The sequence below is a fragment of the Dehalococcoidia bacterium genome (genome assembly GCA_035310145.1).
In the GTDB taxonomy this organism is placed as follows: Bacteria; Chloroflexota; Dehalococcoidia; order CAUJGQ01; family CAUJGQ01; genus CALFMN01.
Map to the genome: position 1 here is coordinate 1 of DATGEL010000007.1, position 56233 is coordinate 56233.

Below are 56233 nucleotides of genomic sequence, written 5' to 3' on the forward strand. Positions count from 1 at the left end.
CCCAGCCAGCTCGCGACTTTGGGCCAGAGCGTCTGCACCGCCTTGCGGCCCGCCGCCAGGCCGACATGGCCGCCCGGCATCACCACCAGCTCCTTGTCGCTGCTGCCGACGAGCTCGGTCTGCACACGCGTGGCCGGCAACTGCACGATGTGGTCGGACTCGGCCGCGACGGCGAGGAAGCTGCAGGTGATCGCCTTCAGATCGACGCGCCGGCCGCCAAGCTCCAGGGTGCCCTTCACCAGCTTGTTGCCCCGCGCCAGCTCGATCGTTGTCTGGCGGAAGCATGCGCCGGGGAAGGGGATGTGGTCGTTGGTCCACTGGTCGAAGGCGCGGTACTGCTCGACGAACTTGTCGTTCATCACGTTTTGCCAGAGGTTGATGTAGCGCACCGGGCTGAACTCGCTCGCCGGCTTCAGCATGCGGAACGACTGCTGGATCATGTCGGCGGGGATGTTGCCGTAGACCGCGACCATGCGGTCCACGTCCAGCGCGCGCTCCTGCGCCCAGAAGTTTTGCAGCCCCATCTGCGAGAAGTCCACCGGCGTGGCCAAAGTGACCAGGTTGCGCAGCGGCGCCTCGGGATGCGTGGCGGCGTACATCAGCGCCAGCAGGCCGCCCATGCAGTAGCCGAACAGCGAGAACTCGCTCGCATTGGATTCTTCCAGCACCACGCCCACGACCTCGGGGATCATGTCGTCGGTGTAGCTCTCCAGCGTGAGCGTCTTGTCCTCCGGCCGCGGCGTGCCCCAGTCCACCATGTAGACGTCGAAGCCCTGGCCGACGAGGTACTCGATGAACGAGTTGCCGGGAATCAGGTCGAGGATGTAGGGCTTGCTCACCAGCGAGTGCACCATCAGCAGCGGCACGGGCTGCACCGTCGCGGTCGTGCGGCGGTAGCGGTAGAGCTGGGCGGTGCCCTGCTGCCAGAGCACGTCCTTCGGCGCCTTGCCGACGTTGGCGGGCTTCTGGTCGCGCAGCACGTCGAAGGCGCGCATCGACTGCAGCATGGCGCGCTGCATCTCGTCCTGAAACTGCTGCAACTGGCCGCTGAAAAGGTTGGCCGGGGCGGCGGGATCGGAGCGCTGTGCGGTCATCGGCTGCCTCCCCGAATGCGGGGCGATCCGCCGTGGCGGGCGGCGTTCTCTGCGCAGGGACTTCGCCCGGACGTGCGCGGGCTCAGGCGCCGTTGTCGTTGGCGCGCGGCTTCTTGCCGCCGCTGCCCTCAAGCGCTTCGATCTTCTTCACCAGGCGCCGCTGCTCGGCCGCCATCGCCGAGAGCTGCGACTCCAGCGAGGCAAGCCGTTCGCCGATCGCGGTGATGTCGGTGCGCGTTGGCAGGTTGAGCGACTGCATGTAACGCTCGATGTTGTGGGCGAGGCTCTGCTGGAAGGCGAGGTAGCCCTCCATGTAGCGGCCCATCATGCCCGCGAACGCTTCGGTGCCCATCGCCTGGTTGAAGTACTGGTTCCACTGCTGTTCGGCCTGCTCGGCCATCTGGCGCCAGGGACCGAGCAGATCCTGCGGAGTCGGGATGCGTGGAGCACTCTCGGCCATGATCCCCTCCTTGCATACGGCATACGGCATACGGCCTACGGCATACGGCATATGGCTCAGAGTTGTAATGCTGCGCTGGCAGAGTGTCCGGCGCTGCCGGCGCGGCCTTGTGCTCGCTACAATACGCCCGCTGTCAAGGCTTGTGCACCGTTCCGGCAGGCCAGGGACTGATCCTTCACACGGCGTCAATCACCGGCGAGGCGGAGGGAGCCCACGAGGAGGTCCGGCGTGCGCCACGGACTCTCGCTGCCCAATTTCGGTCCCTACGCCGATGCGCGGCTGCTGGCCACGCTCGCGCGCGAGGCCGAGGCGGCGGGTTGGGAAGGATTCTTTCTCTGGGACCACGTGCTCTTCGGCGCTTTGCCGGTGGTCGATCCCTGGGTGGCGCTCACGGCCGTGGCGCTCGCCACGGAGCGCATGCGGCTCGGGCCGCTGGTGACGCCACTGCCGCGCCGCCGGCCGGTGAAGCTCGCGCGCGAGGCCGTTTCGCTCGACCACCTCTCACAGGGACGGCTGGTGCTCGGCGCGGGCAGCGGCCTGCTCTCCTGGGAGCTGGAGGACCTGGGCGAAGCGCGGGAGCTGCGCGAACGCGCTGCCATGCTTGACGAGGGTCTTGAGCTGCTGTGTGAACTCTGGTCCGGCGAGCCGGTTCGCCATCACGGCCGGTACTACACCGTCGAGGCCCGCCTGCCGGGCGCGACCGGGCCGGCCGCGTTCTTGCCCACGCCGGTGCAGCGGCCGCGCATCCCCATCTGGCTGGCCGCGACCTGGCCGCACAAAGCGCCGTTCCGTCGCGCGGCCCAATGGGACGGTGTAGCGCCGATGAAGGCCGGGCAGGGGCTTGAGGGAACGCTGACGCCGGACGATCTGCAGGCTGTCGTCGCGTACCTACGCGGCCAGCGGCAGACTATGGACGGCTTCGACGTAGTGGCGGCGGGCGCCACGAGCGGCAGCGATGGTGCCACTGAAAAGGCCATCGTCGCGCCGTATGCCGCGGCCGGCGCAACCTGGTGGCTGGAGAACATCAACCCGTGGCGCTTCGGCTGGGCCTGGCAGGGGCCGTGGCCGGCCGAACAGATGCACGAACGCATCCTTCTCGGTCCGCCCTTGCGCTGACCTGGACGACCGTGTGGCACGGCCTCAGGGTCGGCGGTCGGCCCGCTCGATCGCGAAGCGCACGAAGGCCAGCGCGTCGGAGGGATCGCCTGAGCCGGGGTCGTGGCGCCAGGCGAGGGCCTGTTCGATGAGAGGCGCCCAGCGTGCGCCGAGTGCATCGCCTGCCCAGGCGGCCGCGGCGGGCTTGGAGACGACCTCGCCAGCTCGCAACGTGTGCAGCGCCCGGCACATGGTCAGCACGGCGAACGCCTGGTAGACGCGCTCGGCAAACCAGGCCGGCTGCTCCAGTATCTGCCGCCACCAGCCCTGCAGGATAGTTCGGACGGCATTGCTCAGCTCGGCGCGAGAAACCGGATCGATCAGGCCGGCCGCCGTCGGACCGTCGAGCACGATGCCGCGCTCGCGCAGGATGTGCCGCTCGATCACCCAGTCGTGCTCGTGCTGCCGCACGGCGAATGGCTTGTCCGCGCCGATCTGGGGATGCCGCGCCTTCGTCTGGTCGTAGCGGCGCAGCGCGGCGCGTGGAATGTACGAACATTCCAGCCGAGCGGCCCACGTGAGCCCGCCGGCGGCGATGCGCCGGTGCATCGCAGCGAGCGCGGCAATCGTCGCGGCGTCCGGCTCGGAAGCCGTCACGATCAGCGCATCGATGTCGCTGCTCTGCGGGTCGAAGTCGCCGGTCGCCAGCGAGCCGTGCAGGTACATGCCGACGAACTCGTGCCGCAGCGTTGCGCGAGTCTCGTCCAGCAGCAGACCTAACAGCGCGTTCACATCGGCAAACGGCGTTGGCTGGATCGCCGTGTGCACCATACCGCACAGCCTGGACCATATTGGCAATACTGTTGGAAGGCGCCCCGCTCCGCCGCCGAGCGCTACTTCGCGGCTTCGCTGCCGGGGCGCCAGCGCAGGACCGGCTTCCGCGCCGCCGTCGCCTCGTCCAGGCGGCGCAGCGGCGCCTGCTGCGGCGCCTCGCGTAGCAGCTCCGGGCTCTCCTCGGCCTCGCGCGCGATCGCCAGCATCGCCTCACAGAAGGCGTCGAGCGCGTCCTTGCCCTCGGCTTCGGTCGGCTCGATCATCAGCGCTTCATCCACGATCAGCGGAAAGTAGACGGTCGGCGGGTGGAAGCCGTAGTCGATCAGGCGCTTGGCGATGTCCAGCGTGCGCACGCCCCGCGCCCGCTGCCGGCTGCCGGAGAAGACCGATTCGTGCATACAACTGCGGTCGTAGGGCAGCACGTACGCCGCTTTCAATCGCGACTGGACATAATTCGCACTGACGACCGCGCTTTCGCTCATCTCGCGCAGGCCGGCGGCTCCGAGCGTGCGCAAATAGGTGTAGGCGCGCACCAGCACGCCGCTGTTGCCGTGATAGGCGCCCAGCCGGCCGATGCTGTGCGCGGGCCGCACGAGCCGATAACGTCCTGCCTGCTCATCGAACACCACGTAGGGATCGGGCAAATAGGGCGCCAGCGCCTCGCTCACCGCGATCGGCCCTGCGCCGGGGCCGCCGCCGCCGTGCGGCGTGCTCAGCGTCTTGTGCACGTTGATATGCAGTACGTCGAAGCCCAGCTCGCCCGGCTTCACCTGGCCGGCGATCGCGTTCAGGTTGGCGCCGTCGCCGTAAAGCAGCGCCCCCGCGCCGTGCACCAGCTCCGCGATGCGCAGGATGTTGAAGTCGAACAGGCCGAGCGTGTTGGGGATCGTCAGCATCAGCGCCGCCGCGCGATCGTCGAGCGCGGCGGCCAGGGCGTCCAAATCCATATCGCCGTCGGCCGCCGTGGGAATCGAGACGACCTCGAAGCCGCACATCGCCGCCGTGGCCGGGTTGGTGCCGTGCGCCGCGTCCGGCACGAGCACGCGCCGGCGGCCGGCGCGGCCGTTCGCCTCAAGCCAGGCCTTGATTGCGAGGATGCCGGCGAACTCGCCCTGCGCCCCCGCCATCGGCGCGAGGCTGGCCGTGTGCAGGCCCGCGATCTCGGCGAACATGCCCTGCAGCTCGAAGAACAGCCGCAGCGTGCCCTGCACGGTCTCTTCGGGCTGCAGCGGATGCAGCGCCGCGAAGCCGGGCAGGCGGGCGATATCTTCGTCGATCTTTGGGTTGTATTTCATCGTACAGGAGCCGAGCGGATAGAAGCCGGCGTCGATGCTGTAGTTCAGCCGGCTGAGCGCGGTGTAGTAGCGCACCGTGTCGAGCTGGCTCAACTCCGGCAGGCGCGGCGGCGTCTCGCGCAGGAACTCGGCGGGCGGCAACGCGCTGGTTGGCACGTCAAGCGCCGGCGGCAGCACACCCTGCTTGCCGGGCGCCCCCCGGTCGAAGGAAAGCGCCGCGCCCAGCTCGTCGCGCCAGAGCTCGGGCGGTCCGGCGAGCCGCGGGGGCGAGACCGCAGCCGGAGCCTGGGCGGCGTGCGCCGACGTCTCCGCGGTCATAGCCTGGCCACCTGCGCCAGCACCTCGGTCAGCGCGTCGATCTCCGCGCGCGGGTTCAGCTCCGTCACGGCGATCAGCAGGCCATTGGGCACGCGATCGCTCACGTCGATGCCGCCGAGGATGCCTCGTTCAAGCAGCGCCGGCAGGATCTCATGCGGCGGTCGTGGGCACTGCAGCGCGAACTCATCGAAGAACGGCGCGTCCGAGGCGAGGCGGAAGCCGGACAGCGCGGCCATGCGCTCGGCCGCGTAGTGTGCCTTGTGGTAGCAGAGCGCGGCGACCTGCCGCAGCCCGGCTGGGCCGAGCAAGGTGAGATAGACGGCGGCTGCCAGCGCCAGCAGTTGCTGGCTGGTGCAAATGTTGCTGGTGGCGCGCTCGCGGCGGATGTGCTGCTCCCGCGTCTGCAGCGTGAGCACGTAGCCGGTGCGGCCGTCCAGGTCCCTGGTCTGTCCCACGATGCGGCCGGGCATCTGCCGCAGGAAGCGCTCGCGGCAGGCGAACAGGCCGGCGTGCGGCCCGCCGTAGTTCAGGCCGCCGCCCAACCCCTGTCCGCTGCCGGTGACGATGTCCGCGCCGTACGCGCCGGGCTCGCGCAGCAGGCCGAGCGAGATCGGGTCCACGTCCACGATGAACAGGGCGCCGGCCGCGTGCGCCGCGTCCGCGAGCGCCTGGACGTTCTCCAGAGCGCCGAGGCCGTTCGGCTGCTGCGCGGCGAGACAGGCGTGCCCATCGCCAAGTGCCGGCTGCGCGGCCGGGACCAGCTCGACCGGCAGGCCGTGGCCGGAGGCATACGTGCGCACGGTCTCGGCGTACGCCGGATTGACCGAGTCAAGCAGAGCGATGCGCCGGCGGCCGCTGGCGGCGACGGCCATCAAACAGGCCTCCGCGAAGGCGCTGGCGCCGTCGTACATGCCGGCGTTGGCCACGTCCATGCCGGTCAGCTCGCAGACCAGCGACTGGAACTCGAAGGCGCCCTGCAGCGTCCCCTGGCTGATCTCCGGCTGGTACGGCGTGTACGCCGTGTAAAACTCGCTGCGGCCGACGATGTGGCCGACCGCGCTGGGCACGAAGTGCCGCTGGGCGCCGCCGCCAAGGAACGAGATCAGCTCGCTCGTGTGCCGGTTCTGGCCGGCGATCGCGCTCAGCTCGCGCAGCAGCTCCTGCTCGGAGAGCGGCGGCGGCAGCCGCAGTTCGGGCGTGCGGTAGGCAGCCGGAATCGGCGTGAACAGCTCGTCCGCCGAGGCCACACCGATGTGGGCGAGCATCGCCGCGCGCTCGGCAACGGTGGTGCCGACATAGGGGTTGTGCGCCCCGTCCGGCGAAGGCTGCAGTGTGTCAGTGTTCGCTGGCGGTGTGCTGCTCATACGCCTCGGCCGAGAGCAGATTGTCGAGCTGGCCGGCGTCCGCGACCTTCAGCTTGATCAGCCAGCCGCCGCCGTAGGGCTCCTTGTTGATGATCTCCGGCTCTTCCACGGCCGCCTGGTTGATCTCGCTGATTTCGCCGCCGATCGGCGTGAACAGCTCGGAGACCGACTTGACCGACTCGATCTCGCCGATCTTGCCGAACTGCTCAACAGATGTGCCGGCGGCAGAAAGGCTGAGGTAGACGATGTCGCCGAGCTGGTCCTGGGCGAAGTCCGTGATGCCCACCGTGGCCGTCTCCCCCTCCAGCCGCACCCACTCGTGCTCCTTCGAGTACTTCAAGTCGCGCGGAGTCTCCATCGCTGCTCCTTACAGATGGTTTCAAAACCGGCGTTCAGGTGCGATCGCACACCTACAAGGGGGAACTCGAGCCGGTTTTGAAACCATGTCTTAGCGCCTATCCCGTAAGGCGTACAGATTGACCATCAGGGGAGGTGGCGCCGCTCAGTCTTCGGGAAGAGCAGCAAAGGCTTTCTTTGTCTTCAGATACCACCCCATCCCTTTGATGGGATTTTTCCACCTGCCCCGCATCGCCTTCAAGGCATCAATGTGCGTTCCGTCACCACCGGAGACCATTTCTTTTAGATGTTTATCCTGGGCTTTTATAACCTCATCAGCCGAAGTTCCATGAAACTGGGTATCACATGGACCACCCATTTGTTTGCATGTCATTGTTTTCAACCCCTATCCCTCCATGGCTCCGGTGAGCAACGGTGTGTGGTTGCACACTGCGGAGTATGACCATTATCGGCAGCAGAGCAGTCGTGGCAAACAGCTCAAGTGTAGGGCAGGTCTGCGCCCGATGCCTCTTCGTCTCTCACTGCTGCTCGGCCGTAGACGGAATGTTCGTTATCTATCACGGAAGGGATCCTCTGTGGGGTAACACGACAGATATGGGAGAGCCTGCCCCGCATGCGAGTGGCGTCTTTCGCTGGTGGCATCACTCCGCCCCGCCGCCCGAGCCGGCACAAGCCGTCAGGAAACAGCAAATAAAGGGGGATGACACGGCGTATGGTGCAGCAGACGCTTGCTGTTGCCAGGTCCGCATATTCTGAGCCGGTCGCCGGTCCACGAGCTTCTACTCCCTATTCGCCGCTCTGTAAAACGGCCGCTTCACCACCGCGGCGGGCACGGCGCGGCCGCGGATCTCGACCTCCAGTGCCGTGCCGGGCTTCGCCAGATCCAGCGGCAGATAGGCCATGCCGATGCCGGCATTGATGGTTGGCGAGAAGCTGCCGCTGGTGAGCGCGCCCAGCTCGCGACCCTCGTGTCGCACTGTGTAGCCGTGGCGCGGCACCGCCCGCTCCGTTGCGCGGATGCAGGAGAGGCGGCGATCGGTGGCGCCGCGGGTGTTCTGCAGTGCTTGCCGGCCTTCGAAGGGCCGCTCGGCGTCGAGGGAGACGACCCAGCCGAGGCCCGCCTCCCAGGGTGTGGTCGTGGTGTCGATGTCGTTGCCGTAGAGCGGCAGCGCCGCCTCCAACCGCAGCACGTCGCGGGCGCCGAGGCCGCAGGGCGTGACGCCGGCGGCAACCAGCGCCTCCCAGAGGCTGCGGCCGGCGTCGAGGCCGCAGACGAACTCGAAGCCGTCCTCGCCGGTATAGCCCGTGCGCGAAACCAGCGCTTTCTGGCGGAACAGCTCGATCTCACGGCAGGCGTGGCGCGGCACGGCCCGTTCCAGCTCCGCCGAGAAGACGGCCTGGAAAACGTGGCGCGCACCCGGCCCCTGCAGCGCCAGCATCACTGTCGCCGCCTGGCGATCGTCCAGAGCCAGATCCATCGCGCTGCGGCGGTGGCCGTGCAGCCAGCGCAGGTCGGCGTCGTAGCGCGAGGCGTTGCCGACCAGCAGCCAGCGCTCGCGGCCGATGCGGTAGAGGTACGGGTCGTCGAGGATGCCGCCATGCTCGTCGCAGAGCAGGTTGTAATGACCGGCGCCTTCCTCGACGTTGGCGGCATCGTACGTCAGCGTCTCACGCAGCAAGGTGAGAGCGTCCGGGCCGTTCAGGAACAGCCGTCCCATGTGCGAGACGTCGAACAGGCCGGCGCGCTCGCGCACGGCGCGCACCTCTTCGACGATGCCGGCGTACTGAATCGGCATCTCCCAACCGGCGAAGGGCGTCATGCGGGCGCCGAGGGCGCGGTGCGCCGCGTCGAGCGGGCTCCTGCGAAGCACGTCCTGCGCCATGCTGCCGGCTCCGGCGGCCGAGCGCCGCGACAGCTATTGTACGCCAGTCCGCAAGCGGTCCCGAGCTGAAGGCGTGCGGTGCAGGCGGGCGGCGAATGCGGTACGCTGGCGCACTGGGACCAGGTTCCACGCGGAGGGGTGCAAGATGGCAGGACCGCTCTCTGGAGTGCGCGTGCTCGATCTCGGTCAATACATCGCCGGACCGCTGGCCTCGATGTTGCTCGGCGACCTGGGCGCCGACGTGGTGCGCATCGATCCGCCCGGCGGGCCGCGCATGCAGGGGCCAGCCAACGCGACCTGGAACCGCGGCAAGCAGGCGTTCGCGCTCGATCTGAAGAGTGAGGCCGGCCGTGAGCGGGCGTGCCAGTTGATCGCGGCGGCCGACGTGCTGATCGAGAACTTCCGTCCTGGTGTGATGGCCCGCCTGGGTCTTGGCGCCGGCGAGCTGTGCGCGGCGAATCCCCGCCTGATTTATTGCGCCCTGCCCGGCTTCGCGGGCGACGATCCGCGCGCCGGCGTGGCGGCGTGGGAAGGCGTGGTCGGCGCCGCAACCGGCACCTACGCCACGCGGCTGGAGGGTGACAACGGCGGCGAGGGCGCCGTGTTCACGGCCGTGCCGATCTCCTCGGCCTACGCCGCCTTCCTCGGGGCGACGAGCGTGGTGATGGCGCTGATCGCCCGCGAGCGCGACGGCCAGGGCCAGCGCATCGAAGTGCCGCTGTTCGACGCCACCTTCACCGCGATCGGCGCCCGCGGCATCACCTTCCACGATCCGAGCGCCGCGCCGCCGCCGCGCGGCTCCGCCTGGGTGCGGCAGTACGAGTGCGCGGATGGCCGCTGGGTGCAGTTCCACGCGGCGAATACCCGCTTCATTCTGCAGTTCATCAAGGCCGCGGGCGTGGAGCAGTGGCAGAGCGAGGGATTGGCCGACCGCCAACGCCTCAACGGCGACCGCGCCCTTTCCGCCGAGCTGCTGGCGCGCATGGTCGCCCTGTTCAAGACGCGCACGGCGCAGGAATGGGAAGACCTGGTCAACGCCGCCGGCACGCCCACCGCGATCTGCCGCGAGAGCGCCGAGTGGCTGGAGCATCCGCACGCGCGTGGCTCGCGGATGATCGTTGAGGTCGAGGACCCGGAGTACGGCCCAATGCTGCAGCCGGGCGTGCAGGCCCGCCTCCTGGGCACACCCGGCGAGGTGCGGCCGCGTCCCACGGCGCACTCAACAGCGCTCCCTCCGGGCGATCCGTGGCCGCGGCCGCAGCTCACCCTCTCAGGCAACTCGCCCGCCCTGTGCACGCCCTCGTCAGACGGCGCCGTCCCGCTTTCGGCGTTACAGGGCGTGAAGGTGCTGGACCTCTGCATCATCCTCGCCGGGCCGACCTGCGGCCGCACGCTGGCCGAGTTCGGCGCCGACGTGATCAAGATCGACGCGCCCGAACGCGAGGGCGGTGTCGCCTTCCACCAGGACGTGAACCGCGGCAAGCGCAGCATCCTGCTTGACCTCAAAAGCAATGAGGGCCGCGAGGTTTTCTGGACGCTGGTGGACGAGGCCGAAGTCGTCGTGCAGAACTACCGCGACGGCGTGGTGCAGCGGCTGGGCGTTGACTACGAGGCGGTGCGCCGGCGCAAGCCGCGGATCGTCTACGCCTCGCTGAACGCCTACGGCCACGTCGGCCCCTGGGCGCAGCGCCCCGGCTGGGAGCAACTGGCGCAGGCGGCGACGGGCATGCAGGCGCGTTACGGCCGCGGCGGCATGCCCGTCCTGCAGCCCTTCCCGGTGAACGACTACGGCACCGGCATCATGGGCGCCTACGCGGTTGCGGCGGCGCTCTATCACCGCCAGCGCACGGGTGAGGGACAGCACGTGCAGACGGCGCTCGCCTACACCGCCTGCACGCTGCAATCGCTCTTCCTCCAGGACTTCACCGGTAAGCGCTGGGACGAGCCGAATGGCCAGCGGGCGCTGGGCTGGGGCCCGCTGCAGCGGCTGTATCGCGCCGCAGACGGTTGGTTCTTTCTCGGCGCGCCTGAGGCCGAGCGCGACCGGCTGGCCGCGCTGGCAGGCGTGAGCGGATCGGCGCCGCTGCCAGACGAGGCGTTCGCTGCGGCGCTGGAAGCGGCGTTCGCGCGGCGCCCGCGGCAGGCCTGGGTGGATGCCTTGACGGCAGCGGGCATCGGCGCCCAGCGCACGGCGACCGTGCCGGAACTGATGATGGACGGCTGGGTGATGGCGCACGGCCTCAGCCTGCGCCGCGAGCACGACGGCCTGGGTGAGATCACGACCAACGGCCCGGCGCCACGCCTCTCGCGCACGCCGGTGCGGCCTGGACGGCCCGCGCCGCGGCCCGGCTCCGATGCCCGCTCGATCCTGGCGGAGATCGGACTGGCCGACGATCTTGACGGGCTGGCCGAGCGCGGCGTCGTGCGGCTCGACCTGGCGGCCGCGCGATGAGCCGGGCCGGCCGGAGCGATCCGGTTGCGGCCGGCCCTCCGCCGCGGAGTTGGGACGCGGGCGCATGAACCGAGCAGAGCGGCCGCTGGCCGGCCTCACCGTGCTCGACCTGACGCAGCACGTGGCCGGGCCGTTCGCCACGCGCCTGCTGGCGGCCTACGGCGCGGACGTGATCAAGATGGAGCGGCCGGACGGCGGCGACCCTGCCCGCCGCACTGGACCGTTCCCCGGCGATGCGCCACACCCGGAGCGCAGCGCCAGCTTCCTCTACCTGAACACCGGCAAGCAGAGCGTGACGCTCAACCTGAAGTCGCGCGCCGGGCGGGCGCTGCTGCTCGAACTGGCCGAGCAGGCGGATGCGCTGGTCGAAAACTTCTCTCCCCGCGTGCTGCCGGCGCTGGGGCTGGACTGGCCGGCGCTGTACGCCGTTAACCCGGCGCTGGCCATGGTTTCGATCTCGAACTACGGCCAGAGCGGCCCCAATCGCGACTTCGCCGCGACGAACCTGACGCTCTTCGCCGCGGGCGGCCAGATGTCGCTCACCGGCGAGCCGGGCCGCGAGCCGCTGGTGAACGGCGGCACGCAGGCGCTGCTGCAGGCGGGGCTGCACGGCTTCTCCGCTACGCTCGCCGCGATCTTCGGGGCGAGGACGCAGGGAAGCGGCACGCACATCGATGTCTCAATCCAGGAGGTGCAGGCGGCGGCGCTGGAAGGCGCCGGGCCGTCGGCGCTGGTCTACGGCTTCGACGCGACGCGCGCCGGCAACCTGCCGCGTGCCACCTGGGGCATCTATCCCTGTGCCGACGGCTTCATCGGCTGCTCCTGTATGGATCAGAATGTGCCGGACCTGTTCCGCGCGATGGGCCGAGAGGACCTGCTCGACTCGCCCTTCCGGGACCAGCGCTGGCGCGCCGAGCACAACGAGGAGGTGATGACGCTTTTGCTCGGCTTCTTCGTCGAGCACACGCAGGCGGAGCTGCGCGAGCTGGGCGCACGTCACCGCGTCGCCATCGGTGTGATGCCCACGATCGTGGAACTGCTCGCCTGGCCGGGCCTGCTGGAGAAGGGCTTCTGGCAGGAGCTGGATCACCCGGAAGCAGGCCGGCTGACCTATTCCGGCGCGCCGTTCACAATCGACGGCAGCGGCTTCGCCCTGGCGCCCGCGCCGCTGCTCGGCGAACACACCGAGGCGGTGCTGCGCGAACGGCTCGGCCTCTCGACGGCCGAGATCGGCGAGTTACGCGAGCATGGAGTGATCTGACGATGCGGAGAGCGCGTGCTCAAGACGCGCCGTGGAGGCTGCCATGAGCGAGGCGGCGCTGCCGCTGGCCGGCGTGCGCATCATTGACCTGACCATGGTCTGGGCCGGCCCCTACGGCACGCGGCTGCTCGCCGACGCGGGCGCGGACGTGATTAAGATCGAGGGCGTGACGCGGCCGGACTCGATCCGCACGAGCGGCGCGGCGGCGCTGGCCGGCGTCGATCGCGCCTTCGATCGGATCGCCTACTTCAACGAGTACGGCCGCAATAAGCGCGGTCTGGCGCTGGATCTAAGCGAGCCGCGGGGGCGCGAGGCGTTGCTGCGGCTGGTGCGCGTCTCGGACGCGCTGATCGAAAACTTCCGCAGCGGAGTGCTCGACGGCTGGGGCCTCGGCGCCGAGCGGCTGCGGGCCGAACGGCCCGACCTGATCGTCGTTTCGATGCCCGGATTCGCCGCGACCGGTAGCGAGCGCAACCTCGCCGGCTACGGCCCGACGATCGAACAGCTCGGCGGCCTGATTCAGCTCAGCGGCTACGAAGGCGGCGGACCGCAGAAGAGCGGCATCTCCTACGGCGACCCGCTGGCGGGCACGCTCGCGGCCGGCGCGCTGATCGCCGCGCTGCTGCGGCGGCAGCGGACCGGCCAGGGCGCCGTGGTCGAAGTCTCGCAGCGCGACAACATGCTGGGCATGATCGGCGAGGCCGTGCTTGACTTCGGCATGAACCGGCGTTTGCCCGTGCGCCGCGGCAACCGTCACCGCTGGCTGGCGCCGCACGGCTGCTATCCCTCGCTGCCGCTGCCGGACGGCGAGGGGCGCCCGCTCGGCCGGGCGGGTACACAAATGGGCGAGGCGACCGATCGCTGGGTGGCGATCGCCGTGGCCACGAACGATCAGTGGCGGGGACTGTGCGGCGTGATCGGCCGGCCGGAGCTGGCCGGCGATCCGCGCTACGCCCGCGCCCTCGATCGCTACGAGCGCCAGGACGCGCTGGACAAAGTCATCGCCGCCTGGACGCGCGAGCGCAGCGACGACGAGGCGATGCACGCGCTGCAGGCGGCCGGCGTGCCGGCTTCGGCGCTGCGCACGCCGCTGACGCTGACGCACGACCCGCACCTGGCGGCGCGGGGGTTCTATCGCGAGGTCGAGCATCCGGTGGCCGGACGGCACCGCGTCGCCGGACCCCTGTGGAACGAGCCGGCGACGGAGGCGGCGCCGATGCGACCGGCGCCGACCTTCGGACAGCATCGCGTGGAGGTGCTCGGCGATCTCGTGGGATTCGCGGCCGAAGCGTTGGCAGGGCTTGAGCGGCAGGGCATCATCGGAGACGAACCGCTCAAGCGGCAACCGCTGCCGCGAGCAGATGGTGCAGACGACGGCGCGGCGACCGTGGCCTGGCAAGAATCGTCAGGGGGGCGGCGCTGACGGCGGCGAGATCTGGGGAGCGAGGCGATGGATTTCCGGTTTTCGGACGAGGACGAGGCGTGGCGGCAGGAGCTGCGCACATGGATTCGCGCGGAGTTCGGCGCGGATTGGCGCGGATTCTCTGCCATGAGCGGCGACGGCGAAGAAGAGTACGCGTTCGTGCGCGGCGTGCGTCAGAAGCTGGCCGCGAAGGGCTGGACGGCGCCCGCCTGGCCGCGCGCGCTGGGCGGCATGGACGCCGGCTTCACCAGGCAGGCGATCTTCAACGAGGAGCTGGCCTATCACCGCGTGCCGGGGCCGGACATCGTCTCCGTCGGCTACGTCGGCCCGACGCTGATGCTGTACGGCACCGACGAGCAGAAGGCGCACCTGCCGGCGATCGTGCGCGCCGACGAGACCTGGTGCCAGGGCTACTCCGAGCCGGGCAGCGGCTCCGACCTTGCCAGCCTGCAGACGCGGGCCGTGCGCGACGGCGACGACTACGTGATCAACGGCCAGAAGATCTGGACCTCGCAGGCGCACCACGCCAACTGGATGTTCATGCTGGCGCGCACCGACCCCGACGCGCCCAAGCATCGCGGCATCTCTTACCTGCTGCTCGACATGCAGACGCCCGGCATCAGCATCCGGCCGCTGATCAACATGGCCGGGCGGCACGGCTTCAACGAGGTCTTCTTCGACAACGTGCGCGTGCCCGTGCAGAACCGCGTAGGCGAGGAGAACCGCGGCTGGTACGTGGGCATGGCGACGATGGACTTCGAGCGCTCGGCCCTCTCCGGCTCGGCGGGGCTGCGCCGCAGCTACGAAGACCTGGTGAGCTTCGTGCGCGACACTGCGCGGTCGGGCATCGTGGCGATGGACCGTGAGCTGGCCCGCAACGCCCTGGCCGAGGCGGGGATCGAGATCGAGGTCTCGCGCATGCTTTCGCTGCGCGTGCTTTCGATGCAGCAGGCGGGCCAGGTGCCCAACCACGAGGCGAGCATGGCAAAGCTGTACGCCTCCGAGCTGAGCCAGCGCTTCGCCCGCCTGGGCACGCGGCTGCTGGGCATGTACGGCGGCGTGCGGCGCGGCTCGCCCTTCGCGCGGCTTGCGGGCGAGTTCACGGAGTCCTACATGCAGACAGTGCCATCCACGATCGCCGGCGGCAGCAGCGAGATCCAGCGCAACGTGATCGCCACGCGCGGCCTCGGCCTGCCGCGGGGATAGGAAGTAGAGGGCATCGAGCGCAGTCCAGTCTAAGGATGAACGGATGGAAGCACTCCTGCGGTTGTGCGGCCAGCTCCGCTCACTCGCCAACCGCCTCAATCTGGCCCGCGAACTGCGTGCAATCGTCTACGGTGCGCTGGAATAGCGCCCCGCCAGTGGATGGCGAAGTCAAGGCCCAATCGGAAGGCTGGATGCCGACGACGATCTACCTGGTGCGGCACGGTCAAACAGTGGGCCATCGGCTGCGCCGCTACCAGGCGCTTGATACACCCCTGTCCCCCGAGGGCCGCAGGCAGGCGCGGCTGCTGGCCCTGCGGTTGGCCACGGAAGGTCCGTTCACCGCGATCTATACCAGTGACCTGGCGCGCGCGCTGGAGACTGCCACCGCGATCGGTGGAAAGCTGGGCCTCCGGCCGCTGCTGGACCCGCGCCTGCGCGAGCTGGACGCGGGCGACTGAAACGGCTTGCACTATGACGAGATCGAGCGACGCTTTCCAGGCGGGCACGATCGCTGGTTCGCCGGCGGCGGGGTGGAGCGGCTGCCCGGCCCAACCGGCGAATCGATGACCGAGGTGCGGCAGCGCATCGTCGCGGCGTGCGAAGCGATCGCGGCGCGCCATGCCGGCGAGCGGGTAATCGTGGTCTCGCACGGCTGGGCGCTCGCCGTGTTGGTGGCGGCATGGCACGGCTGGGACCCGGTGGAAACATTCCGCGAGCAGCGGCTGCGCTTCGATAACACGGCGGTGACGATCTTCGAGCTCAACGAGAACGGCCGCCGCTGCACGCAGCTCAACTGCACGAGCCACCTCGACGGCGCCTCGAGCAACAACGACGGTAGGGCTTGAACCGGCGGCGTAGCGTGCCGCTCACCACGCGCGGAAGGTCGGCTTGCGGCGCTCGGTGAAGGCACGGGCGCCCTCAAGCACGTCTTCCGTCTCCAGGATCTGGTTGTAGAGCTGCGCTTCGAGCCTCCGGCCGGCGTCGAAGGTCATCTCCAGTCCGCCACGGTAGGCGGCCTCTTTGGTCGCGCGCACGGCCAGCGGCCCCATCTCGCACAGCCGCTCGGCCCACTCCCGCGCCGTCGCCTGCAGGCTCTCGAGCGGCACCACGGCGTTGACCAGGCCGAAGTGCAGCAGCCGCTTCGCCTCGATCGCGTCGGAGTAAAGCAGCATCTCCATGGCGATGCCGAAGGGCAGGTAGCGCACCAGCCGCTGCGTCTGCCCGCCTCCTGCCACGAGACCACGTCGCGAGGACGATGTGCCCAGCCGCGCGTTCTCCGAAGCGAGGCGAATATCGCAGGCCAGGGCGAGGGCAAAGCCGCCGGCCAGGCAGTAGCCGTTGACCGCCGCGATCACCGGCTTCCACAGGTTGAGCGGCAGAAAGTAGTCGAGGCCGTCGTCGTCCGTGGGCAGGCCGTGCTCCTTGCGCGTACGGTGGTACTCCGGACCGCCGGGCGCGGCGGCCATCAGGTCGCGGCCGGAGCAGAAGGCGCGGTCGCCGGCGCCGGTGAGGATCGTGACCCAGATCCGGTCATCGCGCCGAATCTCCTGCCAGCAATCGTGCAGCCGGCCCATCATCTCGCCGGTGAGGGCGTTGAGCTTCTCCGGCCGGTTGAGCGTGATCGTGGCGATCCGCCCGTCGCGCTCCAACAGGACATCATCTGCGGGCATGCTCCTGCTCCTGCCTCGGCGCCGCGGGCGCCTGTTGCCCGCAGCATAGCCTGCGCAGGCGACCGATGGCAGCCTGCGCAGGCCTCGGCCGGCTTTGTGCGCGGCGGCACAGGCGCGCTATACTGGCGACGGAGACCGGGCCGGCGAGATCCCGCGGAGGTGCCGCGTTGCCATACGTCATTACCGAAACCTGCATCGGTTGCACCGCCTGCACGAAGCGTTGCCCCACGGGGGCGATCACCGGTGTGCGCAACGTGATTCACGTGATCGACCCCGCGCTGTGCATCGACTGCGGCGCCTGCGGTGTGGTTTGCCCGCCGGAGGCGATCTACGACGACATCGGCGATCAGTGCAAGACCTTCACGCGCAAAGAGTGGCCGAAGGCGATCGTGATCGAAGACAACTGCATCGGCAGCGGCTGCGAGCTGTGCATCAGCATCTGCCCCTTCGATGCTCTGAGCCTGCAGCAGAGCGAGACGGCGTCGGACTTCTGGGGTGTGGCCACGCTGAACGAGCGCAAGTGCACCGGCTGCCGCCTCTGCGAGCAGGCCTGCGGCTGGGGTGCCATCTACATTGACCCGCCGCGCGAGCTGCTGAAGAAGCCGGAGGGCGCGGCAAGCTCCGCGGCTTGACCCGGCACGCGCACACGGCGGCGATCGTGAGAGCCGGCCTCGCTGCGGGGCCGGCTCTCTTCGCGCACAATCCATCCTCGCCGGTCACGGCAGCAGGGCGCGGGCGCAGGCTTCGCCCGCTACTCTTCCTTCATCGAGATCGCCTGTTCCGGGCAGAGCTCGATCGCCTTCAGCAGCTTCGCGCGCAGTTCCTCCGGCACGTCTTCCATGATGATGTAGGTGCCGTCGTCGCGCACCTCGAAGATCTCCGGCGCCGTGCGGGCGCAGACGCCGTGGCTCTTGCACAGGTCGTAGTCGATGTCGGGCTTCAGGGTTGCCATTGCTCTCCTCCAGCGCGGCGGGCGTCCGCATATCCCGCATCGTAGCGCCGCGCCGCCGGGGCGGCAATGCGGCGCCGCGCCGTGCGCACACGCGGCGATGCTATCCTTGTCCCGCGAACCTCAACTCTCCCGCAGGACACGACTCGGCATGAGCCAGGAAGCGGAACTTCGGCTCCTCGCGCACCTGCTGCTGGATTGGATTGCGTCACGCTCGGGTCGGAAGCTGACGCTGCTGCCGGCGAGGGCAGATGCAATCGCGAGAGCCGGCGACGAGGACGATCGCCTGTCGATCGTGCTGGCGTCGCTGAGTTCCGCCGAACGTCCGCCGGCATGGGTCGCCGCGCTGGAGCGCTTCGCCGGCCGGCTGGACACGTCGGGGAGCGGCGTGCTCATCTGGCTGCCGCCGGGCGCCACCGTGCCGGACGAAGAACCGGCCGCGTCCACCGTTGCCATGGCAGTGCAGCAGGCAGTCATGGCGACGCCGGCGGGCGAGAGCCGAGATGCCCTGTTGCCGATCCGCATTTCCCTGCTCAAGCGCGACGAACAGGGCGCCTACGTCTCGGCCGCCGGCGGCCTGGCGCCGCTGTGGGCGCAGTTCACTGACCGGGTGCAGGGTTACTTTCAGATCGACAGCACGGCGCTGCACCGGCTGCCGGAAGACGAGGCGCAGACGCGTGCCGTAATCGACCGCATCGTGGCGGCCAGCACCGGCATGGCGCTCGGTGAGGCGCGGGTGGTTGAGGCCGAGGACCGCTGGCGAATTCAGCGGCTGCGCGGCGGCGACGGCTGCGCCGTAATCGGCCTGCCGCCGGGCGATGAATCGGAGAGTGGCGCACCGCTGCGCCGCCGGCTGCGCGCGGCGCTGCGCGAGGCCGGCGAGCGGCTGGCCGGCGAGAACGCCACGTTGCGCGTCCTCGCCCTCTACGGACACTATCCGACGCTGGAAATGGAACAGGCCGGGCCGGCGCTGCGCGGACAGGACCCCGCGCTATTTGCCGGCCTCGACCTGATCGTGTTGATCGCCGACGGCGCCGTGAAGCCGTTGCTCGACATCACGCGCCGGCCGCTGGTGCAGCCGCGGGCTACGGCTGGTTGACGCCGGCGGGCGCCCCGGTCTGCTGCCGCACGTCCAGCGACTGCTCGGCATCCAGTTCGGCGGTGCGGTCGTCTTCGCGCGGCTCGCCGGCGGCGCCGGGAACATTGCTCGGCTCCGCCGGCCAATCCTCGGCGTAGAGGTCGTCGTCCTCCTCGCTGCCGCTCAGCCAGCGGTAGGCAAGCGCCGCGCCGACCACGCCCACGGCGATCAGCGCCAGCATCCACCAGCGCGAGCGACGGCGCTTCGGCTTGCGCCCGATGCGGGAGACGTTCTGCAGCGGCTCGGGCAAGGAGACATCGGCGAGCTGCCCGCGGGCGCTGCTGAACGCACCCCGGCCCCAGTCCACGGCGCGCAGGGCGGCGCCGGAGACGGCGTCGCGCGTCTCCTCAGCGCTGGGTAGCCTGTGCACCAATGCACCGATGGCGCCGTCGGTGCCGTCGCTGTCGCGCCCGGGCACCACGAGCGATAGCCGAGCCGAGCGTCCGGTCTGCGGCGGAGCGGATTGACGAGTACTGAACATGAACTGGCACTCCTTCAGGCGCGATTCGCGTCGGTGCTGCCCGTTGCTAGGCTTCTCGTGCGAGCGGTGTCTCGCGCATACCGGGGTCGAGAGCGAGCCGACTGTGCAGATCCACGCAGGCGAGCAGATCGGACAATTCGAACGGCTTAGCCAGGTAGCCCTGAGCGCCGCTGCGCAGCGCCTGGTCCTGGCCGGTGAACGACGCCGTCATCACCACCACCGGCGTCTGCTCGCCGGCGGCCGAGCGCAGCGCGTCAAGCACCTGCCAGCCGTCGACGCCGGGCATGCGCACGTCGAGCAAGATCAGGTCGGGTCGACTGCTGCCGAGAGTTCGTAGCGCTTCGGCGCCGCTGGCGGCGAGCTGCACCTCATAGCCGGAGTCGGTGAGCGCAACCTGGATGAAGCGGCGAATCTCTTGATCGTCGTCGACGACGAGAACACAGCGGCCAGCGGATCCTGGCGGGAAGCTCATTGCGGTCTCCAAAGGCGAGCACGCTCAGCGTCGCCGCCGGTCCTGCCATAGTAGTCGCACGGCAGGCTGGCGACATCCTTCTTGCGGCGCAGCGGCTGCTAGCGAAAGCAAACTGAAAGACGACGATCCGGCCGCACCGCCTGAACCGGCGGTGGCGCGGCTGGGCCCGGCCAGGAGCGCCCGCGCCGCAGCGCCGTGAACAGAACGTGCAGCGAAGGGCAGCAATCGCAGGGCGGTCCGCGCCGGAATCTCCACTTCAATAGTTACGAATGCTCGCGCGTCGTGGAATCTTCATCGAGCGCCTCCTGCACGAGCGGGTGAAAGCGATCGAGCGAGGTAGTGCGCACGGTGTCGCCGTTTGAGCCGATCGTCAGCTCCTGGCGAAGGATTCCCTGGTTCTTGAACTCGCTGAGCTTGCCCTCGACCAGCTCGGGGGCGATCAGATCACGGTTGCGATCGTGCTTCAGGTATTCCGCCATCCAGCGGAAGACCGGCAGCACGCCGTTGCGCCGGGTGACCTCAAATTCGTTGATGCGCCGGATAATCTCTCTTTCGACCGCCGGATCTTCCGAGGCCTTGCTGATCTCGACGGGGTCGGCGTTGCCGCCGGCGGCTTCGACCAGCGCCCGGCTGATGCTGCCCGGCACACCGGCGATCACAACCGTCTTCCCGAGCCGGAAGCGCAGGCGGGTGACGATGCGCACGTAGTCGCTGTCGCCCGCCATCAGCAGAAACGTGGAGGTGTTCACACTGTCTTGTGCCACTTCGTAGAGGTCGATCGCCACATTCATATCGACGGTGCTTTGTGAACGCTCGCCTCGCGCCTTGACAGGACAGCTAAACGGTTCGATGCCGGCGACGCGCAGACGGGGTTCCAGATCGCGCAGATAATCCTGTGAGAAGTCGCCGTAGGCACGGGCAAAACTAATCAGCCCGTACTTCTGCGCCTTTTCCACCCACTTCATCGGATCGGGCGCCTGACGATGCGCATTCCAGAGCGACGTCACCACGTTTTCGAGATCAACAAAGAGTGCGACATTGCCGCCGTCCAAAGGCATGACTCCTTCTAGAAGGCCGGCAGGGACCGCATATGCAACTGGTAATGTCAAGGACCTGTGCACGCTCGGAGTGCGGCCCGGCAGGCCGGCCGGCGCGCCCGGAGGGATTCGAACCCCCGACCCTCGGTTCCGAAGACCGATGCTCTTTCCACTGAGCTACGAGCGCGGAAGCCGCGCGAGACGCGCGTCTCCACGCTGCGATGGGATTGTAGGAAGGCACGCTACGTCGGTCAAGCGGAGTGCGCCGGCCGGCACAGCCCACCGCTTGTGCCCGCCGCAGGACAACGCGAGGGACGGCCCGTGGCCGCCCCTGCACCGTTCCCGAATCCGCCGCTGGCTACGGCTTCGCCCGGTCCCGCAGCGCGTCGGCCGCTTCGCCGGCCGCGTTCTTGGCCTTGCCCCAGGCGTTCTCGAATTTCCCTTCGTTCTTGCGCTCGTTGCCTTCGGCTTCCTGCTCAGGGTCGTTGGTGGCCTGACCGAATTTCTCCTGCGCGGCGCCCGCGGCTTCCCTGGCTTTGCCCTTCAACTCATCCTTGTCCGGCATGATCGCTCTCCTCATAGACGCGCGATGCGGGCATAACCTTGCCCGCCCGCAAGGACGATCATCGCCCTCGGGCAAGCCGGCAACTATACCGCATACGTGCTAGGGCGACGCGCCGGAAGAAGAGCGCGGAAGCGGTGAGGGCGTCGTGGCGAACGGCCACCAAGCATGAAAGGCGAAGGTGAACGGGGGTGGATGGAGGGGATCGAACCCTCGATCTCCAGGGCCACAACCTGGCGCTTTGACCGCTAAGCTACACCCACCACGGGCTAGCCCGCCGCGGCGGCGGCGGACCCTTTCTATGGTATGAGGGCACCAGCCGGAGCGTCAAACGCCGGCGGGCCGCGATTAGCCACGCGTCGCCTCGCGGGGAACGTCCCTGGCGGTGGGTGTAGCGGGCGCCGCGCCGCCGCTGTCACCGGCCGCAGGCAGCTCGTCCACGGCGGCGGGGGCGGCCCTGCCACGCCTGCCGAACAGCCGCTCGCGGTAGGGCGATCGCATGAAGCGGTAGTAGGCGCCGGCGATGCCGGCCGGTAGGAAAATCATGATCAGGATCAGGGCCAGGCCGAAGTAGACGCCGGCCGCATAGGTGGGGAAGGTCTTGAACTGCGCGGGCAAGTGGCTGCCGAAGAGCGGCACGTCGGTCGGGGCGGGCAGTGTGGACGTGTTCAGGGTGAGCCAGCGCAGGGCGACGGCGCCGATGATGCTGCCCAGGATCGAGTCGAGGCCGCCGATCACGATCATCGCCAAAATCACGATCGAGAGATTCAGCCCGAACGTGTCCGGGTGCACGCTGGAAAGCTGGTAGGCGAGGAAAGCGCCGCTGATGCCGGCGATGAAGGCGCTGAACATGAAGCCGATGACCTTGTGCTGCGCCAGGTTCAGGCCGACTACCTGTGCGGCGGGCTCGCTGTCGCGCACGGCGATCAGCGCCCGGCCCGTACGGCTGCGGCGGAAGTTCCAGACCAGCACGCCGACCAGCACGACCATCACCGCGGTGAGGAAGAAGCGGAACTCGTCGCTGCTGAGCGCGCGGTGCGGCAGGTGTTGCAGCGGACCGGGCACCTGCGGCATCAGCTTCGTGCGTAGCTGGATGCCCTGCGATCCGAGCGTCCACTTGTCGATCTTGCTCCACTTGCCCAACGGCGGCAGGGCGAGCGCCAGCGCGAGGGTGGCGATCGCCAGGTAAGGGCCGGCCAGTCGCACCGCCGGCACGCCGAGCAAGAAGCCGACCGCGGCGGCGAGGAGCGCACCCACCAGGGCCGATTCATAGAAGGAAACCTGGTGCTGCGAGACCATGATGCCGACGGTGTAGGCGGCGATCGCCAGCAAGGCGCCGTGGCCCAGCGAGATCTCGCCCGTCATGCCGATCAGCATGTTCAGGCTGATGGCAGCAAGGATGTAGACGCCGTAGTCGGTCAGGATGTCGTTGCCGAACTTGGGCATGAACATGGGCACGACGAGAAAGAAGACCGCCGTGCCCAGCAGAGCGAGCAGCCGGAAGTAACGGCGCGGCGCTACCAAGATCACCGCGACGAAGTAGATCAGCCCCAGGACCATGCCCGTCTGCAGCGGCCGGGGCTGCTGCTTGAAGAAGAGATAGACGAAGAGCAGGCCCACCAGGCCCGCGATCACGCCGATCAGCGTGCTGCGGCCTCGTCGGGACATGATCAGCCCGGCGATGCCCGAAGTGGGCATAGCGTCCCGTACGTCGTTCACCGCGCTACACCTTCTTCACCGTCTTGCTGCCCAGCAGCCCGGTCGGGCGCACCATCAGCACAATCAGGATGACGATAAAGGCGACCGGGTCCTTGATGTCCTTCAGCAGGGCGGAGCCGCCCACCACGTTCTGGATGATGCCGATCAGAAAGCCGCCGAGAACGGCGCCGACGGGGCTGTCCAAACCGCCGAGCACCGCCGCGGCGAAGGCGTAGAGCAGCAGCCCCTGCATGAAGGTCGGGTCCAGCCCCGAGATCGGCGCGGCCACGACGCCCGCGGTGGCGCCGACCATCGCCGCCAGCGCCCAGCCGATCGTGAGCATGATGCCGACCGGCACGCCGCAGAGCCGCGAGGCGACGGGATTCTGCGCCGAGGCGCGGCTGGCGAGGCCCAGCTTGGTGTAGTTGAAGAAGACGTAGACCAGGCCCATTACGATCAGCGTGATCGCCAGCGCCCCGACGTAGGTGCGACCCACCGACGCGCCGAAGACCGAGACCGACTTGGCGCCCACCTTGGCGTAGGGGGCGACGATCGACTTCGGCTGCGCCTGCCAGATGAAGATCGCAAAGGAGTTCACCACCTGGAACAGGCCCAGGGTTACGATCACGATCGTGAGCAGCGGCGCGTTCTCGATCGGCGTGATCACCACGCGTTGAATGATCGCCCCGAAAAGGGCCGAGAACACCAGCGTCCCGATCAGCGCGGCATACCAGCCCCAGTGCGCCTGTGTAATCAACGCCCACGAGATAAAGGTGCAGAACATCGCCATCTCGCCCTGGGCAAAGTTGATCACGTCGGTCGAGCGGTAAATCAGCACCAGGGCGAGCGCCAGCGCCCCGTACACGGAGCCCTGGCCGATGCCCTGCACGATGTACTGGCGATCGAAGGTCACGTCGCCGTTGAAGATCCACTTCATCGCCGCCAGCACCAGGTAGAGCACGATCAGCGGCGAGACGATGAGCAGCGCCTGCGTCAGCCAGCGCAGCACCTGGTCCGCATTGAGGGAGCCGCGTGCGCGTACCATGCCGCCTCCGTACCCACTGCTCGTCGCGCCGCGTGCCTCAGTAGCCGAGGTACGAGCGCCGCACTTCGTCGTTCTCCTGCAGGTGCGCCGCCTCGTCGGCCAGCGCCACGCGGCCGGTTTCCAGCACGTAGGCGTAGTCGGCGATCGCCAACGCCGCCTGCGCGTCCTGCTCGACGACCATCACCGTCAGGTGGCCCTCGCGGCTGATCGCCTGGATGATCTGAAAGATCTCGCGCACGATCAGCGGCGCCAGCCCCAGCGACGGCTCGTCGAGCAACAGCAGCTTCGGCCGCGCCATCAGGGCGCGGGCGATCGCCAGCATCTGCTGTTCGCCGCCGGAGAGCGTGCCCGCCACCTGCGAGCGGCGCTGTCCCAGCACGGGGAAATACTGGCAGACCCGGTCGATGTCGCGGCGCACGCCGTCGCGATCGCGGCGCGTATAGGCCCCGAGCTTGAGGTTTTCGAGCACGTTGAGCTGGGTGAAGATCTGGCGGCCCTCGGGCACCTGGGAGATGCCCAGTTTGACGATCTGCTCGGGCTTCGCCTCGTCGATGCGGCGGTCGTCGTACTCGATGCGGCCGGAGCTGGGGTGAATCAGGCCCGAGATCGAGCGCAACAACGTCGATTTGCCGGCGCCGTTGGCGCCGAGCACAGTGATGATCTGCCCGTCCGGTACGAAGACCGAGACGCCGTCGAGCGCCACCACCGGGCCGTACTGCGTGCGGATATCAGTGACCCGGAGCATTGGGCACGGCCTCCCCCAGGTACGCCTCGATCACCGCCGGGTTGCGCTGCACTTCCTCGGGCGCGCCCTCCGCGATCTTGCGGCCGAAGTCGAGCACGTAGATGTAGTCCGAGATGCCCATCACGAGCTGCATGTGATGCTCGACCAGCAGCACCGCCACATCGAACTCGTCGCGGATGCGACGAATCAGCGCCGCCAGCGTGCCCATGTCGCTGTGCGAGAGGCCGGCGGCCGGTTCGTCCATCAGCAGCAGGCGCGGTTCGGACGAGAGCGCCCGCGCGATGTCCACACGCTTTTGCACGCCGTAGGGCAAGCTCCCCACCACCTCGTCGGCGTAGCGCCGCAGGTCGAGAAAGCCCATGACCTCGTCGGCCCGGGCGCGCTGGCGCGCGTCTTGTCGGGCCTGGTAGGGCAGGCGAATGCCGCCGGCGAGGGAGAAGCCGCCGGCGGTGAGACCGCTCGCCACGGCGGCGGTGAGCGTGGTGCTGACGCTGCCGCCGCCCGCCACGGCGATCACGCCGCCGCCGAGCACGGCGGCGCCGGTGAGCATGCCGACCTGCGCCATGTCGGCGTGGACGCGCGAGTTCTGGCCGACCATCAGGTTGTCGCGCACGCTCATCGTCTTGAACAGTTCCAGGTTCTGGAACGTGCGCGCGATACGGTGGGTGATGATGCGGTCCGCCGGCAGCTTCAGCAGATCTTCGTCGTTGAAGCGGATGCTGCCGCGATCGGGCGTGTAGAGCCGGCTGATGCAGTTGAACACCGTGGACTTGCCGGCGCCGTTGGGTCCGATCAGCGCGGCGATCTGGCGCGGCTGCACCGCCAGCGTCACCCCATCCAGCGCGACGATGCCGCCGAAGCGGATCGACAGGTCGGAGATCTCCAGACCCTCACCCATCCGTCGTCCCTTGACCGAAAGATCTGCAACGACTCGATGTTGCCCTGTTTGCTGCCGGCCCGGCGGCGCCGCGAAGCGTCGCCTATGCCTGTGCACAAAAACGTAGCAGCACGGTAGTGGGGCTGCCCGGATAGGTCAAGGGGTGTGCGCGGCCGTGCCGATCTTTGGAGTCGTATAGCGATGGAATTTGCCCGATACGGCGAGCGGCTGGCGCCGTGCCGGCGTTGGCCTTGAGACACACCCCGCGGGCGCTGGCTCGCTCGCCGACGGAATGCCTGTGCCCGCGGCGTGTCCGTTGCGTCCTTCAGCCGCGGCCCTGCGCCCGGGCGATGGCGGCGTTCAGCGCTCGCTCGGCGAAGACGCGCACGAGATGCGAGCGGTACTCGGCGGAGGCGTGAATGTCGCCCAGCGGCTCGATACCGTCGGCCGCCCGCTGCGCCGCGCGCTTGACGGCCTCGGCGGTAGCCGGCTGCCCGCGCAACGCCTGCTCCGTGCCCGTCGCGCGGGAAGCGGTTTCGCCGACACCGCTCACACCGACTCGAACATCCGACACGTTGCCGCCGCTCAACGTCACGATCGCTGCTATACCGACAATCGCGTAGCCGGAGGCCTGGTTGGCGAACTTCAGATAGATCGAGCCGCTGTTCGCCGGCAGGGTGGGGATGCGGATCTCGGTCAAGACTTCGTTCGGCTCCAGCGCCGTGGAGAGCAGGCCGGTGAAGAACTCGGGGGCGGCGATCGTGCGCGTGCCGCCGGCGCCGCGCGCCGCCAGGTCAGCGTTGAGCGCCAGCATCACGCCCGGCAGGTCGGCGCCGGGGTCGGCGTGGGCGAGGCTGCCGCCGATCGTGCCGCGGTTGCGCACCTGCACGTCACCGATGCTGGCGGCGGACTCGGCCAGCACCGCGAGACGGCTGCGCAGCAGCTCCGAGGAGGAGACGGCGCTGTGCGTGGTCATGGCGCCGATCGCGATCGTGCCGCCCTCGTCGCGGATGTAGCTGAGACCCTGGACGCGGCCCAGGTCGATCAGGTGCTCGGGCGCGGCCAGGCGCAGCTTCATCAGGGGGATCAGACTGTGGCCGCCCGCGAGCAGCTTCGCATCGTCGCCGAACTGGCCGAGCAGGCCGATCGCGTCCTCGACGCTGGTGGGGCTGTGGTACTCGAAGGCGCTCGGAATCACGGGTTCTCCCTCCTGTTCTGACATGGGCGCGGACGTGCCCATCTGAGAATGGGTGGGGCAGGCGGTTTGGGCCGGTCGCGGCCGCGCTAATCCGCGCCGATCGGCTGCTTCGCGACTTCCGCCATCTTCTTGGACGCGTACTGCACGGCGTTGACGATGTGCTGGTAGCCGGTGCAGCGGCAGAGGTTGCCGTGGATCGCGTGGCGGATCTCCTGCTCGCTGGGCGACGGGTTCGCATTGAGCAGGCCCACCGAGGACATGATCATGCCTGGCGTACAGTAGCCGCATTGCAGCCCGTGTTCTTCCCAGAAGCCTTCCTGTACGGGATGGAGCTGCCCGCCCTGCGCCAGCCCCTCGACGGTGGTGAGCGAGCGACCGCTCACCTGCACGGCGAACATCGTGCAGGACTTCACCGCGATGCCGTCCAGCAGGATCGTGCAGGCGCCGCACTGGCTGGTGTCGCAGCCGATGTGCGTGCCCGTCAGCCCCAGCTCGTCGCGCAGGAAATGCACGAGCAGCAGCCGCGGCTCAACCTCGCGCTCGTACGTCTTGCCGTTGATCGTGATCGAGACATGCGCCCCAGCCATCAATCCGCCTCCTCGGGCTCGCCGCCCGTGGCCGCCCGCGCCGGTTACGTGCGCGTCGCCGGAATCTGTTTCTCCATCGCCTTGAAGAACTGCTCGATCATCTTGCGCGCGGTGATGCCCAGCAGGCGCTGGCCGACGCTCGCGATCAGCCCGGCCACCTGCGCGTCGCCGTCATACGAGACGAGCGTGCTGCCGCCCTGGTCGCTGAGCGTGAGCACGCCGCTGCCCTTGACGCGGCCCGGCTTGCCCCCGCCTTCCACACCCATGCGGTAGCTCGTAGGCGGCTGGCGTTCGGAAAGCTGGATCTTGCCCTGGAAGGTGCCCTTGATCGCGCCGATACCAGCCTTCATCACCGCTTCGTACTGGTCCTCCGCGATCTCCTTGAACTCCTCGCAGCCCGGCATGCAGCGGCGGATGTTCTCCGGGTCCAGCATCGCCTGCCAGACGGTATCGCGCGGAGCCTTGAAGGTGTAGGCGCCGGTGAGCTGCATGGTTGCGGTTGCGTTCCTTGCTGCTGATGCGGTCCGCGGGGGAAACGGGCCAATGCTGGCATGTTCGCTGCACGCTGTCAACTGAGGGAACAGGGAACAGGACGTGACAGGCGACGAGGCAGGGACTGCGCCCGCGCCCGCTGCCATCGTCGCGCTTGACACGCTGCCCCGGCCGCACCTACAACCGGATCTGCGGGAGCGCCGCGGCACACGGCACGCGAACGGAGCATCCGGCCTCGCCGCCGGGTGAGGATTGAAACGAACAAACGACCATGAAGTTCGGCCTGTTCTACGAGCTGCAACTGCCCAAGCCCTACGACGGCGACACCTGGAACCCGGACGACGAGCGCCGCATCATCCACGAGATGCTGGAGCAGGTTGAGCTGGCCGACCAGCTCGGCTTCGACTACGTGTTCGAGGTCGAGCACCACTTCCTCGAAGAGTATTCACACTCCTCCGCGCCGGAGGTGGTGCTGGCCGCCGCCAGCCAGCGCACCAAACGGATCCGCCTCGGTCACGGCATCGTGCACATGCCGCCGGGCCACAACCACCCCGCCCGCACGGCCGAGCGCGTGGCCACGCTCGACCTCGTCTCTAACGGCCGCGTCGAGTTCGGCACGGGCGAAGGCGCCTCGGACATGGAGCTGGGCGGCTTCAACACCGAGCGCGGCCTCAAGAAGCAGATGTGGGAGGAATCGACGCGCGAGTGCCTGCGCATGCTGACCGCCGAGCCTTACGCCGGGCACGACGGCCCGTTCCTGCGCATGCCCGTGCGCAACGTGATTCCCAAGTCGCTGCAGAAGCCGCATCCGCCGGTCTGGGTCGCAGCCTCGCGCCGCGAGACGGTGATGCTGGCCGCGCGGCTGGGCATGGGCTCGCTCGGCTTCGGCTTCGAGACGCCCGAAGAGGCCGACGAGCGCATCGAGCGCTACTGGGAGCTGGTGCGCGAGGAGTGCCGGCCGATCGGCGCAGCGATCAACCCTGCCGTCTCGACCGTGGCGACGATGATGTGCGCCCCGACGGACGAGCAGGCCGTGGCCCAGGGCCTTGCCGGCGCCCAGTTCTTCAGCTTCTCGCTGGGGCGCGGCACGCCGCCCAACCCGCCGCGCAACCCCGGCCACGACCATCTCTACCGCGAGTTCATCGACGCGCGGCGCGAGAAGGACCAGGCCAAAGCGGCCGCGCGCGACCAGGAGCCGGAGGACGAGGGCCAGCGGGCGCTCTACCGCGCCGGCCAGCGCGGAGGCTTCATCGGCTCGCCCAGGTTCATCCGCGAGAACCTGAAGAAGTATGAGGCCGCCCATCTGGACGCGATGATCTTCGTGGCGCAGTGCGGCGACCGCAAGCACGATGAGATCATGGCCTCGATCGAGCTGTTCGCCAAAGAGGTGATGCCCGAGTTTCAGGAGCGTCACGAGAAGATCCAGCGGCCCTGGCGCGAGCAACAGCTCGACGGCGTGACGTTCCTCAACAACTCCACGATCTGAGGGAACAGGGAATAGAGGGCGTAGGGCGTAGGGCGTAGCCCCCACCCACCAACCTGAGCCCAGCGCCCGCCGAGGAGCGCGTCGTGGCGAGACCGAGCCAGGTGCAGGACGAAGAGCTGCGCGGCCTGATCACGGCCGCGCGCGAGGCCTATCTGCACGACCGCAACCTCGAATCGGTGGAGAAGAGCGTGGCAGCGTTTCGCGGCCTGCTGCAACGCCAGCCGGACTTTCTCTCCACCGGCCCGTTCGCAGGCAACAACCGCCGCGTCTTCCCGCAGCTCGGCGTGGCGATGAAGCAGGCGGGGGGCGGCCAGCCGGATTTCGTGCTGGAGCGGCGGCAGTTCAGCAACCCCGAGGCGATAACCTGGTTTGAGTACGTCTCCGACTGCCTGGTGGCCGCGAAGCTCTAAGCGAGGCCGGCATGATCATCGACACGCACGTCCACATCGTGGCGCCCGACCAGGCCCGCTACCCCTTCGCGCCGGCGGGCGGCTTCCGCATGAGCGGCCTCGGTTCCTGGCAGACGCAGTACCCCGTCTCGGCCGAGCAGATGATCGAGACGACCGCCGGCGCGGGCGTGGATCGCGCCGTGATCGTGCAGCCCTTCTCCGCCTACGGCTTCGATAACCGCTACCACGCCGACAGCGCCGCCGCACACCCGGAGCGCTTCGGCAGTGTCTGCACGGTCGACCCGGTGGCCGCCGACGGCGCCGAGCGGCTGAGTCACTGGGTGCGCGAACGCGGCATGCAGGGCCTGCGCCTCACCACGAGCCAGGAGGGCAGCCGGCTCGACGATCCGCGGGCCTACCCGGTCTGGGAGCGGGCCGGCGAGCTGGGCATTCCCATCTGTGTGCTGACCTCGCCCGAGCACTGGCCGGCGGCGCGCGCGATGGCCACCCGCTTCCCGCGCGTGCCCGTGCTGCTGGATCATGCGGGCGGCACGGGCGCGGGCCAGACCGATGCGATCGTGGATGAGCTGATCGCGCTGGCGGCGCTGCCCAACGTGCAGCTCAAGGTCTCGACCGTGAACTTCGCGCCGCTGGCGGCGCTGGGCGATGCCGGGCAGGCTCGCTGGCGGCGGCTGGCGGACGCCTACGGCGCCGAGCGGCTGCTCTGGGGCTCGAACTACCCGGTCTCGCAGGAAGGCAGCTACGCCGAGATGGCGCGGCTGGGCGAGCGGGCGTTACCCTTCCTGAGCGACGCCCAGCGCGAGGCGATGCTCGGCGGCAACGCGGCCCGCTACTGGCCAAAGCCTGCTTAGCCGCCGCCTGCGGCGCGGCGTTCGCCCGCACCAAGCGGATGCCCACGCGCACTGCCGGCGTCGGAGACGTTGCATGACCGGCCTCCGCATCGGCATCGACGTGGGCGGCACCAACACCGACGCCGTTGTGCTCGAGGGCAGCGACGTGCTTGCCTGGGCGAAGCAGCCCACCACGCCGGATGTCACGTCCGGCGTCGCCGCCGCGCTCGCCGAAGTGCTGGGCGAGACCGAGATCGAGCCGGCGCGCATCGCTGCCGTCATGGTCGGCACCACGCACTTCACCAACGCCGTCGTGCAGCGCCGCGGCCTCGCACGCACGGCGGCGCTGCGGCTCTGCCTGCCGGCGGGTCAGTCGCTGCCGCCCTTTATCGACTGGCCCGGAGACCTCTGCGCCGCGATCGGCGCGGAGTATCGGCTGCTCGCCGGCGGCTTTGAGTTCGACGGCCGTGAGATCTCGCCTCTGAACGAGGCCGAGCTGCGCGCGGCGCTCGACGAGCTGCTGGCAAAGGGCGTGCAAGACGTCGCGATCTGCGGCGTCTTCTCGCCGGTCGACGCAGCGCAGGAAGAGCGGGCGGCGGAGCTGCTGCGGCGGTGGGCGCCTGGGCTGAGCGTCACGCTCTCGCACGAGATCGGCCGCATCGGCCTGCTGGAACGGGAGAACGCGGCGCTGCTCAATGCCTGTCTTGCGCCCGTGGCCGCCAACGTGATCGGCCAGCTCGAGGCGACCGTACACGCGGCCGGCCTCGCCTGCCCGCTCTATCTGAGCCAGAACGACGGCACGTTGATGATCGCGGCGCATGCCATGCGCTACCCCGTGCTCACCTTCGCCTCCGGCCCGACCAACTCGATGCGCGGCGCGGCCCTGCTCTCCGGCGTGCGCGACGGCGTGGTGATCGACCTGGGCGGCACCAGCGCCGACTTCGGCATGCTCAGCGCCGGCTTTCCGCGCGAGGCCGGCTTCGAGGTCGCGGTCGGCGGCGTGCGCACCAACTTCCGCATGCCCGATGTGCTTTCGCTCGCCCTGGGCGGCGGCAGTATCGTGGACGACGGGGGACGTGCGGTCGGGCCGCTGAGCGTGGGCTACGAGCTTGCAGCGCGCGGCCGCGTCTTCGGCGGCGGCACGCTGACGGCGACGGACATCGGCGTGGCCGCCGGCCTGGCCGAGATCGGCGATGCGGAGCGGGTGCGCGACCTTGATCCGGCCCTGGTGCGACGCGCCCTCGACCTGATCCGCGAGCGGTTGGAGACGGCACTCGACCGCGTGCGCACCAGCGCCGACCCGGTTCCGGTGATCGCCGTGGGCGGCGGCAGCTTTCTCGTGCCGGAGGATCTTGCCGGCGCAGCGTCGGTGCTGCGCCCGCCGCACGACCAGGTGGCGAACGCCGTGGGCGCGGCGCTGGCACAGGTGAGCGGCGAGATCGACCACGTCTTCATCGTGGATGGTCGAGGGCGGAGTGAGATCCTGGCCGAAGCGCGGCACGAGGCGGAGGCGCGGGCCGTGGCGGCCGGCGCCGATCCGGGCACGCTCGACCTGGTGGAGGTGGACGAGGTGCCGCTCTCGTATCTGCCGAGCACGGCGGTGCGCGTGCGCGTCAAGGTCGTGGGCGAGCTGGCCGGCCAGCCGCGCGAGGCGGCGCCGTGAACTGGAGCGTCACGGAAGACGACCTGGAGAGCATCGCCATCGGCGCCGGCATTCTCGGCACCGGCGGCGGCGGCAATCCGTACCGCGGCAAGCTGCTCGCCCGCCGCCACCTGCGCGAGGGCGGCCGCATGACCGTCGTCTCGCTCGACGACCTGCCCGCCGACGCGCTCGGCGTCTCGGTCGGCGGCATGGGCGCGCCGGTGATCGGCATCGAGCGCATCATCCGCGGCGACGAGGCGCTGACGGCGCTGCGCCGGCTGGAGCAGCGGCTTGGCCGCACGGTGACGCATATCGTGCCGGGCGAAGTAGGCGGCAGCAACAGCACGATCCCGCTCGTCGTCAGCGCGCAATCGGGTCTGCCCGCGGTCGATGCGGACGGCATGGGCCGCGCCTTCCCCGAGCTGCAGCAGACGACGTTCTTCATCGAGGGTGCGCCGCCCTCGCCCGCCGCGATCGCCGACTACCGGCACAGCACGCTCGTCTTTGACGATTTGCCGGACGCAAAGAGCCTGGAGCGCATCGCCCGCGCCGCCACCGTGGCGATGGGCGGCGCCGCCAGCTTCGCCTTCGCGCCGATGTCGGGCGCCGAAATGCGGCGCATGGCGATTCCGGGCACGCTCTCGCTGGCGCAGCGTGTGGGCGCGGCGGTGCGCGAGGCGCGCCGCCTGCACGAGAACGCGGTGGCCGCCGCCTGCACGGCGACCGGCGGACAGGAGATCTTCCGCGGCAAGGTCACGGACGTGCAGCGGCGGCTGGTGTCCGGTTTTGCCCGTGGCGAACTGCTGCTGGAAGGCTCCGGCGAGTGTCGCGGCAGCGCCATGCGCATCGCCTTCCAGAACGAAAACCTGATCGCCTGGCGCGACGGCGAGATCGCGGCCACGGCGCCGGACCTGATCTGCCTGGTGGACGAGCTGACGGCCGAGCCGGTGACGACCGAGATCGTGCGCTACGGCCTGCGCGTCGCCGTGCTCGGCATTCCCGCGCCGCCGCTGTTGCGCACCGAGCGGGCGCTGGCGGTGGTCGGTCCGCGAGGCTTCGGTTATGACGTCGCCTACCGGCCGCTTGCGGGCGTATACGGCGGGGCCGGCGAGCCGACGGCCGGTCGTAGCATGGCGCCGCCCGGTTGAGTCCGGAGCGAGCGGTGGCTATTGTCGAGCAGGACGCAGCGGGAACACCCGCGCCGCCGGAGAAACCACGCCATGGGCGAGATCATTCCCTTCGCGGGCAACCCGCTGGACCGCGCCGCCAACCAGCGCCGCGACGAGGCCTGGCTCGCCGCGCAGTTCGGCGCCGCCGGGGGCCGCTATCTGCCGTTCTGGCGACTGAACGTGCTCACCAGCACCGCCGGGATCGATGCACAGGCGGCGTTGCACTGGCTCGACAGCGGCGTCTGCGGCCGGCTCGGGGACGGCACGGTCCCGCTGCTGCTGGGGCTGCGCGACGGCGTGGCGCACTTCGCCGTCGATCTCTCCGCGCTGGCCGATCCGATCGCGGAGCTGTGCATCGAGGGCGCGGCCTTCACCGACGCCCGCCAGGCCGGGGGCACGCTGCCGGCGGAGGAGGCGGGCATTTTGGCGCAGGCCCGCTCGTTGCTGGAGTGGCACACGCGCAACCGCTTCTGCGGCAGTTGCGGCTCGCCCACGGCCGTGGCCGCCGGCGGCGCCATGCGCAGGTGCACAGCCTGCGGCGCCGAGCATTTTCCCGGCCCGCACGCCGTCGTGATCATGGTGGTCTGGCGCGGCGACCGTTGCCTGCTGGGCAGCGGCCGCGGCTGGGGCGGGAAGCGGTACTCGGCGCTGGCCGGCTTCATGGACCACGGCGAGACGATTGAAGAGGCGGTGGCACGCGAGGTCTACGAGGAGGTCGGTCTCCATGTCGACCAGGTGGAGTACCACGCCTCGCAGCCGTGGCCGTTCCCCATGTCGCTGATGATCGGCTGCTTCGCCCACGTGAGTGACGAAGCCGTGACCGTGGACGAGGAAGAGCTGGCCGGCGTCCGCTGGTTCTCCCGCGAGGAGATCCGCCAGGCGTTGGCGGCGCCGGAGAGCGTCGATTTCGGCGTGCCCGGCCGCATCGCCATCGCTCACCACCTGATCAAGGCGTGGGCCGAGCAATTCCCGAGCGCCGGCCGCACGGCGCACCCGTACCCGAGGAACGGACAGCCATGACGACCGCCGAACCCTGGATCGATCGCACGCGGGAAGAGCCGCTTGAGCCGGAGCTGCCGATCATCGACCCGCACCACCACCTCTGGCACCGCCCGAACAACCGCTACGTGCTCGACGATCTGCTTGCCGACCTGGCGGGGCAGAACGTGCGGCAGACGGTCTTCGTCGAATGCACGTCCATGTACCGCGCCGCCGGCCCCGAGGAGTTCCGCGTGGTGGGCGAGACGGAGTGGGTGCAGGGCATCGCGGCGCAGAGCGCCAGCGGCGGCTTCGGCGAACTGCGCGCCGCCGCCGGCATCGTGGGCAGCGCCGATCTGCGGCTGGGCGACCGCGCGGCGCGGGTGCTCGAAGCGCAGATCGCGGCCAGCCCGCAGCGCTTCCGCGGCATTCGACACCGCGCGGCCTGGGCCGAGCCGGGCGTGCTGCCCAACCAGCCGGCAACGACGCCGGCGCACCTGCTGCTGGACGCCGACTTCCGCCGCGGCTTCGCCTATCTGCGGACGTATGGTTTGAGCTTCGAAGCCTGGCTCTACCATCCACAACTGCCGGAGCTTGCCGGCCTGGCGAAGGCGTTCCCCGATACGGCGATCATCCTCAACCACCTCGGCGGCCCGATCGGCGTCGGCCCCTACGCCGGCAAACGCGGTGAGGTCTTCGCGCAGTGGAAGCAGGATCTCACCGCCGTTGCCGCCTGTCCGAACGTGGTGCTCAAGGTCGGCGGGCTGCAGATGGCGGTGAACGGCTTCGACTGGCACGAACGCGAGCGCCCGCCAACCTCGGACGAGCTGCTGGCCGCCAACCGCGACTGGTATCTCTACGCGATCGAGCAGTTCGGGCCGCGGCGCTGCATGTTTGAAAGCAACTTTCCCGTGGACAAGCTCTCCTGCTCGTACACCGTGCTCTGGAACCAGTTCAAGAAGCTGAGTAGGGGCTTTTCGCCGTCCGAGCGCGCCGCCATGTTCCATGACACGGCGCAGCGCGTCTACCGCTTGCCGCAGGCCTGAGAACCGACCGTCGCCGGCCCGCCGTGCACGCTGCCGCGAAGCCGGCCGCTGCAAGCCTACGAGGCGACCTCGTCCAATGCGTGTTCGGTGGCGACCAGCGTCGCGGCCAGGTCGTCGTCGCCGTGCGCGGCGGAGCAGTAGACCTTGCCGCCGTTCAGGAAGACGCCGCGGCGGGTCATCGCCCGGCAGAAGGCGCTCCACACGGCCCCGTTCGCCTCGAGCGTGTCGCGGTAGTCACGGATCGGCGTGGCCTGCGCGAAGATCTGGAAGATCGGCCCCTCGCCCGGCGCCTGCACGGCGATGCCGCGCCTGCCGAAGGCCGCGGTCATGCCCTGCGCCAGCCGCTCGCCGTAGGCGTAGAGACGCGGATAGATCGTGGCGCGCTCCCGCTCCAGTACGCGCAGCGTGGCCAGTCCGGCGGCGGCGGAGACGGGGTTGCCGCTGAGCGTGCCCGTCATCGCCGCGCCGGCGCTCCTGCGCGCCGGGTCGGCGAAGCCCAGCAGGTCGCGCCGCCCGGCGATGGCGCCGCCCGCATAGCCGCCCGCGATCACCTTGCCGTAGGTCGCGAGGTCGGGCACGACACCGTAGCGCTCCTGTGCCCCGCCCCAGGCGAAGCGGAAACCGGTGACGACCTCATCGAAGATCAGCACGATGCCGTGGCGGCGGCAGGTCTCGCGCAGCGCCGCCAGGAAGCCGGGCGCGGGTGGAATCGCCCGCTGGAATGGTTCGACGATCACGGCCGCAAGCTCGCCGCCGTGGTCGGCGATGATGCCGGTGGCCGTCTCCGCATCGTTGAACGGCGCGATCAGCACCGTCTCCTGCACGGCCCTGGGGATGCCCGCGCTGTCGGGCAGCGCCGCGGGCCAGGGCGGCGGCTCGGCGGGGGTGCCGCCCATCATGCCGTAGTCGTGGTTGCCGTGATAGCCGCCCTCGAACTTGAGGATCTTCTCCCGCCCGGTGGCGGCGCGGGCGATGCGCAGGGCGTGGAACGTCGCCTCGGTGCCGGAGCCGACGAAACGCACCTGCTCGGCGCAGGGAATGGCGCTCACCAGCAGCTCGGCCAGCTCCAGCACCTGGCGGTTCAGGGTGAAGTAGGTCGTGCCCCGCGCCACCTGGGCCTGCACCGCGGCCACGACCTCCGGATGCGCGTGACCCAGCAGCATCGGTCCGGAGCCGATCACGTAGTCGATGTACTCGCGCCCATCCACGTCCCAGAGGTGCGCGCCCTGCGCACGCTCGACCACGAAGGCGGTGCCGTCGGGCAACGCCTCGGTGCTGACCGCGCCGCCGGGCAACAGCTCGTGGGCGAGGCGCAGATAGTCCGCCTGTGTGCGTTGGGTTTGCGTGCTGGTCATGTCGTTCGCTCCACGCGGTTCTCCTGGCAGCGTAGCAGAAGGCCAGCCACGGTTCGCTGCCGACGATGATGGGCGGACGGGGCCACGCTGCCCGCGGCCGGCCGGTCCAGTGGGGTGTGATAGCGTGAGACGCCGCCACCGGCCAATTCTTGACAGGTTCCAAATGACGGCCGATAGTGCAGGTATGCCCAGCGAAAACGACGACGCGGTCCAGCGCCTGCGTGCCGCAGGGCTTCGCATCACGACCCCGCGACTGGAGATCCTCAGGACGCTCACCGAGGGTCCATCGCATACCGACGCGGACCGCATCGCCGCGGCCGTGCGCGCGCGTACGGGCAGCATCTCGGCCCAGACGGTGTACAACGTGCTGGCGTCGCTGCTGGCGGCCGGGTTGGTGCGCCGGATTGAACCCGCGGGCGGTCCCGGCCTGTACGAGCTGCGCGTGGGTGACAACCACCACCACATCGTTTGCCGGCTGTGCGCGGCGACGACCGACGTGGATTGCGCGGCGATGCCGGCGCCCTGTCTGGCACCGTCGGAGACGAACGGCTATCTGATCGACGAAGCGGAAGTCACCTTTTGGGGACTTTGTCCCGAGTGTGCCGCGGCGGCTTCCGTCTCGTCCGGCGAGTGAAAGCGGACACGCAGCGTGTGACACCGGCCAGGCGACACCACCCTGCATCCAGACGAACCAGGGTCAAGCGCAACGAGCCAGCACCAGGAAGCAGCCACAAGAGGAGAAGGATCGACGTGTCTGAGCGCGGCAGTGACAGCGAGAACCCGGCAATCCCCGCCCCGACTCCCAAGCAGACCCGGCCCAGGTCGAACCGAGACTGGTGGCCGAATCAACTCGACCTCTCGGTTCTCCGCCAGCACGCGCCCCAGCCCAATCCGCTGGGCGCGGACTTCAACTATCGAGAGGAGTTCCAGCGCCTCGACGTCGAGGCGCTGAAGCAGGACATTTTCGCGCTGATGACGACCTCGCAGGACTGGTGGCCGGCCGACTACGGCCACTACGGGCCGCTCTTCATCCGCATGTCGTGGCACGCCGCCGGCACGTACCGTATCGCCGACGGTCGGGGCGGCGGCGGCACCGGCGCGCAGCGCTTCGCCCCGCTCAACAGTTGGCCAGACAACGCGAGCCTCGACAAGGCGCGCCGCCTGCTCTGGCCGATCAAACAGAAGTACGGCCGCAGGATATCCTGGGCCGATCTGATCATCTTCGCCGGCAACTGTGCCATCGAATCGATGGGACTCAAGACGTTCGGCTTCGGCTTCGGGCGCGAGGACATCTGGGAGCCCGACGAGATCTACTGGGGGTCCGAGGACACCTGGCTGGGAGACGAGCGCTACAGCGGCGACCGGGAACTCGCCAATCCCTTCGCCGCCGTGCAGATGGGCCTGATCTACGTGAACCCGGAGGGGCCGAACGGCAACCCGGATCCGCTGGCCGCAGCAAAGGACATCCGCGAGACGTTCCGCCGCATGGCGATGAACGACGAGGAGACGTTCGCGCTGATCGCCGGCGGACATACGTTCGGCAAGACGCACGGCGCCGCCGACGCGATCAAGTACGTCGGTCCGGAACCAGAGGCTGCCCCACTTGAGGCGCAGGGCCTCGGCTGGAAGAACGGCTTCGGCAGCGGCAAGGGCGACGACACGATCACCAGCGGCCTGGAGGGCGCCTGGACCAACGAGCCAACGAAGTGGGACAACGGCTACCTGGATAACCTGCTCAACTACGACTGGAAGCTGACGAAGAGCCCCGCCGGCGCGAACCAGTGGACGCCTACCAACGCAGCGGCCCAGGGCACCGTGCCCGACGCGCACGATCCCTCGAAGCGGCACGCCCCCATGATGCTGACCACCGACCTCTCGCTGAAGCTGGATCCGATCTACGCGCCGATCGCGAAGCGCTTCCACGAGCACCCGGAGGAACTGGCAGACGCCTTCGCCAGGGCGTGGTACAAGCTGTTGCACCGCGACATGGGCCCCGTCTCGCGTTACCTTGGCCCGTGGGTACCGGAGCCGCAGTTGTGGCAAGACCCGGTTCCGGAGGTTGATCACGAACTGATCGGGGAAAGCGACATCGCCGCCCTCAAGGGCAAGATCCTTGCATCGGGGCTGTCCATCTCGCAGCTGGTCTCCACCGCCTGGGCGTCGGCGGCAAGCTTCCGCGGCACCGACAAGCGCGGCGGGGCGAACGGGGCGCGGATTCGCCTGGCGCCGCAAAAGGACTGGGAGGTCAACGAGCCGGCCAAACTCGCCCGGGCGCTGCAGATACTGGAACAGATCCAGCAGGAGTTCAACGGCGCGCAGAGCGGCGGGAAGCGGGTCTCGCTCGCCGACCTGATCGTCCTGGGCGGCTGCGCCGCCGTCGAGCAGGCGGCGCAGAACGCCGGGCACGCCGTGCCGGTTCCCTTCACGCCCGGGCGCACGGACGCCTCGCAGGAGCAGACCGACGTCGAGTCGTTCGCCGTGCTCGAACCGAGAGCCGACGGCTTCCGCAGCTACGTCCGCGCCGGGGAGAAGCTGTCGCCTGAGACCCTGTTGCTCGACCGGGCCAACCTGTTGACGCTGACCGCGCCCGAGATGACGGTCCTGGTCGGCGGCATGCGTGCCCTGAACGCCAACTTCGGGCAATCCCAGCTCGGCGTCTTCACCAGGCGGCCCGAGACGCTGACCAACGATTTCTTCGTGAACCTGCTCGACATGGGCACGGAATGGAAGGCGTCCGCCTCGGCTGAGAACGTGTACGAGGGTCGCGATCGCGCGACTGGCGGACTCAAATGGACCGGCACCGCCGTCGACCTCGTCTTCGGTTCGCACTCCCAGCTTCGAGCCATCGCGGAGTTCTATGCGTGTGACGACTCGAAGGAGAAGTTCGTGCGCGATTTTGTGGCGGCGTGGAACAAGGTGATGAGTCTTGATCGCTTCGACCTGGTCGCGCAGGACCGGAGCGTGCGGCCGCGAGCGGCCGTGGCCGGCGACTGACCGGCAGGCAACGGCGTTCCGGCAACGCCCACGGCGCGGCGTTCCGCGCCGTGGGCGTTGCCGGACGATCGCACGCCCGACGCCCGCACGGTCTCCACCCCACGGGATCGTGGGAGGACGAAGGAGAGGGCTGCGCAGCAATCGAGCGAAGGAGCGCTTGCGGCCGGCGGCACGCGCGGCCATGCTGCTGTACAGACGGTTGCGGCCGGGGCCGGCCTGGAGCGACGATGAGCCGCATGCGCTTCGGCGTGTTCCGGGCGCGGGGAGGCGATGATGACGACCACCGGGACCTGGCGCAATCCCTCGGTCGCGGGCGACACGATCGCCTGGCCGCGCGATCGCGCGATCCCGCCGCAGGGGGCGCCGCTGCCGGCCGGCACCGTCGTCGTCTCGGCCGACAGTCACGTGCTGGAAACGTCGGACCTGTGGCGTGGTCGCCTGCCGGCTCGCTTCCAGGACCGCGCGCCGAAGCTCTGGTGGGACGAAGACGGCTTCTCGCACCTGGAGGCGGAGGGTCGCAACCTCGACGTGCCGGGTCTGAACACGATGCTGGTGGAAGGCCGCGCCGGGATCACCGATACAGGCGCACGGCTCAAGGACCTGGACGCGGAGGGGGTGGAGAAGGAGATCATCTTCCCGCAGCGCACGCTCTCGCTCGTCAGTCTGCAGGATCTCGAGCTGCGCGCCGCCTGCATGGATGCCTACAACGAGTGGCTGGCCGAGTACTGCAAGGCCGCGCCGGACCGCCTCTACGGCGTCGGCATTCTCAACTGGTGGAACCCGGAGGCGGCCGAGGACAGCCTGCAGGCGCTGCGGGGCCTGGGCTTCCACGCGATGGAGATCCCTTCGGCGCCGCCGGGCATCTTCTACAACGCGCGGGCGATGGAACCGTTGTGGGACGCGATCGAGCGCAGCGGCTATCCGATCTCGTTCCACATCGGCGAAAACATTCAAACCAGGGGCGCCGGCGCCCTGGGCATCTTCCAGATGCAGACGTTCGCGCCGTTCCGGCGGTTGTTCGGGCTGATGGTCTTCGCCGGCATTCTCGAGCGGCACCCGGCGCTGAAGGTCGTCTTCACCGAAGGCGGCATTCACTGGGTGCCCGCGGCGCTGTTCGACGCCGACCGCATCTACCGCGACTTCGAGTCGGAGATGAAGCCGAAGCTGGCGCGGCTGCCGAGCTTCTACTGGTGGCAGAACTGCTACGCCACCTTCCAGGAAGACCCGGTCGGACTGCAACTGCTGGATCAGCTCGGGCCGCACAAGGCGCTGTGGGCGAGCGACTACCCGCACCCGGAGAGCACGCTGGGCTACTCCGCCGCGTCGGTGCGTGCGATCTTCGCGGCCACGAGCGAGGAGAAGGCGAAGGCCGTCGCGGGCGGCAACGCCGTAGACCTCTGGGATCTTCGCTAAGGCTGGCGCCCCGCTTGCCGCAGAGGCGATCGCGCGCTACACAATGGCGTGGTCCTTGCCCGTTGTGCAGGAAGAGATTCCGGGGGAGGAAGCACGATGCCGTGGAACCAGTTCCAGACCAACGCCATACCCACGATCACCACGGAGTTCATCAGCATTCGCGGCAACAACGGCGACAGCATCCATGCCTATGCCGCGCGCCCCGCGGGCGCCGGTCCGTTTCCCGGCGTGGTGCTGGTCCACCACCTGCCCGGCTGGGATGAGCTCTATCTCGAGTTCACCCGGCGCTTTGCCCAGCACGGCTTCTCAGCCATCTCCCCGGACCTGTACTGCCGCGAGGGCCACGGCGCGCCCGACGACGTGGCGGCGAAGGTGCGCGGCGCGGGCGGCGTGGCGGATGCGCAGGTGGTAGGCGACTGCGTGGGCGCCATGCAGCACCTCAAGGCGCAGGCCGGCAGCAACGGCAAGGTCGGGATCATCGGCAGCTGCTCGGGCGGGCGTCACGCCTATGTTGTGGCCTGCAGCTCGCGCGCCTTCGATGCCGTGGTGGACCTGTGGGGCGGTCGCGTGGTGCAGGACGAGCTGACGGAGAAGCAGCCCGTCTCGCCGGTGACGATGACGAAGGATCTCAACTGTCCGGTGCTGGGCATTTTCGGCAACGACGATCAGGCGCCCTCGCCGGCACAGGTGGACCAGCACGAGGCCGAGCTCAAACAGCACGGCAAGAACTACGAGTTCCACCGCTATGATGGCGCCGGCCACGGCATCTGGTACTACAGCTTCCCGCTCTATCGCCCGCAGCAGGCGATGGACAGCTGGGGCAAGGTGCTTGACTTCTTCGAGAAGAACCTGCGCTGAGCGGTGGGCGGCGGCGCCCGGCGCGGCCACGCCGGTGGCGGACTTTGCCGTCCCGCCGCATCGTAGTGGGGCGGCATTGATTGCGCCCGCCGCCGACGAATTGCGGGTCAGGTGAGCAAGGCGCCTTGGGAACGCCCGCTTGAGACAGCGTACGGAGCGGCGTCCACGGGCCAACCGTGGACGCCGCCTGCATCGTCACTCGGCGCGGGAAACCTCGCCGCCGGCCGGGCTCCGCGACCAGGATTCGAACCTGGAACCCATCGGTTAACAGCCGATTGCTCTACCGTTGAGCTATCGCGGAAGGTGTCAACCGCGGCCGCGCGGCGCGACCACGCTGCCGATTTTAGCACAGCGCTCAGAGGGCGGCAAACGCCGTGCGCGCCGCCAGCCGCCCGCGCCCGGCCGCCTCGCTCGGCCGCGAACCGTCGAACACGACCTCGCCGCGCGAGAGGGTGAGCAGGGGCCAGCCCGTGACGGAGAAGCCTTCGTAGACCTCGAAATCCTGCGCCGAGTGCATCTCTTCGGCGCGAATCGTGCGCGTGCGCTGCGGATCCCAGACCACGAGGTCGGCGTCTGCGCCGGGCGCGATCGTGCCTTTGCGCGGATAGAGGCCCATCAACCGCGCCGGGTTGGTGGAGATCAGGCTGACGAAGCGCTCTAAACTGATGCGTCCTTGCACCACGCCGTGGCTGAAGAGCATCGGCAGCAGCGTCTCCAGGTTCGACATGCCCGCGGGCACCGTGGCGAAGGTGTGCTGCGGATCCTGCTTGATCGCCCTGCTCCAGCCGACGTGGTCCGTGGCCACGACGTGGACATCGCCGGCCGCCAGCGCCCGCCACATCGCCGCCACGTCCGCGTCGTCGCGCAGCGGCGGCTGGCCGACGTAGAGGGCGCCGTCGGCCTGCGCGTAGGCGTCCTCGGTCAGGTAGAGATAGATCGGCCGCGTCTCGACGTACACGCGCTGCCCGTCCCGCCGCGCCGCCCGCGCCGCGTCCACGGCAGCCTCGCAGGAGACATGCACGATGTACGCGGGCACGTTCGCCGTGCGGGCCAGGTGCAGCGCGTGCTGCGTCGCGCTGACTTCGGCTTCGCGCGGGCGGCTGGCCGGGTAGTTTTCGACGCCCGTCTTGCCCTGCTCGATCAGCAGGTTGGAGCAGTAGTCGATGATCGCGCGGTCCTCGCAGTGGATCATCGCCAGGCCGCCCGCCGCGCCGACCGACGCCAGCGCCCGCAGATACTCCGGCAGACGCCGCTCGAACGAGGCGATCACGGTAAAGAACTTGAAGCTAGGAAAGCCCTCGGCTACCAGCTCCCGGATCTCCGCCAGCGCCGCCTCGCTGGGGTCGTAGATCACTGGGTGGAAGCTGAAGTCGATCACGCTCAGTTCGCGCCCGGCTTTGAGCGCCGCCTCGACGGCCGGGCGCAGCGGCTGGCCGCGCTCTTGATAGGCGAAGTCGCAGATCGTGGTGACGCCGCCCGCCGCGGCCGCGCGGGTGCCGCTGTAGAGGTCGTCGGCGCGGCGGTGTCCGGTCATGCCCGCCTGGTTGAGGTGTACGTGTGGGTCGATGCCGCCGGGCAGCACGTACATGTCCGTGGCGTCGATCTCGCGGGCGGCGCGTTCCATCTGGCCGCCGACCTGCGCGATGCGCTCGCCCTCGACGCCGACGTCCGCCCGCGCGGTGCCCGCCGCCGTGACCACGGTGCCGTTGCGAATCACCAGATCCATCGTCTCGTCCCGTCGTACGCGTCAGGCCCGCGGGCCGGCCGTGAAGTCCTTGTAGTCCTCGCGCAGCTCGCCGATCGTGACGATGCGGCCGCTGTAGCGGTCGCCGTGCGCCAGGATCCAGAGCACGGCCTCGCCCATGATCTCCGGCTGCTCCCAGTCGGAGGTGTCGATGCCGGGGCTGTTGAAGACGTAGCCCTCGGTCACGACCGACAGCTCCAGCATCAGGTCCGCCACGCTGATGCGGTCGGGCTTGAACTCCTCGGCGGCGGTCAGCGAGAGGCGATCCATCGCCGCCTTCGAGGCGGAATACGCGGCGTGGTCGACCCAAGCCCGCCGCGCCGCGCCGGAGGAGATGTTGATGATGTGGCTCGGCGCCGCGGCGCGCAGCAGCGGCAGGAAGTGCCGCATCATCATGTACGGCCCGTGCACGTTGACCTCGAAGCAGCGCTGCCAGAGGCGCAACGGCAGCGCCTCGACCGAGCCGACGGCGCTGATGGCGGCGTTGTTGATCAGCACATCGCAGCGGCCGAAACGCTCGGCGGTGACGCGGGCGCAGTCGGCCACGTCGGCTTCCTTCGCCACGTCGCCCGCGACGACGGCAACCTCGGCGCCCGCCGCGCGGCGCTCGCCGGCGGTGTGCTCGATCGTGCCCGGCAGGCGGCCGGGATGCGCCTCCGTGCTGCGCGCCATCAGCACCAGCCTGGCGCCACGCTCGGCCAGCATCTTCGCGATCACCCGGCCGATGCCGCGGCTCGCGCCGGTGACGACGACCACCTTGCCCCGCACGTCCGCCTCGCGGTTCTGCGCCATCGCCCGCACCTCCTGCTTTGACCGCGGCACGGCGTTCGCAGCCATGCGTCGCCCATTGTGGCGCATCCGCGCGCTGCCGGCCAGTCAGGGCCGTCGCCGCAGGACCGCCTGCATTGACCGCCTGCCGCCCGCCGGGGTTAACTGAAGCCGTCGCGCGGCGCACCGCGTCGCGACACACACTCGGGCGGAGGCGGAGCGTGCCGGTCATCGATGTGCACAACCACTACACCACCGTGCCGGCGGCGCTGAACGTCTACCGCGCCGGCCAAATCAGCGGCAGCAACCAGCCCCGCCCGTTCAAATCCAGCAGCATCAGCGACGAGGCGATCGTCGCCTCGGTTAAGGACAAGCAGATCGCGCACATGGCGATGAAGGGGATCGACCGGCTGATCTTTTCGCCGCAGGCCGGCGCCATGGGCCACCAGTTCGGCGACGAGAAGGTCAGCCGCTACTGGACGCAGGCCTGCAACGATCTGATCCACCGCGTCTGCGCGCTCTTCCCCGACAAGCTGTCGCCCTCCTGCCAGTTGCCGCAGTCGCCGGGCGTGCCGCCCGAACGCTGGCTGGACGAGCTGGAGCTCCGCGTCAAGGAGCAGGGCTTCGTCGCCTGCAACGTCAATCCGGACATCTCCGGCGGGGCGCCGCCGTTCACGCCATCGATGGCGGACGAATGGTGGTACCCCCTCTACGACAAGCTGCAGGACCTGGACGTGCCCGGCCACGTCCACGTCAGCGCCACGCTCAACCCGGCGTTTCATATGAACGGCTCGCACTACATCGCCTGGCATCACAGCGCCGCCTTCGAGATTATGTGGGCGGCCGAGCGCCTTTTCCGCGACTTCCCGCGGCTCAAGCTGGTGATGTCGCACGGCGGCGGGGCCATGCTCTTGCAGCACAACCGCATCCGCTCGCTGTTCGAGGCGGCGGGGCGGGACTACGACTCGGCCGTCAAAAAGGTTACCTGGGACATGGCCGTCTACGAGCAGGAGACGATGGCGACGATGGTGCGCATCGCCGGCGCCGACAACTTGATGTTCGCCACGGAGATGTGGGGCACGGCGAACACGATCGACCCCAAGACGGGCAAGTACTTCGACGACACGCTGGGCATGGTGAAGGCGCTCGGCCTGAGCGCGGAGGACGAGCACAAGCTGCTGGAAGGCAATGCCCGCAGGCTCTACAGCCGCGCCAGGTTCGACTGATCGAAGCCCGCTGCGCCGCGATCGCTCGTACCGGCCCTCGCCGCGCGGGCGAGGAAAGGCAACCGCAGCGGCGCAGGGCATGTGCCTTTCGCGCTGCCGGCCACGGCGATCGGGGCGCCCGCACACCAATTGTCCCAGGCAAGTCGCGACAAGGCAGGAGGGCGAGGCATGAGCGAGATTCCGCGGCTCAACGGCGTGATCGCCGCGCTGGAGGCGGGCAAACCCGCGTTCACCACCTTCACGCCGCCAGACGTGGAGAGCGCTATCGCCCTCTCGCAGGCCGACTACGACGGCATCGTCTTCGAGATGGAGCACAACCCCTACGACGTGCGCGCCCTGCGCGACTGCCTGCAGTACATGCTCAACCGTCGCCAGATCGTCAGCGGCGGCTCGCTGGCGCCGCGGGTCACGCCGATCGTGCGTATACCGCCGAACGGCGTGGAGCAGAACTCGTGGGTGGCGAAGCAGGTGCTCGACCTCGGCGTCTACGGCGTCGTCTGGCCGCACGTCGGCACGGTGGAAGAGGCGCGCAGCGCCGTTTCAGCGTGTCGCTACCCCCGCCCGCCGGAGTCATCACTCTACGATCCGCCCGGCCTGCGCGGCGACGCGCCCAACGCCGCCGCCCGCTACTGGGGATTGACGCAGCAGGAGTATTACAGCCGCGCCGACGTCTGGCCGCTCGCGCCGCTTGGTGAAATCCTGGCGATCATCATGATCGAAGAGGTGCGGGCGATCGATAACCTGCCGCGCATCCTCAAAGAGGTGCCTGGGATCGGCGTGATCCTGATCGGCGAGGGCGACCTCTCGCAGGAGCTGGGCCACCCGCGCCAGTACGAGCACCCGGCCGTGCAGGAGGCGATCGGCCGTATCGTGCAGGTCTGCAAGGACCACAACGTGCCGGTCGGCCATCCGCACGTGGACGAGAAGAACGTCGAGCGAATCCTTGAGCAAGGATTCCGCTTCCTGATGCCAGCGCCGGTGCGCAGCTACGGCGGGCTGGCGAAGGGCCGCCAATTGGCCGGACGCGGCTGATGCAGGGACGCCGGCGGCTCAGCGCTAAACCGCCGGCGGCTGCGAGCCCAGCGGCAGAAGCCGCGCTGCAGGAGACGCGATGAGCGCCGCTGCCTCCCGCCCGCCGCTGCGCGATGCCTTCCGCGCGCTGAACACGCCGAACTTCCGCTGACGAGGCCTCTCTCGTCTCCAGCTTGCCGTGCCGCGCCGGCACGGCCGCGCAGTTGCAACAGCTCTGGCGGGGCCACTGGGGGATTGAGAACCGCCTGCCCTGGGTCCGCGATGTGACCCAGGGCGAAGAACGCTTTCAGGTGCGCACCGGCAGCGGCCCCCAAGGGCTCGCGGCCGTGCGCAGCACGGTTATCGGCGTCCTGCGCCGCGCCGGCCACGCGAATATCGCCGCCGCTCTGCGCACCTGTGCCGGCAAGCCGGAACGCGCCCTCCGCTTGCTTGGCCAACTATGAAAAGACCCGGGGTCCCCTGTCGCCTGTCGCCTGTCGCCTATCGGCTACAATGCACCGGCGGCGCGGCGCATTTGAAGCGCCCGCCGGGGAGCCGAGCGATGCAACACGCGCTGATGATCTTCGCCACGGAATACGCGATGCCGATCGACAAGCTGGCCGCGGTCGCCGAAGAACGCGGCTTCGAGTCGCTGTTCGTGCCGGAGCACCCGGCAATCCCCTACGACCGGCGCACGCCGTATCCGCCCGGTGAGCCTCTGCCGAAGGAGTACTGGCACATCATCGATCCGTTCGTGGCGCTTGCCTACGCCGCGAAGGCGACGACGCGGCTCAAGCTCGGCACGGGCATCTGCCTCGTTTCGGAACACGAGCCGATCCAGCTCGCCAAGACGGTCGCCAGCCTCGACCATCTCTCCGGCGGGCGCTTCATCTTCGGCATCGGCGCCGGTTGGCTGCGCGAGGAGGCGGAGCTGTTCGGCACGGATTTTGAGAAGCGCTGGGCGATCACCGCCGACCGCATCCGCGCGATGAAGGCGATCTGGACGCAGGGGGAACCGGAGTATCACGGCAAGCACGTGGACTTTGAGAAAATTGCGGTCAATCCAAAGCCGGCGCAGAAGCCGCATCCCCCCGTGCTGATCGGCGCCGGCTCGCGCTGGGCGCGGCAGCGCGTCGTCGACTGGGCCGACGGCTGGATGCCGAACTTCATCACGCCGGCGCGCATGGTGCGCGGCATGGCGGAGATCCGCGCCCGCGCCCTGGAGAAGGGCCGCGACCCGAGGTCGATTTCCTACACCGCCTTCGGCGCCCAGCCGGATGCGGACGCCCTGCGCGCCTACGAAGATGCGGGGACCGACCGCGTGATCTTCGTGCTGCCGCCGAAGGGCGAGACCGAGGTGCTGCCGGTGATCGACCGCATCAGCGCCGCGATCAAGGAGGCGAGCGCCGCGCCGCGTTGATCGGCTGTCAAGCCGCGGTTGCAGAGTCGAGCGGGTGGACATACAGTGAGAACATTTGTTCTTGCGAGAGGAGCGCCCCATGGAGCCGCGCATCAGCATCGTCACGCTCGGCGTCGCCGACCTGCAGCGCTCGATCCGGTTTTACGAGCAGGGTCTCGGCTGGCGGCGCTCCGGCGCCGGCGGCGACCAGATCGCCTTCTTCCACACGCGCGGCGCGGTGCTGGCGCTCTACCCGCGGACATTGCTCGCCGCCGACGCCAACCTGGCGGACGGCGGCGGCGGCTTCGGCGGCATCACGCTGGCGCACAACGTCGGCAGCAGGGCCGAGGCCGACGCCGTGTTGGCGCAGGCCGTCGCCGCCGGCGCGACGCTGATCAAGCCGGCGCACGAGGCCGACTGGGGCGGCTATTCGGGCTACTTCGCCGATCCGGACGGCTATCCCTGGGAGGTCGCCTGGAACCCGCACTTTCCGTTCGCCGCGGACGGCAGCGTACAGTTGCCCGCCTGACGTGCTACGTTCCTCATACCTCAGGCCTCATGCCTCATGCGATTCGGTGGCCGCCACGGCCAGAGGGGCCGGGCAGATCAGCGGAGGAGTGGCGCAATGATGCAGCGCACGGTGCCGAGCAAGGAAGAAGTCCTCTCCTGGATTCGCGAGAAGAACAACTGGAACCGCTGGGGCGCGGACGACCAAAAGGGCGCGATCAACCTGATCACGCCGGCGAAGCGGGTGGCGGCGGCGAAGCTGGTGCGCACGGGCCGCAGCGCCTCGCTCAGCCGCGAGTGGCCGAAGACGCCGGCGCCGAACAACCCCACGCCCGCGCAGCACTGGATTCGCTGGATGGACCGCGGCTCGGGCGGCGCGGCGGTGGACTTCTACGGCATTCAGTACCACGGTTGGGCGACCACGCACGTCGATGCGCTCTGCCACGTCTGGGACGAAAAGGGCCTGTGGAACGGTCGCACGGTCGAGCAGGTGCTGACACCGCTGGGCGCCGTGCTCAACGACATCGACCAGTGGCGTGAGGGCATCGTCACGCGCGGCGTGCTGCTGGACGTGCCGCGCTTCCGCGGCGAGCCGTACGTGACAGAAGCGAAGCCGGTGCACGGCTGGGAGCTGGAGGAGATCGCGGCGAAACAGGGCGTGAAGCTGGAGCCGGGCGACGCGCTCTGCGTCTACTCCGGCCGTGAGGCCTGGCACGCGGCCAACCCCGAGTGGAAGGGCGGCTCGCCGTCGCCGGGGCTGCACGCCTCCTGCCTGCGCTTCCTGAAGGAGAACGACATCGCGGTGCTGAGCTGGGACTTGATGGACGCCTCGCCCAACGAGTACGGCATCCCCTGGACGATGCACGCGGCGATCTTCGCCTTCGGCGTGGCGCTGATCGACAACTCGCTCTTGCAGCCGCTCGCTGAAGCCTGTGCGCAGGAAGGCCGCTGCGAGTTCATGCTCACGGTGGCGCCGCTGCGCGTGGTCGGCGGCACCGGCTCGCCGGCCAACCCGCTGGCGCTGTTTTGAGCGCGCGGCCGCTCAGCGCACGCGCACGCTCCAGGCGCCCTCGGCTTCAACGATGAGGATGTAGACGCCGCTGATGCGGAGGCGGCGTACGGCGCTGCCCGTGAAGGTCCCGGCCGCTGTTGCCAGCACTTCGGCGAAGGAACAGTTCTGGTCGACCAGCGTCACGCGGAACGGGCTGCTGCTCCATGCGCGGTGGTCGATGCTGAAATGCACCTCGCCTGCGGGCAGACGGATGCAGGCCACACTGTCGCCGCTGCCCTCGGCTGCGCCGCGCGCCGCCTCCTCAAGCTCCGCGACGGGAGGCTGCGACAGCTCCACCGACCAAACGCCTGTCGTGCGTGCCCCGACCAAAAAGCGGCCGCCGCGCGACGGGGCGCAGGCGCGCAGGCCGTCGTAGGCGGTATTGCGCGGCAGATCGACGAGCGTGGCCGTCGGATCGAGCCGGTTGTCGAACAACCGCAGCGCAAAGCGCGAGGGCGGCTCGGCGCGGTGAATGATGCGCGCGACCGTGAGCCCGGCTTGCAGCGGGAACAGATCGGAGTGGCCGTCGCCGTTGCCCGTAATCCGCCAGACGATCGGCCACAGGTACGCGGGCGAGGGCATGCTGTGCCCGCGTCGCTGCCGCCGCTCGCGCGGCTCCTCAAGGGTCAGGCGCTGTGTTTGCACCGTCCCCTGCGGGGGAGTCTCCGTCCGCTGGAGACGGTTGAAGCCCAGTGCGTCCACGGCGCGCATCGGAGACGCCGGACCACCCCCGCCCGGCCCTGCCCCGCCCTCCAGCATTCGCAGCAGCTCAGCCCCGCTCGCCGGGCGCAGCGCCGGGTCTTTGTCCAGTGCGGCCTCGACGGCGGCGCACACGCGCGGCGGCAATGCGGGGTTGATTTCGCAAAGCGGCGGCGGCGGCAGATGCGCCTGGGCGTAGAGCACATGCGCCACGTCGCCGGTGAAGGGCAGCCGACTGCTCAGCAGTTGATACGCCAGCACCCCGAGCGCGTAGATGTCCGCGGCCGGGCCGACCGCCTCGCCGCGGATCTGCTCCGGCGCGGCGGTCTCCGGCGTACCCATGCCGTAGCCGAGCTGCGTGAGGCGGGCGCGGTTCGTCGCCAGCGCGATGCCGAAGTCCATCAGCACCAGGCGGCCGCCCGGCTCCAGCATCACGTTGCTGTCTTTCACATCGCGGTGCACCAGCCCGGCGGCGTGCACCGCATCCAGCGCCGAGCCGAGATCGCGCAGCAGCGGCAGGGCGCGATCGATCGGCAGAGCGCCTTGCTCCGCGATCAGGTTCGCCAGCGTGCGCCCTTCGACCAGCTCCATGGCGAAGTACGGAGAGCCGTCCGCCTCGCCCGCTTCGAAGACGGTGACGATGTGGGGATGGCGCAGCGCGGCGAGCGCCCGCGCCTCCGCGAGAAAGCGTTTGCGGTCCTCGGCATCCGCGCAAAGCTGCGGCAGCAGCACCTTGAGCGCTACTTGCCGGTCGAGCAGCGGGTCGTGGGCGCGGTAGACCGCGGCAAAGCTGCCGAAGCCAAGCGTGCCGATGATCGCGTAGCGGCCGAGCCCATTGGGCAGCACTGGAGCGCCTCGTACGCTGTCAGTATCGCGCACGACGGCCGTTCGGCCCTCACCCCCGGTCAATCTCATGGTCCCAATCCTGGGCGAGGGGCGATCGAGCGGAGCACGGCTCGCATGGCGTCGGGCTACCCGACTGACGGCGGGTTGCGCCCCCACAGGAGATTGCTTACCCGGCGCCCTTCGGAACTTCCTCCGCCGGATCGCCCCTCTCCCTCTCCCAGGATTGGGAGAGGGAGAGGGGACGGGGGTGAGGGCGAGGGCCACACGCCGCTACGTCCCCGGCGTCCCGCCGGCGCCGTTCTGCGCGGGCGGCGCGATTGCGACGCGATTGCCGGCGAGGATCTGGGCGAGGAAGGCCGAGAACATGGCGTTGCCCCCGTCGCCGCCAGTGCCGCCGACCACAATGTCCGGCGTAATCTTCAGGCCCGCGCCCGCAATCGCCTTCATCAGCTCGATCGCCGAAAGATTCGCCTGGCCGACCGCTTCCACCTGCTTGTCGTAGGCTTCCGCGGTTGCCGTGCCCACGGCCAGGATCTTTGAGCCCTCGGCCTCGCCTTCGACGGCCACGGCGCGGGCGCGGCCCTCCGCCTCGATGATCGTCTTCTGCTTGGTCTGCTCGGCCACCTGCACGCCGATCTGCGCGGAGACGAGGTCTTTCTGCCGGTCGGCCGTGGCGCGCGTGTTCTCCGTGGCGATGCGCTGCTGCTCCGAGCGCTGCTGCTCGATGAACATCGCCTGCTGCTGCGCCGCGATCACGCGCTTAACCTGGATCTCCATCAACTCCTCAGGCAGGATGATGCGTGAGATCAAGACAGAGACGCACTCGACGTGATACTTGAGCAGCTCCTCGCGCGTGCGCTGCTCCGCTTTCGATTGCTCGACCGCGCGGTCCTGCATAAAGTTCATCGCCTCGGTGGAGGACGCCTGGTTGCGGAAGGAGGAGTCGATCATCGGGTGGATCACGTGCGCGATCAGGTTGTCGATCGAGCCGATCTTCGCCACCATGTACGGCGCCTGCTCCGGCCGGATGCGGATCACGACCTTGACCGAGACCTTCATCACGAAGCCGTCGTGGCTGATCACCTCCAGCGGGTCGAAGAGTTGCGCCCGCTTCACCCCCTGCTGCTCGGTGCCCGTGTCTTCGTCCGCCCAGTCGATCGTCATGTTGGTCGTCGGGATGATGTAGGCGATGTGCGCCCAGCGGTTCAGGTAGTAGACGCCGGGACCGAGCACTTCGGACTGAATCCCGCGGTAGCCCACGGGCACGACGTACCGTTCCTGCCCCACCGACTCGCGATCCGCCTCCGACATCGTCTCCGAGGGCTTGCCGACGTTGGAGACGAGCACGGCCACCTCGCCGCGCTCGACCGCGGCCACGAGGTCGAGCTTCACGTCGAACATCATCGGGTTGATGTAGTAGGTGCCCGGTTTAAGCAGGTCGTACTGGGGGCCGCGCTGGCCGCCGCTGGCGAGAAAGGCTGAGGCGTTCTGGAAGTCGTCGTGCCCTTCGACCGAGGCGGCGACGACTTCGCCGGGCGGCAGCGGCGCGCCGTCCTTGGCCGTCACCATGCCAACCTGTCCGGCGCCTACGATCGTCGCCGGCTGCACCTCGACGGTGAACAGGTCGGTGTTGAGCCGGTAGCGGCCGGGCAGCAGCAGCTCGATCTGCGGTCCGCGCTGGCCGCCGCTGTCGAGAAAGGTCTGGCCGTGCTGGAAGCCCATATGTCCGGGCACGGCCTGCGCCAGCAGCCGCCCCGCGGCGATCGGCGCGCCGTCGCGGGCGCTGACCAGGCCGACCTGGCCCTGCGGCACCAGCACGGCCGGCTCATTGCGCACGTGGAAGAGATAGGTGTTGATGCGGTACTTGCCGGGCGGCAAGAGGTCGACTTGCGGCCCCTTCTGGCCGCCGTTGCGCAGGAACGCCTCGCCGTCCTGGAAGGAGTCGTGGCCGTCAACGTGGCGGGCGAAGATGCGGCCAGGGTCGAGCGGCAGGCCGTCGATCGCCTCGATCAGGCCGACCTCGTCCTCGCCGATCACGATCATCTCGCCCTTGGCGACGCGGTAGCGGAAGGGCGGCAGCAGCTTCAAACCGGGCTGCAGCGCCCGCGCCTGGATCCCAACTTCGCCCGGCAAGGCCACGACGCGCCCCGGCGGCAGTGGCTTGCCGACGTACTTGCGCTCGACCAGGCCGACCTGCTGGCCGCCGACGTTGACCAACATGTGCCCCGCGGCGGCGAGGACCAGACCGGCAACCACGACGACACCGAGCACGATCAGGATTGCAACCAGCACCATCAGGGCACCTCCGCCGGCAGGCACCCGATCTGGTAAGGCACGAGCGCGACAACGGTCTCCACGCTCTGCCCGGCTCTGCATCGAACCAGACTCGGAGTTGCCGCCATGCCGGCGATTTCATCCTACTCCCGCGCCCTGGCTTCCGATCCGGGACGTTCGGGTCGCAGGGCGACGGCCGGTAGTGCCGTGTTGGCGCGGCCAGTCGATACGGTCGCGCGGCAGACGCGGATATTGAACGATCAAGCGGCGCGATACCATGGGACGGCCGGCCCGCCGAGCGCGCGCCGCCGACGAGGAGCTTCCGCCATGCCGCTTACAACCCGCGTCTCGCATCCCGGCCTAACCGGCACGAAGCGCGAGGAGACGATCCGCTTCTACACCGAGCTGCTCGGCATGGAGATCGTGCTGCGGCAGCCGAACCTCGACTTCCCCGCGGAAGAGCACCTCTTCTTCCATGCGGGCAACGACACCTTCATCGCCTACTTTCTGCCGGTTGAAGGCGCCGACCTCTCATTCTACGAGGAAGCGCGCAAGGGTAACGGCGGCATGGACCACCTCGCCTTCGACGTCGAGGCGGACGCGTTCGCGGGGGCGGCGACGCGCCTGCGGGCGGCCGGCGTTGCGTTCGAGGGGCCGGTGGATCGAGGCTACGAGCGTTCGATCTACTTCTTCGACCCCAATGGCGTCACGATCGAGCTGTTGACCTGGATCACACCGCCGCCCGCGGGCGCGCCGCTGGCCCCGATCATCACGCGCGCGCAGCAGCTCCGCGAGCGGCGTGGCGCGGCGTTCATTGAAGACGCCGACGTGCGCGCGGCGATCGCGGAGCTGCACGGCTACCGCATTTGAGTTCGACGCCGTTTCTCAACCGTTACTCAACCGTGGTTTTACGGAGATCCCCTGATGCACGTTGCAGGCGCCGGGCGCGATGCTCGCCATGAACGGACCGCTCGCGGGCCATCAGCAATCTCCAGCCATGGGTGAGCCAGCGATGAACCAAACCCAGCGCACCATCCGGCAATTCGAGGGAACCTTCGCGGGGAAGGCTCTGAAGAACGACGGTCGCCAGGCCGGCGGGCGCTTCGCCGAGCTGAGCGGCCCGGCGCTGGGCGTCGCCCTCAAGCTGCCGACGGCGCATCCATCGGCCTGCCAGCGCATTCGCCGGGCGGCGCAGACGGCCTTCATCGATTACACGAGTGCCCGCCCCACGCTCGGCCTCTGCCCCAGCGACTTGCTCGCGGTGCGCTTGTGGACCGGGGCCTTCGAGGAAGGCGTGATGACGCGCTCGGAGAGCCCCACCAGCCTCCGCGCCGGCTGACCGGCGCATTGCCTTCCGGCCACCCCGACCGTCTGCGTGACTCAGCGCAGACACGCCGTGCCGGGCTGCTCGTCGGCTGCTTCCTGCCAGCGGCGCAGCGCCGGCGAGCGGCGCAGGCGATTGAGCACGCAGTGTCGCACGCGATAGACCTCTTGCACGGTGGCGAACAGGTCCGGCCGCAGCTCCTGCACCTCCGCCGGCTTCATGCCCTGGTGGAAGGTGAGTTGCATGAACGCCCGCTCGCCGACCGTGTGCAAATGGTCTTCGATCACGCGCCAGAGGAACTGATGGCCGATCTGGTCGAGCAGGCCATCGATCGGTGAAGCCGCTTCTTGGAGCAAGGAGTCCTCGCCGAGGACAAGGGCGGCGGTACGGCGACGGCCGGCATCGATGGCGACACTGCTGGCGCAGAGCTTCAGATAGCGCAGCACCGCACTGGTCTGGGGCGCCTCGTCGAGCTTCTCCGCCGAGAAGCTGCGCCAGAACTTCGCCCAGGTCGCGGACACCAGCTCCTCGACCTCTTCGCGGCTGACGCGGGCGCGAGCGCACCAATAGACAACCTGAGGGTTGTACAACGACAGCAGCGCGGCCCAGGCTTTGTCGCAGCGCTCACGGAAGGCACGCCGAAACAGCTCGAAGGCGAAGCGATCGTCGTGCTCGTCGCCGCGGCGGTAGCGGAGGGTCTCCTCGGCGGCGCGACGCCGCAGGGTCTCGACCGGAAGGTCGCAGAGTGCCTCAGGAAGTGTCGGGCTGGCGGTCATGAGCGTCGTCCTCCGCGACTCGGGAGCCGGTTGCTATGGGTTGATGGTGCCGCCCGGCCGCGGGGCCGACCACGCATAATCCACATAAACCGCCCACATAAACGCGGAAAAGTGCAGTTCTGGCCGCGGCGCAGCCCCTCGTCTCCGTTCCTTTCCCGCTGCAGGACGGGAGATGGGAAGGGTGGAGGGGCATCGCTCGATCGCCGCGGAACGAATGCGCCGGGCCGCTGCTCAAGCCACTCGATACCGGCTCGCCGCTCGCGTAGGAATCGTCGGTGGGGCAGGGCGCACGCAACCGGTGAGGCACTAACTGCCGAGATAGCGCGCGAAGTCCTCTGGATCTCCCTCCGCTGCTCCGCCGAAGTGCCGCCAGAGGTCCGCGGCGACCTGCTCGATCTCGTCCCTCAGCTCGAGAGCGGCCAGCCAGTGCGCGG

Annotated in this window: 53 protein-coding genes, 3 tRNA genes and 1 pseudogene; 27 read left to right on the top strand and 30 right to left on the bottom strand. The window is 69.2% G+C overall.

What is annotated here, in order from left to right:
* Window positions 1–1094: alpha/beta fold hydrolase (locus VKV26_01190; protein HLZ68502.1), on the bottom strand; the 1094-nt coding region annotated here is incomplete at its 3' end.
* A gap of 82 nt (window positions 1095–1176) precedes the next feature.
* On the bottom strand, window positions 1177–1554 hold the full coding sequence (locus VKV26_01195) for a hypothetical protein (protein HLZ68503.1): 378 nt from the start codon (window positions 1552–1554) through the stop codon (window positions 1177–1179).
* Between the two features lie 228 nt (window positions 1555–1782).
* On the opposite strand from VKV26_01195, the gene VKV26_01200 reads away from it, so the two are divergent.
* Entirely contained in the window at window positions 1783–2670 is an 888-nt protein-coding gene (locus tag VKV26_01200; protein ID HLZ68504.1) for an LLM class flavin-dependent oxidoreductase, read from the top strand.
* Window positions 2671–2694: 24 nt separating this feature from the next.
* Here VKV26_01200 and VKV26_01205 read toward each other — a convergent pair whose 3' ends face one another.
* The 6 genes from VKV26_01205 to gcvT form a co-directional block, all read right to left on the bottom strand.
* Window positions 2695–3480 (bottom strand): aminoglycoside adenylyltransferase domain-containing protein, encoded by a 786-nt coding sequence (locus VKV26_01205; GenBank protein HLZ68505.1) that lies wholly within the window; start codon window positions 3478–3480, stop codon window positions 2695–2697.
* 62 nt (window positions 3481–3542) lie between these two features.
* Window positions 3543–5096, bottom strand: a complete 1554-nt coding sequence (gene gcvPB, locus VKV26_01210; GenBank protein HLZ68506.1) for an aminomethyl-transferring glycine dehydrogenase subunit GcvPB — start codon at window positions 5094–5096, stop codon at window positions 3543–3545.
* Complete coding sequence (gcvPA, locus tag VKV26_01215) at window positions 5093–6460, bottom strand: aminomethyl-transferring glycine dehydrogenase subunit GcvPA (GenBank protein ID HLZ68507.1); 1368 nt, start codon at window positions 6458–6460, stop codon at window positions 5093–5095. The genes gcvPB and gcvPA overlap by 4 nt, the downstream gene beginning before the upstream one ends.
* Window positions 6432–6818, bottom strand: coding sequence for a glycine cleavage system protein GcvH (gcvH, locus tag VKV26_01220; protein ID HLZ68508.1), 387 nt, complete (start codon window positions 6816–6818; stop codon window positions 6432–6434). The genes gcvPA and gcvH overlap by 29 nt, the downstream gene beginning before the upstream one ends.
* Before the next feature lie 144 nt (window positions 6819–6962).
* A complete protein-coding gene (locus VKV26_01225; GenBank protein ID HLZ68509.1) occupies window positions 6963–7199 on the bottom strand; it encodes a hypothetical protein in 237 nt (78 codons plus the stop codon).
* A gap of 397 nt (window positions 7200–7596) precedes the next feature.
* Complete coding sequence (gene gcvT, locus VKV26_01230; protein HLZ68510.1) at window positions 7597–8700, bottom strand: glycine cleavage system aminomethyltransferase GcvT; 1104 nt, start codon at window positions 8698–8700, stop codon at window positions 7597–7599.
* Window positions 8701–8845: 145 nt separating this feature from the next.
* Here gcvT and VKV26_01235 point away from each other — a divergent pair, with 145 nt between their 5' ends.
* The 5 genes and pseudogenes from VKV26_01235 to VKV26_01255 all read left to right on the top strand — a co-directional run bounded on the left by VKV26_01235 (window position 8846) and on the right by VKV26_01255 (window position 15887).
* Window positions 8846–11152, top strand: a complete 2307-nt coding sequence (locus VKV26_01235) for a CoA transferase (GenBank protein ID HLZ68511.1) — start codon at window positions 8846–8848, stop codon at window positions 11150–11152.
* Window positions 11153–11216: 64 nt separating this feature from the next.
* Window positions 11217–12413, top strand: coding sequence for a CoA transferase (locus VKV26_01240; GenBank protein HLZ68512.1), 1197 nt, complete (start codon window positions 11217–11219; stop codon window positions 12411–12413).
* A gap of 43 nt (window positions 12414–12456) precedes the next feature.
* Window positions 12457–13836, top strand: a complete 1380-nt coding sequence (locus tag VKV26_01245; protein HLZ68513.1) for a CoA transferase — start codon at window positions 12457–12459, stop codon at window positions 13834–13836.
* A gap of 27 nt (window positions 13837–13863) precedes the next feature.
* On the top strand, window positions 13864–15042 hold the full coding sequence (locus tag VKV26_01250; GenBank protein HLZ68514.1) for an acyl-CoA dehydrogenase family protein: 1179 nt from the start codon (window positions 13864–13866) through the stop codon (window positions 15040–15042).
* 191 nt (window positions 15043–15233) lie between these two features.
* A pseudogene (locus VKV26_01255) lies at window positions 15234–15887 on the top strand (histidine phosphatase family protein).
* A 21-nt stretch (window positions 15888–15908) separates the two neighbouring features.
* Here VKV26_01255 and VKV26_01260 read toward each other — a convergent pair.
* Window positions 15909–16712, bottom strand: a complete 804-nt coding sequence (locus VKV26_01260; protein HLZ68515.1) for an enoyl-CoA hydratase-related protein — start codon at window positions 16710–16712, stop codon at window positions 15909–15911.
* Window positions 16713–16879: 167 nt separating this feature from the next.
* Here VKV26_01260 and VKV26_01265 point away from each other — a divergent pair, with 167 nt between their 5' ends.
* On the top strand, window positions 16880–17344 hold the full coding sequence (locus tag VKV26_01265; GenBank protein ID HLZ68516.1) for a 4Fe-4S binding protein: 465 nt from the start codon (window positions 16880–16882) through the stop codon (window positions 17342–17344).
* 119 nt (window positions 17345–17463) lie between these two features.
* On the opposite strand, the gene VKV26_01270 is transcribed toward VKV26_01265, so the two are convergent.
* Complete coding sequence (locus VKV26_01270) at window positions 17464–17664, bottom strand: ferredoxin (GenBank protein ID HLZ68517.1); 201 nt, start codon at window positions 17662–17664, stop codon at window positions 17464–17466.
* 148 nt (window positions 17665–17812) lie between these two features.
* Here VKV26_01270 and VKV26_01275 point away from each other — a divergent pair, with 148 nt between their 5' ends.
* Window positions 17813–18760 carry a hypothetical protein gene (locus VKV26_01275; protein ID HLZ68518.1) on the top strand — a complete coding sequence of 316 codons (948 nt, stop codon included), beginning with the start codon at window positions 17813–17815 and terminating at the stop codon, window positions 18758–18760.
* On the opposite strand, the gene VKV26_01280 is transcribed toward VKV26_01275, so the two are convergent.
* The 13 genes from VKV26_01280 to VKV26_01340 all read right to left on the bottom strand — a co-directional run bounded on the left by VKV26_01280 (window position 18747) and on the right by VKV26_01340 (window position 27992).
* Window positions 18747–19280 (bottom strand): hypothetical protein, encoded by a 534-nt coding sequence (locus tag VKV26_01280; GenBank protein HLZ68519.1) that lies wholly within the window; start codon window positions 19278–19280, stop codon window positions 18747–18749. The genes VKV26_01275 and VKV26_01280 overlap by 14 nt on opposite strands.
* A gap of 46 nt (window positions 19281–19326) precedes the next feature.
* Entirely contained in the window at window positions 19327–19752 is a 426-nt protein-coding gene (locus tag VKV26_01285) for a response regulator transcription factor (protein ID HLZ68520.1), read from the bottom strand.
* A gap of 263 nt (window positions 19753–20015) precedes the next feature.
* Complete coding sequence (locus tag VKV26_01290) at window positions 20016–20804, bottom strand: NYN domain-containing protein (protein ID HLZ68521.1); 789 nt, start codon at window positions 20802–20804, stop codon at window positions 20016–20018.
* 99 nt (window positions 20805–20903) lie between these two features.
* Window positions 20904–20976 (bottom strand) — tRNA-Arg (locus VKV26_01295).
* 171 nt (window positions 20977–21147) lie between these two features.
* The gene (locus VKV26_01300) at window positions 21148–21354 is read right to left on the bottom strand and encodes a CsbD family protein (protein ID HLZ68522.1); all 207 of its coding nucleotides are present in this window, start codon (window positions 21352–21354) and stop codon (window positions 21148–21150) included.
* Between the two features lie 187 nt (window positions 21355–21541).
* A tRNA-His gene (locus VKV26_01305) sits at window positions 21542–21614 on the bottom strand.
* A gap of 85 nt (window positions 21615–21699) precedes the next feature.
* Entirely contained in the window at window positions 21700–23070 is a 1371-nt protein-coding gene (locus tag VKV26_01310) for a branched-chain amino acid ABC transporter permease (protein ID HLZ68523.1), read from the bottom strand.
* A gap of 4 nt (window positions 23071–23074) precedes the next feature.
* Window positions 23075–24094 carry a branched-chain amino acid ABC transporter permease gene (locus tag VKV26_01315; protein HLZ68524.1) on the bottom strand — a complete coding sequence of 340 codons (1020 nt, stop codon included), beginning with the start codon at window positions 24092–24094 and terminating at the stop codon, window positions 23075–23077.
* 37 nt (window positions 24095–24131) lie between these two features.
* On the bottom strand, window positions 24132–24839 hold the full coding sequence (locus VKV26_01320) for an ABC transporter ATP-binding protein (GenBank protein ID HLZ68525.1): 708 nt from the start codon (window positions 24837–24839) through the stop codon (window positions 24132–24134).
* Complete coding sequence (locus VKV26_01325; GenBank protein ID HLZ68526.1) at window positions 24823–25737, bottom strand: ABC transporter ATP-binding protein; 915 nt, start codon at window positions 25735–25737, stop codon at window positions 24823–24825. Before VKV26_01325 ends, VKV26_01320 begins: the two co-directional genes overlap by 17 nt.
* 304 nt (window positions 25738–26041) lie before the next feature.
* Window positions 26042–26914: a xanthine dehydrogenase family protein subunit M gene (locus tag VKV26_01330; GenBank protein ID HLZ68527.1), complete on the bottom strand. Its 873-nt coding sequence runs from the start codon at window positions 26912–26914 to the stop codon at window positions 26042–26044.
* An 86-nt stretch (window positions 26915–27000) separates the two neighbouring features.
* Window positions 27001–27501 carry a (2Fe-2S)-binding protein gene (locus VKV26_01335; GenBank protein HLZ68528.1) on the bottom strand — a complete coding sequence of 167 codons (501 nt, stop codon included), beginning with the start codon at window positions 27499–27501 and terminating at the stop codon, window positions 27001–27003.
* A 44-nt stretch (window positions 27502–27545) separates the two neighbouring features.
* The gene (locus VKV26_01340; protein HLZ68529.1) at window positions 27546–27992 is read right to left on the bottom strand and encodes a carbon monoxide dehydrogenase subunit G; all 447 of its coding nucleotides are present in this window, start codon (window positions 27990–27992) and stop codon (window positions 27546–27548) included.
* A 272-nt stretch (window positions 27993–28264) separates the two neighbouring features.
* On the opposite strand from VKV26_01340, the gene VKV26_01345 reads away from it, so the two are divergent.
* The 7 genes from VKV26_01345 to VKV26_01375 all read left to right on the top strand — a co-directional run bounded on the left by VKV26_01345 (window position 28265) and on the right by VKV26_01375 (window position 35554).
* Window positions 28265–29479 carry an LLM class flavin-dependent oxidoreductase gene (locus VKV26_01345; protein HLZ68530.1) on the top strand — a complete coding sequence of 405 codons (1215 nt, stop codon included), beginning with the start codon at window positions 28265–28267 and terminating at the stop codon, window positions 29477–29479.
* Between the two features lie 83 nt (window positions 29480–29562).
* Window positions 29563–29889, top strand: a complete 327-nt coding sequence (locus tag VKV26_01350) for a hypothetical protein (protein ID HLZ68531.1) — start codon at window positions 29563–29565, stop codon at window positions 29887–29889.
* Between the two features lie 11 nt (window positions 29890–29900).
* Window positions 29901–30740 (top strand): amidohydrolase family protein, encoded by an 840-nt coding sequence (locus VKV26_01355; protein HLZ68532.1) that lies wholly within the window; start codon window positions 29901–29903, stop codon window positions 30738–30740.
* A gap of 73 nt (window positions 30741–30813) precedes the next feature.
* Window positions 30814–32382: a hydantoinase/oxoprolinase family protein gene (locus tag VKV26_01360; protein ID HLZ68533.1), complete on the top strand. Its 1569-nt coding sequence runs from the start codon at window positions 30814–30816 to the stop codon at window positions 32380–32382.
* The gene (locus VKV26_01365; protein ID HLZ68534.1) at window positions 32379–33509 is read left to right on the top strand and encodes a DUF917 domain-containing protein; all 1131 of its coding nucleotides are present in this window, start codon (window positions 32379–32381) and stop codon (window positions 33507–33509) included. Before VKV26_01360 ends, VKV26_01365 begins: the two co-directional genes overlap by 4 nt.
* Window positions 33510–33581: 72 nt before the next feature.
* Window positions 33582–34550 carry an NAD(+) diphosphatase gene (gene nudC / locus VKV26_01370; protein HLZ68535.1) on the top strand — a complete coding sequence of 323 codons (969 nt, stop codon included), beginning with the start codon at window positions 33582–33584 and terminating at the stop codon, window positions 34548–34550.
* Window positions 34547–35554, top strand: coding sequence for an amidohydrolase family protein (locus VKV26_01375; protein HLZ68536.1), 1008 nt, complete (start codon window positions 34547–34549; stop codon window positions 35552–35554). Before nudC ends, VKV26_01375 begins: the two co-directional genes overlap by 4 nt.
* Window positions 35555–35610: 56 nt before the next feature.
* On the opposite strand, the gene VKV26_01380 is transcribed toward VKV26_01375, so the two are convergent.
* Window positions 35611–36909: an aspartate aminotransferase family protein gene (locus VKV26_01380; protein ID HLZ68537.1), complete on the bottom strand. Its 1299-nt coding sequence runs from the start codon at window positions 36907–36909 to the stop codon at window positions 35611–35613.
* A gap of 184 nt (window positions 36910–37093) precedes the next feature.
* On the opposite strand from VKV26_01380, the gene VKV26_01385 reads away from it, so the two are divergent.
* From VKV26_01385 to VKV26_01400, 4 genes are all read left to right on the top strand, one after another.
* Window positions 37094–37543, top strand: coding sequence for a Fur family transcriptional regulator (locus VKV26_01385; GenBank protein ID HLZ68538.1), 450 nt, complete (start codon window positions 37094–37096; stop codon window positions 37541–37543).
* Between the two features lie 110 nt (window positions 37544–37653).
* Window positions 37654–39903, top strand: a complete 2250-nt coding sequence (gene katG / locus VKV26_01390) for a catalase/peroxidase HPI (protein HLZ68539.1) — start codon at window positions 37654–37656, stop codon at window positions 39901–39903.
* A 273-nt stretch (window positions 39904–40176) separates the two neighbouring features.
* Window positions 40177–41316 (top strand): amidohydrolase family protein, encoded by a 1140-nt coding sequence (locus tag VKV26_01395; GenBank protein ID HLZ68540.1) that lies wholly within the window; start codon window positions 40177–40179, stop codon window positions 41314–41316.
* A 96-nt stretch (window positions 41317–41412) separates the two neighbouring features.
* A complete protein-coding gene (locus VKV26_01400; GenBank protein ID HLZ68541.1) occupies window positions 41413–42174 on the top strand; it encodes a dienelactone hydrolase family protein in 762 nt (253 codons plus the stop codon).
* Window positions 42175–42403: 229 nt separating this feature from the next.
* Here the strand turns inward: VKV26_01400 and VKV26_01405 are convergent.
* From VKV26_01405 to VKV26_01415, 3 genes are all read right to left on the bottom strand, one after another.
* Window positions 42404–42475 (bottom strand) — tRNA-Asn (locus tag VKV26_01405).
* A gap of 54 nt (window positions 42476–42529) precedes the next feature.
* Complete coding sequence (gene hydA, locus VKV26_01410; GenBank protein HLZ68542.1) at window positions 42530–43900, bottom strand: dihydropyrimidinase; 1371 nt, start codon at window positions 43898–43900, stop codon at window positions 42530–42532.
* 21 nt (window positions 43901–43921) lie between these two features.
* Entirely contained in the window at window positions 43922–44755 is an 834-nt protein-coding gene (locus tag VKV26_01415) for an SDR family oxidoreductase (GenBank protein HLZ68543.1), read from the bottom strand.
* Between the two features lie 152 nt (window positions 44756–44907).
* Here VKV26_01415 and VKV26_01420 point away from each other — a divergent pair, with 152 nt between their 5' ends.
* From VKV26_01420 to VKV26_01445, 6 genes are all read left to right on the top strand, one after another.
* Window positions 44908–45912 carry an amidohydrolase family protein gene (locus tag VKV26_01420; GenBank protein ID HLZ68544.1) on the top strand — a complete coding sequence of 335 codons (1005 nt, stop codon included), beginning with the start codon at window positions 44908–44910 and terminating at the stop codon, window positions 45910–45912.
* 168 nt (window positions 45913–46080) lie between these two features.
* Window positions 46081–46944 (top strand): aldolase/citrate lyase family protein, encoded by an 864-nt coding sequence (locus tag VKV26_01425; GenBank protein ID HLZ68545.1) that lies wholly within the window; start codon window positions 46081–46083, stop codon window positions 46942–46944.
* A 203-nt stretch (window positions 46945–47147) separates the two neighbouring features.
* Window positions 47148–47387: a hypothetical protein gene (locus tag VKV26_01430; protein HLZ68546.1), complete on the top strand. Its 240-nt coding sequence runs from the start codon at window positions 47148–47150 to the stop codon at window positions 47385–47387.
* A gap of 98 nt (window positions 47388–47485) precedes the next feature.
* Window positions 47486–48343 (top strand): LLM class F420-dependent oxidoreductase, encoded by an 858-nt coding sequence (locus tag VKV26_01435; GenBank protein HLZ68547.1) that lies wholly within the window; start codon window positions 47486–47488, stop codon window positions 48341–48343.
* Window positions 48344–48422: 79 nt separating this feature from the next.
* Entirely contained in the window at window positions 48423–48851 is a 429-nt protein-coding gene (locus VKV26_01440) for a VOC family protein (GenBank protein ID HLZ68548.1), read from the top strand.
* Window positions 48852–48947: 96 nt separating this feature from the next.
* Window positions 48948–49859 (top strand): cyclase family protein, encoded by a 912-nt coding sequence (locus tag VKV26_01445; GenBank protein ID HLZ68549.1) that lies wholly within the window; start codon window positions 48948–48950, stop codon window positions 49857–49859.
* A gap of 12 nt (window positions 49860–49871) precedes the next feature.
* Here the strand turns inward: VKV26_01445 and VKV26_01450 are convergent, their stop codons facing one another.
* Together VKV26_01450 and VKV26_01455 are read right to left on the bottom strand one after the other, a co-directional pair.
* On the bottom strand, window positions 49872–51425 hold the full coding sequence (locus VKV26_01450) for a serine/threonine-protein kinase (GenBank protein HLZ68550.1): 1554 nt from the start codon (window positions 51423–51425) through the stop codon (window positions 49872–49874).
* A gap of 270 nt (window positions 51426–51695) precedes the next feature.
* Window positions 51696–53720 carry an SPFH domain-containing protein gene (locus VKV26_01455; protein ID HLZ68551.1) on the bottom strand — a complete coding sequence of 675 codons (2025 nt, stop codon included), beginning with the start codon at window positions 53718–53720 and terminating at the stop codon, window positions 51696–51698.
* A 306-nt stretch (window positions 53721–54026) separates the two neighbouring features.
* On the opposite strand from VKV26_01455, the gene VKV26_01460 reads away from it, so the two are divergent.
* Both VKV26_01460 and VKV26_01465 read left to right on the top strand, forming a co-directional pair.
* On the top strand, window positions 54027–54569 hold the full coding sequence (locus tag VKV26_01460; protein ID HLZ68552.1) for a VOC family protein: 543 nt from the start codon (window positions 54027–54029) through the stop codon (window positions 54567–54569).
* Between the two features lie 142 nt (window positions 54570–54711).
* Window positions 54712–55038, top strand: coding sequence for a hypothetical protein (locus VKV26_01465; protein HLZ68553.1), 327 nt, complete (start codon window positions 54712–54714; stop codon window positions 55036–55038).
* A gap of 41 nt (window positions 55039–55079) precedes the next feature.
* On the opposite strand, the gene VKV26_01470 is transcribed toward VKV26_01465, so the two are convergent.
* Window positions 55080–55799, bottom strand: a complete 720-nt coding sequence (locus VKV26_01470; GenBank protein ID HLZ68554.1) for a hypothetical protein — start codon at window positions 55797–55799, stop codon at window positions 55080–55082.
* Between the last annotated feature and the right edge of the window lie 434 nt (window positions 55800–56233).

Coding starts and splice junctions, on each gene's coding strand:
- VKV26_01195 (HLZ68503.1), bottom strand. CDS start 1,554: ATGGCCGAGAGTGCTCCACGCATCCCGACTCCGCAGGATCTGCTCGGT.
- VKV26_01205 (HLZ68505.1), bottom strand. CDS start 3,480: ATGGTGCACACGGCGATCCAGCCAACGCCGTTTGCCGATGTGAACGCG.
- gcvPB (HLZ68506.1), bottom strand. CDS start 5,096: ATGACCGCGGAGACGTCGGCGCACGCCGCCCAGGCTCCGGCTGCGGTC.
- gcvPA (HLZ68507.1), bottom strand. CDS start 6,460: ATGAGCAGCACACCGCCAGCGAACACTGACACACTGCAGCCTTCGCCG.
- gcvH (HLZ68508.1), bottom strand. CDS start 6,818: ATGGAGACTCCGCGCGACTTGAAGTACTCGAAGGAGCACGAGTGGGTG.
- gcvT (HLZ68510.1), bottom strand. CDS start 8,700: ATGGCGCAGGACGTGCTTCGCAGGAGCCCGCTCGACGCGGCGCACCGC.
- VKV26_01235 (HLZ68511.1), top strand. CDS start 8,846: ATGGCAGGACCGCTCTCTGGAGTGCGCGTGCTCGATCTCGGTCAATAC.
- VKV26_01240 (HLZ68512.1), top strand. CDS start 11,217: ATGAACCGAGCAGAGCGGCCGCTGGCCGGCCTCACCGTGCTCGACCTG.
- VKV26_01245 (HLZ68513.1), top strand. CDS start 12,457: ATGAGCGAGGCGGCGCTGCCGCTGGCCGGCGTGCGCATCATTGACCTG.
- VKV26_01250 (HLZ68514.1), top strand. CDS start 13,864: ATGGATTTCCGGTTTTCGGACGAGGACGAGGCGTGGCGGCAGGAGCTG.
- VKV26_01260 (HLZ68515.1), bottom strand. CDS start 16,712: ATGCCCGCAGATGATGTCCTGTTGGAGCGCGACGGGCGGATCGCCACG.
- VKV26_01270 (HLZ68517.1), bottom strand. CDS start 17,664: ATGGCAACCCTGAAGCCCGACATCGACTACGACCTGTGCAAGAGCCAC.
- VKV26_01275 (HLZ68518.1), top strand. CDS start 17,813: ATGAGCCAGGAAGCGGAACTTCGGCTCCTCGCGCACCTGCTGCTGGAT.
- VKV26_01280 (HLZ68519.1), bottom strand. CDS start 19,280: ATGTTCAGTACTCGTCAATCCGCTCCGCCGCAGACCGGACGCTCGGCT.
- VKV26_01285 (HLZ68520.1), bottom strand. CDS start 19,752: ATGAGCTTCCCGCCAGGATCCGCTGGCCGCTGTGTTCTCGTCGTCGAC.
- VKV26_01300 (HLZ68522.1), bottom strand. CDS start 21,354: ATGCCGGACAAGGATGAGTTGAAGGGCAAAGCCAGGGAAGCCGCGGGC.
- VKV26_01315 (HLZ68524.1), bottom strand. CDS start 24,094: ATGGTACGCGCACGCGGCTCCCTCAATGCGGACCAGGTGCTGCGCTGG.
- VKV26_01320 (HLZ68525.1), bottom strand. CDS start 24,839: ATGCTCCGGGTCACTGATATCCGCACGCAGTACGGCCCGGTGGTGGCG.
- VKV26_01325 (HLZ68526.1), bottom strand. CDS start 25,737: ATGGGTGAGGGTCTGGAGATCTCCGACCTGTCGATCCGCTTCGGCGGC.
- VKV26_01335 (HLZ68528.1), bottom strand. CDS start 27,501: ATGGCTGGGGCGCATGTCTCGATCACGATCAACGGCAAGACGTACGAG.
- VKV26_01340 (HLZ68529.1), bottom strand. CDS start 27,992: ATGCAGCTCACCGGCGCCTACACCTTCAAGGCTCCGCGCGATACCGTC.
- VKV26_01345 (HLZ68530.1), top strand. CDS start 28,265: ATGAAGTTCGGCCTGTTCTACGAGCTGCAACTGCCCAAGCCCTACGAC.
- VKV26_01355 (HLZ68532.1), top strand. CDS start 29,901: ATGATCATCGACACGCACGTCCACATCGTGGCGCCCGACCAGGCCCGC.
- VKV26_01360 (HLZ68533.1), top strand. CDS start 30,814: ATGACCGGCCTCCGCATCGGCATCGACGTGGGCGGCACCAACACCGAC.
- nudC (HLZ68535.1), top strand. CDS start 33,582: ATGGGCGAGATCATTCCCTTCGCGGGCAACCCGCTGGACCGCGCCGCC.
- VKV26_01375 (HLZ68536.1), top strand. CDS start 34,547: ATGACGACCGCCGAACCCTGGATCGATCGCACGCGGGAAGAGCCGCTT.
- VKV26_01380 (HLZ68537.1), bottom strand. CDS start 36,909: ATGACCAGCACGCAAACCCAACGCACACAGGCGGACTATCTGCGCCTC.
- VKV26_01385 (HLZ68538.1), top strand. CDS start 37,094: ATGCCCAGCGAAAACGACGACGCGGTCCAGCGCCTGCGTGCCGCAGGG.
- VKV26_01395 (HLZ68540.1), top strand. CDS start 40,177: ATGACGACCACCGGGACCTGGCGCAATCCCTCGGTCGCGGGCGACACG.
- VKV26_01400 (HLZ68541.1), top strand. CDS start 41,413: ATGCCGTGGAACCAGTTCCAGACCAACGCCATACCCACGATCACCACG.
- hydA (HLZ68542.1), bottom strand. CDS start 43,900: ATGGATCTGGTGATTCGCAACGGCACCGTGGTCACGGCGGCGGGCACC.
- VKV26_01415 (HLZ68543.1), bottom strand. CDS start 44,755: ATGGCTGCGAACGCCGTGCCGCGGTCAAAGCAGGAGGTGCGGGCGATG.
- VKV26_01425 (HLZ68545.1), top strand. CDS start 46,081: ATGAGCGAGATTCCGCGGCTCAACGGCGTGATCGCCGCGCTGGAGGCG.
- VKV26_01435 (HLZ68547.1), top strand. CDS start 47,486: ATGCAACACGCGCTGATGATCTTCGCCACGGAATACGCGATGCCGATC.
- VKV26_01440 (HLZ68548.1), top strand. CDS start 48,423: ATGGAGCCGCGCATCAGCATCGTCACGCTCGGCGTCGCCGACCTGCAG.
- VKV26_01445 (HLZ68549.1), top strand. CDS start 48,948: ATGATGCAGCGCACGGTGCCGAGCAAGGAAGAAGTCCTCTCCTGGATT.
- VKV26_01455 (HLZ68551.1), bottom strand. CDS start 53,720: ATGGTGCTGGTTGCAATCCTGATCGTGCTCGGTGTCGTCGTGGTTGCC.
- VKV26_01460 (HLZ68552.1), top strand. CDS start 54,027: ATGCCGCTTACAACCCGCGTCTCGCATCCCGGCCTAACCGGCACGAAG.
- VKV26_01465 (HLZ68553.1), top strand. CDS start 54,712: ATGAACCAAACCCAGCGCACCATCCGGCAATTCGAGGGAACCTTCGCG.
- VKV26_01470 (HLZ68554.1), bottom strand. CDS start 55,799: ATGACCGCCAGCCCGACACTTCCTGAGGCACTCTGCGACCTTCCGGTC.